The 56132-nt window shown below is 71.4% G+C and carries 57 protein-coding genes, 1 tRNA gene and 1 riboswitch; of the genes, 20 read left to right on the top strand and 38 right to left on the bottom strand.

Going from position 1 to position 56132, the window contains the following annotated elements:
* Positions 1–315: 315 nt before the first annotated feature.
* The 13 genes from ACH34S_RS11370 to ACH34S_RS11310 all read right to left on the bottom strand — a co-directional run bounded on the left by ACH34S_RS11370 (position 316) and on the right by ACH34S_RS11310 (position 7508).
* Positions 316–699 (bottom strand): helix-turn-helix domain-containing protein, encoded by a 384-nt coding sequence (locus ACH34S_RS11370; RefSeq protein WP_395952487.1) that lies wholly within the window; start codon positions 697–699, stop codon positions 316–318.
* Positions 699–1868 carry a tyrosine-type recombinase/integrase gene (locus ACH34S_RS11365; RefSeq protein ID WP_395952486.1) on the bottom strand — a complete coding sequence of 390 codons (1170 nt, stop codon included), beginning with the start codon at positions 1866–1868 and terminating at the stop codon, positions 699–701. Before ACH34S_RS11365 ends, ACH34S_RS11370 begins: the two co-directional genes overlap by 1 nt.
* Before the next feature lie 205 nt (positions 1869–2073).
* Positions 2074–2733, bottom strand: coding sequence for a hypothetical protein (locus ACH34S_RS11360; RefSeq protein WP_395952485.1), 660 nt, complete (start codon positions 2731–2733; stop codon positions 2074–2076).
* A 76-nt stretch (positions 2734–2809) separates the two neighbouring features.
* Positions 2810–3364: a hypothetical protein gene (locus ACH34S_RS11355; protein ID WP_395952484.1), complete on the bottom strand. Its 555-nt coding sequence runs from the start codon at positions 3362–3364 to the stop codon at positions 2810–2812.
* Positions 3365–3438: 74 nt separating this feature from the next.
* Positions 3439–3783, bottom strand: coding sequence for a DUF3846 domain-containing protein (locus tag ACH34S_RS11350; RefSeq protein ID WP_395952483.1), 345 nt, complete (start codon positions 3781–3783; stop codon positions 3439–3441).
* A gap of 131 nt (positions 3784–3914) precedes the next feature.
* Positions 3915–4169, bottom strand: coding sequence for a hypothetical protein (locus ACH34S_RS11345; RefSeq protein ID WP_395952482.1), 255 nt, complete (start codon positions 4167–4169; stop codon positions 3915–3917).
* Positions 4170–4201: 32 nt separating this feature from the next.
* The gene (locus ACH34S_RS11340; protein ID WP_395952481.1) at positions 4202–4570 is read right to left on the bottom strand and encodes a hypothetical protein; all 369 of its coding nucleotides are present in this window, start codon (positions 4568–4570) and stop codon (positions 4202–4204) included.
* On the bottom strand, positions 4563–5048 hold the full coding sequence (locus tag ACH34S_RS11335) for a hypothetical protein (RefSeq protein ID WP_395952480.1): 486 nt from the start codon (positions 5046–5048) through the stop codon (positions 4563–4565). Before ACH34S_RS11335 ends, ACH34S_RS11340 begins: the two co-directional genes overlap by 8 nt.
* On the bottom strand, positions 5045–6190 hold the full coding sequence (locus tag ACH34S_RS11330) for a hypothetical protein (RefSeq protein WP_395952479.1): 1146 nt from the start codon (positions 6188–6190) through the stop codon (positions 5045–5047). The genes ACH34S_RS11335 and ACH34S_RS11330 overlap by 4 nt, the downstream gene beginning before the upstream one ends.
* Entirely contained in the window at positions 6187–6474 is a 288-nt protein-coding gene (locus ACH34S_RS11325; protein WP_395952478.1) for a hypothetical protein, read from the bottom strand. The genes ACH34S_RS11330 and ACH34S_RS11325 overlap by 4 nt, the downstream gene beginning before the upstream one ends.
* Positions 6471–6932, bottom strand: coding sequence for a hypothetical protein (locus tag ACH34S_RS11320; RefSeq protein WP_395952477.1), 462 nt, complete (start codon positions 6930–6932; stop codon positions 6471–6473). Before ACH34S_RS11320 ends, ACH34S_RS11325 begins: the two co-directional genes overlap by 4 nt.
* Positions 6922–7260, bottom strand: coding sequence for a helix-turn-helix transcriptional regulator (locus ACH34S_RS11315; RefSeq protein ID WP_395952476.1), 339 nt, complete (start codon positions 7258–7260; stop codon positions 6922–6924). The genes ACH34S_RS11320 and ACH34S_RS11315 overlap by 11 nt, the downstream gene beginning before the upstream one ends.
* Positions 7257–7508 (bottom strand): helix-turn-helix transcriptional regulator, encoded by a 252-nt coding sequence (locus ACH34S_RS11310; protein WP_395952475.1) that lies wholly within the window; start codon positions 7506–7508, stop codon positions 7257–7259. Before ACH34S_RS11310 ends, ACH34S_RS11315 begins: the two co-directional genes overlap by 4 nt.
* A 118-nt stretch (positions 7509–7626) precedes the next feature.
* On the opposite strand from ACH34S_RS11310, the gene ACH34S_RS11305 reads away from it, so the two are divergent.
* Together ACH34S_RS11305 and ACH34S_RS11300 are read left to right on the top strand one after the other, a co-directional pair.
* Positions 7627–8406, top strand: a complete 780-nt coding sequence (locus ACH34S_RS11305) for a hypothetical protein (protein ID WP_395952474.1) — start codon at positions 7627–7629, stop codon at positions 8404–8406.
* On the top strand, positions 8407–9594 hold the full coding sequence (locus tag ACH34S_RS11300; protein WP_395952473.1) for a tyrosine-type recombinase/integrase: 1188 nt from the start codon (positions 8407–8409) through the stop codon (positions 9592–9594).
* Between the two features lie 94 nt (positions 9595–9688).
* Here the strand turns inward: ACH34S_RS11300 and ACH34S_RS11295 are convergent.
* Positions 9689–9762 (bottom strand) — tRNA-Pro (locus ACH34S_RS11295).
* Positions 9763–10030: 268 nt separating this feature from the next.
* Between ACH34S_RS11295 and ACH34S_RS11290 the strand changes: the two genes are divergently transcribed.
* The 9 genes from ACH34S_RS11290 (at position 10031) to ACH34S_RS11250 (ending at position 22465) form a co-directional block, all read left to right on the top strand.
* Complete coding sequence (locus tag ACH34S_RS11290; protein ID WP_395952472.1) at positions 10031–10723, top strand: hypothetical protein; 693 nt, start codon at positions 10031–10033, stop codon at positions 10721–10723.
* 180 nt (positions 10724–10903) lie between these two features.
* Positions 10904–12802, top strand: coding sequence for a PP2C family protein-serine/threonine phosphatase (locus ACH34S_RS11285; protein WP_395952471.1), 1899 nt, complete (start codon positions 10904–10906; stop codon positions 12800–12802).
* 444 nt (positions 12803–13246) lie between these two features.
* Positions 13247–13404, top strand: a riboswitch (cyclic di-AMP (ydaO/yuaA leader).
* Positions 13405–13414: 10 nt separating this feature from the next.
* Positions 13415–14176 (top strand): CHAP domain-containing protein, encoded by a 762-nt coding sequence (locus tag ACH34S_RS11280; RefSeq protein ID WP_395952470.1) that lies wholly within the window; start codon positions 13415–13417, stop codon positions 14174–14176.
* Positions 14177–14460: 284 nt separating this feature from the next.
* The gene (locus ACH34S_RS11275; RefSeq protein ID WP_395952469.1) at positions 14461–17376 is read left to right on the top strand and encodes a CDP-glycerol glycerophosphotransferase family protein; all 2916 of its coding nucleotides are present in this window, start codon (positions 14461–14463) and stop codon (positions 17374–17376) included.
* On the top strand, positions 17360–18658 hold the full coding sequence (locus tag ACH34S_RS11270) for a glycosyltransferase (protein ID WP_395952468.1): 1299 nt from the start codon (positions 17360–17362) through the stop codon (positions 18656–18658). The genes ACH34S_RS11275 and ACH34S_RS11270 overlap by 17 nt, the downstream gene beginning before the upstream one ends.
* Positions 18659–18682: 24 nt before the next feature.
* Positions 18683–19882: an acyl-CoA dehydrogenase family protein gene (locus ACH34S_RS11265; protein ID WP_395952467.1), complete on the top strand. Its 1200-nt coding sequence runs from the start codon at positions 18683–18685 to the stop codon at positions 19880–19882.
* On the top strand, positions 19879–20658 hold the full coding sequence (locus tag ACH34S_RS11260) for an SDR family oxidoreductase (protein WP_395952466.1): 780 nt from the start codon (positions 19879–19881) through the stop codon (positions 20656–20658). Before ACH34S_RS11265 ends, ACH34S_RS11260 begins: the two co-directional genes overlap by 4 nt.
* Positions 20659–20670: 12 nt before the next feature.
* Entirely contained in the window at positions 20671–21288 is a 618-nt protein-coding gene (locus tag ACH34S_RS11255) for a TetR/AcrR family transcriptional regulator (protein WP_395952465.1), read from the top strand.
* A 22-nt stretch (positions 21289–21310) separates the two neighbouring features.
* A complete protein-coding gene (locus ACH34S_RS11250; protein ID WP_395952464.1) occupies positions 21311–22465 on the top strand; it encodes an acetyl-CoA C-acetyltransferase in 1155 nt (384 codons plus the stop codon).
* A gap of 19 nt (positions 22466–22484) precedes the next feature.
* Here the strand turns inward: ACH34S_RS11250 and ACH34S_RS11245 are convergent, their stop codons facing one another.
* The 6 genes from ACH34S_RS11245 to ACH34S_RS11220 form a co-directional block, all read right to left on the bottom strand.
* Positions 22485–22862 (bottom strand): DNA-binding protein, encoded by a 378-nt coding sequence (locus tag ACH34S_RS11245; protein ID WP_395952463.1) that lies wholly within the window; start codon positions 22860–22862, stop codon positions 22485–22487.
* Between the two features lie 20 nt (positions 22863–22882).
* Entirely contained in the window at positions 22883–23128 is a 246-nt protein-coding gene (locus ACH34S_RS11240) for a hypothetical protein (protein WP_395952462.1), read from the bottom strand.
* Positions 23129–23290: 162 nt separating this feature from the next.
* Complete coding sequence (locus tag ACH34S_RS11235) at positions 23291–24358, bottom strand: NAD(P)H-dependent flavin oxidoreductase (RefSeq protein WP_395952461.1); 1068 nt, start codon at positions 24356–24358, stop codon at positions 23291–23293.
* Positions 24358–25089, bottom strand: a complete 732-nt coding sequence (locus ACH34S_RS11230) for a CoA-transferase subunit beta (protein ID WP_395952460.1) — start codon at positions 25087–25089, stop codon at positions 24358–24360. The genes ACH34S_RS11235 and ACH34S_RS11230 overlap by 1 nt, the downstream gene beginning before the upstream one ends.
* Positions 25090–25162: 73 nt before the next feature.
* The gene (locus ACH34S_RS11225; RefSeq protein ID WP_395953308.1) at positions 25163–26011 is read right to left on the bottom strand and encodes a CoA transferase subunit A; all 849 of its coding nucleotides are present in this window, start codon (positions 26009–26011) and stop codon (positions 25163–25165) included.
* Between the two features lie 11 nt (positions 26012–26022).
* A complete protein-coding gene (locus ACH34S_RS11220) occupies positions 26023–26769 on the bottom strand; it encodes an enoyl-CoA hydratase family protein (RefSeq protein ID WP_395952459.1) in 747 nt (248 codons plus the stop codon).
* A gap of 64 nt (positions 26770–26833) precedes the next feature.
* On the opposite strand from ACH34S_RS11220, the gene ACH34S_RS11215 reads away from it, so the two are divergent.
* Together ACH34S_RS11215 and ACH34S_RS11210 are read left to right on the top strand one after the other, a co-directional pair.
* Entirely contained in the window at positions 26834–27604 is a 771-nt protein-coding gene (locus ACH34S_RS11215; RefSeq protein WP_395952458.1) for an SDR family oxidoreductase, read from the top strand.
* Complete coding sequence (locus ACH34S_RS11210; protein ID WP_395952457.1) at positions 27601–28506, top strand: SDR family oxidoreductase; 906 nt, start codon at positions 27601–27603, stop codon at positions 28504–28506. The genes ACH34S_RS11215 and ACH34S_RS11210 overlap by 4 nt, the downstream gene beginning before the upstream one ends.
* Positions 28507–28624: 118 nt before the next feature.
* Here the strand turns inward: ACH34S_RS11210 and ACH34S_RS11205 are convergent, their stop codons facing one another.
* Together ACH34S_RS11205 and ACH34S_RS11200 are read right to left on the bottom strand one after the other, a co-directional pair.
* On the bottom strand, positions 28625–30145 hold the full coding sequence (locus tag ACH34S_RS11205; protein ID WP_395952456.1) for an alpha/beta hydrolase: 1521 nt from the start codon (positions 30143–30145) through the stop codon (positions 28625–28627).
* Between the two features lie 96 nt (positions 30146–30241).
* On the bottom strand, positions 30242–31666 hold the full coding sequence (locus ACH34S_RS11200) for a serine/threonine-protein kinase (protein ID WP_395952455.1): 1425 nt from the start codon (positions 31664–31666) through the stop codon (positions 30242–30244).
* Between the two features lie 245 nt (positions 31667–31911).
* Here ACH34S_RS11200 and hrpA point away from each other — a divergent pair, with 245 nt between their 5' ends.
* The gene (gene hrpA, locus ACH34S_RS11195) at positions 31912–35844 is read left to right on the top strand and encodes an ATP-dependent RNA helicase HrpA (protein ID WP_395952454.1); all 3933 of its coding nucleotides are present in this window, start codon (positions 31912–31914) and stop codon (positions 35842–35844) included.
* Positions 35845–35850: 6 nt separating this feature from the next.
* On the opposite strand, the gene ACH34S_RS11190 is transcribed toward hrpA, so the two are convergent.
* Positions 35851–36072: a hypothetical protein gene (locus ACH34S_RS11190; RefSeq protein ID WP_395952453.1), complete on the bottom strand. Its 222-nt coding sequence runs from the start codon at positions 36070–36072 to the stop codon at positions 35851–35853.
* Between the two features lie 71 nt (positions 36073–36143).
* Here ACH34S_RS11190 and pip point away from each other — a divergent pair, with 71 nt between their 5' ends.
* Complete coding sequence (gene pip, locus ACH34S_RS11185) at positions 36144–37097, top strand: prolyl aminopeptidase (protein ID WP_395953307.1); 954 nt, start codon at positions 36144–36146, stop codon at positions 37095–37097.
* 75 nt (positions 37098–37172) lie between these two features.
* Positions 37173–38795 (top strand): chromosome segregation ATPase, encoded by a 1623-nt coding sequence (locus tag ACH34S_RS11180; RefSeq protein ID WP_395952452.1) that lies wholly within the window; start codon positions 37173–37175, stop codon positions 38793–38795.
* A gap of 31 nt (positions 38796–38826) precedes the next feature.
* On the opposite strand, the gene ACH34S_RS11175 is transcribed toward ACH34S_RS11180, so the two are convergent.
* From ACH34S_RS11175 to ACH34S_RS11120, 12 genes are all read right to left on the bottom strand, one after another.
* Positions 38827–39042 (bottom strand): hypothetical protein, encoded by a 216-nt coding sequence (locus ACH34S_RS11175; protein WP_395952451.1) that lies wholly within the window; start codon positions 39040–39042, stop codon positions 38827–38829.
* Positions 39043–39182: 140 nt separating this feature from the next.
* Positions 39183–39872: a hypothetical protein gene (locus ACH34S_RS11170; RefSeq protein ID WP_395952450.1), complete on the bottom strand. Its 690-nt coding sequence runs from the start codon at positions 39870–39872 to the stop codon at positions 39183–39185.
* Positions 39873–39999: 127 nt separating this feature from the next.
* On the bottom strand, positions 40000–40515 hold the full coding sequence (locus tag ACH34S_RS11165; protein ID WP_395952449.1) for a hypothetical protein: 516 nt from the start codon (positions 40513–40515) through the stop codon (positions 40000–40002).
* A gap of 105 nt (positions 40516–40620) precedes the next feature.
* Entirely contained in the window at positions 40621–41970 is a 1350-nt protein-coding gene (locus ACH34S_RS11160; protein ID WP_395952448.1) for an AAA family ATPase, read from the bottom strand.
* Positions 41967–43439, bottom strand: coding sequence for a hypothetical protein (locus ACH34S_RS11155; protein WP_395952447.1), 1473 nt, complete (start codon positions 43437–43439; stop codon positions 41967–41969). Before ACH34S_RS11155 ends, ACH34S_RS11160 begins: the two co-directional genes overlap by 4 nt.
* A 7-nt stretch (positions 43440–43446) precedes the next feature.
* Positions 43447–44541, bottom strand: a complete 1095-nt coding sequence (locus ACH34S_RS11150) for a hypothetical protein (protein ID WP_395952446.1) — start codon at positions 44539–44541, stop codon at positions 43447–43449.
* Positions 44538–45470 carry a hypothetical protein gene (locus ACH34S_RS11145; protein ID WP_395952445.1) on the bottom strand — a complete coding sequence of 311 codons (933 nt, stop codon included), beginning with the start codon at positions 45468–45470 and terminating at the stop codon, positions 44538–44540. Before ACH34S_RS11145 ends, ACH34S_RS11150 begins: the two co-directional genes overlap by 4 nt.
* 110 nt (positions 45471–45580) lie before the next feature.
* Positions 45581–46183, bottom strand: coding sequence for a class I SAM-dependent methyltransferase (locus tag ACH34S_RS11140; RefSeq protein WP_395952444.1), 603 nt, complete (start codon positions 46181–46183; stop codon positions 45581–45583).
* Between the two features lie 2 nt (positions 46184–46185).
* Complete coding sequence (locus ACH34S_RS11135) at positions 46186–46575, bottom strand: VOC family protein (protein WP_395952443.1); 390 nt, start codon at positions 46573–46575, stop codon at positions 46186–46188.
* A 77-nt stretch (positions 46576–46652) separates the two neighbouring features.
* Positions 46653–47519: an NAD(P)-dependent oxidoreductase gene (locus ACH34S_RS11130; protein ID WP_395952442.1), complete on the bottom strand. Its 867-nt coding sequence runs from the start codon at positions 47517–47519 to the stop codon at positions 46653–46655.
* A gap of 78 nt (positions 47520–47597) precedes the next feature.
* Positions 47598–48737, bottom strand: coding sequence for a phosphotransferase enzyme family protein (locus ACH34S_RS11125; RefSeq protein WP_395952441.1), 1140 nt, complete (start codon positions 48735–48737; stop codon positions 47598–47600).
* Between the two features lie 151 nt (positions 48738–48888).
* Positions 48889–49290, bottom strand: coding sequence for a nitroreductase family deazaflavin-dependent oxidoreductase (locus ACH34S_RS11120; RefSeq protein ID WP_395952440.1), 402 nt, complete (start codon positions 49288–49290; stop codon positions 48889–48891).
* Positions 49291–49439: 149 nt separating this feature from the next.
* On the opposite strand from ACH34S_RS11120, the gene paaI reads away from it, so the two are divergent.
* Positions 49440–49877, top strand: a complete 438-nt coding sequence (paaI, locus tag ACH34S_RS11115) for a hydroxyphenylacetyl-CoA thioesterase PaaI (RefSeq protein WP_395952439.1) — start codon at positions 49440–49442, stop codon at positions 49875–49877.
* Between the two features lie 31 nt (positions 49878–49908).
* Here paaI and ACH34S_RS11110 read toward each other — a convergent pair whose 3' ends face one another.
* Positions 49909–50775, bottom strand: a complete 867-nt coding sequence (locus tag ACH34S_RS11110) for a helix-turn-helix domain-containing protein (RefSeq protein ID WP_395953306.1) — start codon at positions 50773–50775, stop codon at positions 49909–49911.
* A 631-nt stretch (positions 50776–51406) separates the two neighbouring features.
* Between ACH34S_RS11110 and ACH34S_RS11105 the strand changes: the two genes are divergently transcribed.
* Positions 51407–51715: a hypothetical protein gene (locus ACH34S_RS11105; RefSeq protein WP_395952438.1), complete on the top strand. Its 309-nt coding sequence runs from the start codon at positions 51407–51409 to the stop codon at positions 51713–51715.
* Between the two features lie 442 nt (positions 51716–52157).
* Here ACH34S_RS11105 and ACH34S_RS11100 read toward each other — a convergent pair whose 3' ends face one another.
* Positions 52158–52937, bottom strand: a complete 780-nt coding sequence (locus tag ACH34S_RS11100; RefSeq protein WP_395952437.1) for an ABC transporter permease — start codon at positions 52935–52937, stop codon at positions 52158–52160.
* Positions 52934–53938, bottom strand: a complete 1005-nt coding sequence (locus ACH34S_RS11095; RefSeq protein WP_395952436.1) for an ABC transporter ATP-binding protein — start codon at positions 53936–53938, stop codon at positions 52934–52936. The genes ACH34S_RS11100 and ACH34S_RS11095 overlap by 4 nt, the downstream gene beginning before the upstream one ends.
* A gap of 141 nt (positions 53939–54079) precedes the next feature.
* On the opposite strand from ACH34S_RS11095, the gene ACH34S_RS11090 reads away from it, so the two are divergent.
* Together ACH34S_RS11090 and ACH34S_RS11085 are read left to right on the top strand one after the other, a co-directional pair.
* A complete protein-coding gene (locus tag ACH34S_RS11090) occupies positions 54080–55261 on the top strand; it encodes a sensor histidine kinase (protein WP_395952435.1) in 1182 nt (393 codons plus the stop codon).
* Positions 55262–55268: 7 nt separating this feature from the next.
* Entirely contained in the window at positions 55269–55919 is a 651-nt protein-coding gene (locus tag ACH34S_RS11085; RefSeq protein WP_395952434.1) for a response regulator, read from the top strand.
* The last annotated feature ends 213 nt before the right edge of the window (positions 55920–56132 follow it).

Here is a 56132-nt window from a genome sequence, read left to right as displayed (position 1 = left end):
TCACACGGGCGAGGGGCACTGTGTTCACGCTGCCAGCAGCGTGAACAGACCACCTGACGGTCGCGGCGTTGGGCGATCCGCCGTCCCGTCTCGCCGCACCGTGAGCAGGGCTCGACGGTGCGCGCCGCCGTGCACTTGCTACACCAGGGTCCCTCGGCGGTGTGGGATTTCGGGACCATCAGGCGTCCGCAGCCGGTGCACTGCTCCTTGGCCAGGGTGTTCTGGTGACATCGGTGGCAGCGGCCAGCCTTTTCGATCCAGCGCGGCTGGTGGCAGTCGATGCATTTGTCGCGACGCCTGCCCACGGCCCGTTCCTCAGCTCTCGGCGTCGAAGAAGTCCGCGGACAGCAGCGGCATGTCCGGCACTACCGGCCTCGGCCCGGGCTTGGCCGGTCCGTCAGCCACATCGTCCGGCTGGATCTCTGCCACCAGGTCCTCGAAGCGGCAGTCGAGGATCTTGCACAGTGCCAGGATCAACTCCAGCGGCATCTTGGGCGGTCGTTCGGCTTTGACGAGCCGGTAGATGTAGCTGCGGTCGAACTCGAACCCGTACTCTCGCAGCGCGGGCACCAACTTTGTGGTGCTGTACCAGTTCCTGCGCACCGCCATCAGCTCACGCAACCGCCACTCGTAACGGGGCTGCCGCGCCGCCAAATCCTCGCCGCCGCGCTCCGCGCGACCACCGGGCGTCGCCGCCATCACGTCCTCCTCCACCGGCCGCGATGCCGGTCACTTGCCGCCGGATCGCTGAAGTCGTCGTTCATCTCGGCCTCCGCCTCGGCCAGCGCAAAGGCCCGCCGCAACACCGCCTCCTCGGCCGCGTCCAAATGCTCGCGCACCTTTAGGTTCTTGAAATCGCTGCTGACCGCGGTGTAGATCGCCGTCGTGGCCGCGTGCGAATGGCCGACCTGGTCAGTGACGAACTGGGCGTCGTAGCCCGACTCGATCAGACGAGTCACGTACGTGTGCCTCAGACAATGTGGGCACAGATGATCCGGCAGGTCAGCCAGGTCTCGCCAATGCTGGAACCGTTGATTGACGGCCCGTTCGGAGATCATCTCCCCGCGTTCGGTCGGGAACATGACGCCGTCGTCCTCCCGGTCCAGATAGAACAATGGGCGGATGCTCTCCATATAGACCTTGATCGTCTGGACGGCCCACGGCCAGACCGAGATCACCATCCTGCGCCGCGGAGGCTGACCCGCTGAGGGCTTGCCCCACCGCACCGCCAACGCCGCGAAGTCGCCGAACTCAGCAAGCTTGACCTGACGCCGCCAATCGTGGGTCTCCAACCGAGCACCCTCGCGGCGCCGCAGCCCCCACCCATAGAGCGCGGTCAGCAACGCCAGGTCCCGGGCAGCGGTCAAGGCACCCTTGTGGCCCGCCGCCCGCAACCGCTGAATCTCCGGCTCGATGCCCCCGAACAGCAGCTTGATCTCCGGACGGGTCAACGGCCGGTTCCCATTGGGGCGACCGATGTACTCCTGGGCGTGCCGAACCACGCTCAGATCCCGCACCACGAACGCATTGAACGTCCCAAACAACTCCCGGCACAACTCAGGCCACTCATACGCCGGATCGTTCAAGTAGGACAAATACGACCCGAGGTCAGCCTGATAACCACGCATCGTCGAGGTGGCCACCTGCTCCGCCAGCATCGCCGACCAACGATCGAACAACGCCCGATTCCACGACGGCTCCCACGGATACGCATCAGCAAACGCACGCACCTGCCGAGCGATCCGCACCCGCTGCCTGACGGTGTCCTTGGACAACCGCCGAGCCCGCTGATGATCGGAGAAACCCTCCAGCGTCCTCTCGAAGAGTGCCTCCGCCGGCCGCAGCAAGGCGACACCAGGCACCACCATCAAACTTGCGACCCCTGGAACCGTCGACGACTCACCCGTACCCCCGTCGGACAGTCGTCGTCCAGGCCCGCTCACTGTCACCCTCCGTAGCTAACAGTACCGCTCAGCGTCCACCGAGTGATGCACAGCATGCACCAGTGTTGCTGACGTTACACCACCTGAGGGAATCGCTCTGCTCAATGCATCACACGGAGCCAGAAATCTGCTACAACTCGTACAGACTGCGGAAGAGAAACACTGCTGACCGGGGCCTAGCGCATCCCGCCCCGATGTCGCCGATGCAACATTGCTTAAAGTGCTGGCTGCGAGGCGTGGACTCTTGGGCTCTGATCCCGAGAACCTCCACGATCCTCACCGGGCCCTCAACGCCCTCGGCCTGCCGGATCTCGTCCGCGAGCCGGGTTTTCAGCTTCCGGATCGGGCCGCGCTTCAGGTCCGACCGGCAGTAGGGCTGGTTGGGGAGCGGCCACATCTGCTGACGCCGCGAGCCGATGTACTCCAACAGGCCCTGCTGCCGGGTCCCGCCGGCGTCGTCGGGCACCTCGCGGTACACCACGTGGTGGCGGAGCCCGAAGCGTTTGGCCTGCGCGGCGGTCAGCTCGCGGGTTCCGGGCCATTCGTCAGCGTCGCCGAGGTCGGCGAACACCGTCTCGATCCGGTTCAGGGGGATCCCGGCGGCCTGGACAGCGCGGACGGTCGCGACCAGAGCAGCCGCACCGTCCTTTCCGCCGGACAGGCTGACCAGGAACCTGTGGGTGGCAGGCAGGTCGAGGCCGGGGTATTCGGGTGGCGTCGGGGGGAAGGAGAACATCGCGTTGCCGGTGGGGCGAGCGATGACCCGGCCCTGATGGTCGCGGTGGACCATGAGTCTCCTCGTGAGATGAGCCGGGCCCGGACACCTCGCGCGGGAATGGTGTCCAGGCCCGGGAAGCGGGGTGTGGTCAGGCGCGGCCGTCGATCGTGACGACGACCGATTCGTTGCCGGCCGTCAGCCCGAAAGAAATCCAGTCGTTGTCGGTGTTGAGGTGTTCGACCTTGATCCAGTAGGTGGCATCCCAGGTGCGAACTTCGCCGCCGAGACCCCCGTCGCCGGAGTAGGTGCCGTGCTCCCATGCCTTGGCGTAGTCGGCCAATGTGCCGGTGCGGAGCGTTCCGCTGTCCTGCCAGGTGTAGTGGCGGGGCTCGCCGTGCGGGCACGTCATGGTGTGGCCGGTGATCAGCACTCCGCCCACCTCGATACGGGCGTCCAACGAGCAGTGCGCCGGATCGCCGGGGTCGGTCAGCGATGCCAGTTCACTGGCGAGCGCGGCGGCGCTCCTCAGCGCGGCGGTCAGGTCCTTCGCTTCCTCGGCTGGGCCGGCCTTCATCACCATCGCGTTTGTCACGCGGATGAATGAGCTGAAGAGGCTGTCCGGACCATCCGAGGTCAACCGCGCAGAGAGCTGGTCGAGCAGGTAGGCGATGCGGTCCGCATTCTTGGGGTCGCTCGTGGGCAAGGGGTTCCTTCCTGATGTGCCCTGGCGGGTGGTGCCTGTCGTCGGCAGGCACCACCCGCCAGGTGATTGAAGGGCTAGGCGCGTGCGATCAGGTCCAGGAGCAGGGCCACCTGCTCCTTGCTAAGGTTCGCGACCCCGGTGGACACCTCGGGGCCGGTGATGATCGCGGTGCCGTGATAGGTCTGCGAGGTCAGCCCGAACCGCTGGGCGAGCAGCGTCGCCGGGCTGTTGGGCTCCTGGGTGTACAGGCCCTCCTCGTCGACCCACATGTCGAACTGCCCCGACAGGGTCACCAGCTGCACCGTGCCGCAGCCGCCGCCGATGGTCTGGTACATGGCATTGAGCCGTTCCTGGGTGGTCTGGGGAAGGTTCACCGTCTGGTGGTCACCGTCCGGCCGCAGGACCAGGGAGAGAGGCATAGGGATTCCTTGTGGGTGTTGGAGGGAGATCAACCACAACCAACAATAGTCAATCCAATAATCATGTCAAGCAAGGATGGCAAGAAAATTAGATTGCCTGTCCTAGGGGGTGGCCGGCACGAAAGGCGCCGTCAGAACAGGGGCTCCGTCTGGACCCCTGCGCCCAGCTCCACCTGGTCGAACTCCAACCCGCGCGGACGCGGACGCTCCACCCAGTCCTGTGCGCTCGCCCTCGTGTTCGCCTCGGCCTGACGCAGCCCAGTCCCGTGATTCATGCCGTCACAGACGCATTCGCACCGGTCCCGTGGCGTGCGCGCCCCGTAGCATTTGAGGTCGCACCGGTTCACGCACATCCGCCCGAGATACACCGCGATCAGCGTCGCCACACCATCACCGCCCTCCAGGCGTCTCAGCCTGCTCAGGCGCCTTCATGGCCGGGCAGGGAGAGGTAGTCGTCGGTGAGGCCGAACCAGTTCCGCAGGTGCTCGTCCGCGTCGACCGACCGGCGGCCGCCGTGGACTCGTTCGGCGAACCAGGACAGCGCGGTCGTGAACTCACGCTGGGAGTGCCCGCGGCGAGCCAGCGCGGCGGAGACGTCGCGGGCGAGGTCCTCGGCCCATTCGCGGCCGGCGCAGTGGGCGGCGTCGATGGCGTCGGTGTCCTCGAACATCTCACCGCAGCCGCAGACGGTGACGATCGCGCCGGTCTCCCGGTCCCTGGCCAGCCTCCACCTGTCCGGCGCGCCGCACACCTCGCATCGGAACGGGATCAGCTCCTGGTCACGCACCGGCGTGCTCCCGCAGCAAGGTTTCGAGCCGCTGGCAGAACCGACGCGTCAGCTCGATACCGGACGGATCCGAGACGTCCCGCAGCGACAGCAGGTTCGCCTCCCTGCGCAGCTCCCCGAGCAGCGCCCGCGCCCGGTCGGCAAGGCCGTCGACATCCTCGGCGGAAACACCGCCGCGGCGACTCCCGGCCGCGTCGGGCCCTTCTTGGGCGGGCGTCCCTTGGGGGAGAGCGTCGACCAGACGCGCGTGCTTGTCCGCCCACGCGACGGCGAGCCCGAACACGTCCGGGCCGAACACCACGGGAACACTGGTGGAGATGTCGCCGTACAGCGACCACTCGTCGTCGTGCGCGATGATGCCGAGGACGTCGCCGCGGGGCGACAGCACCTCGTATCGCGTCGCGGACTGCTGCCGCAGACGCACCCGCACCTGCCCGCGCTGATCGGTGATCGTGACGTGGAACGCCTCCCCGCTCATGCAGGTCCCTCCGCCCCGTCGCCGAGCGCGAGTGCCGGAGGGGAGCCGGTGGCCATCGCGTGCAGCGCCGCGCGGATGCCGGCGACTTCGGTGGCCCGGCCGCCCGGCGGCATCTGCTGATCGAGGCGGTGGTTGTGCCGGAACGTCCGGCCACCGTGGGCTAGCTGACCGATCCACTCGTCGTAGAACGGGCCTGCCTGGTCGTGCTCCGTGACCGCGAGCGCCAGGTCGACGCCCGCGTACTGGTTCACGCGCCGCAGGAGCCACTCGACGTCGCCGCGCCAGGTCACCAACCGGCGACCTTCCAGCGAGCGCAGCAGCTCTACGACCGGTGTGATCGGCGTGTACCGGGCCTCGGTCCTGGCGCGCATCTCCTCGGTCCACCAGTCGGGGATGGGGTCCCGCGGGTCACGCACCTCGGCCGCGACCAGGACGGCCCCGTCGAGCGTTTCCGCTCGGACCTCGAACGAGGAGTTGTGGGTGGCGCTCTTGAGCAGGATGACGTTCGGGAGGTAGCAGAGGACTCTGCGGGCCCACGCGGTCGCGGCGCGGCGGCCCTCGGCTCGCTGGGTGGTCCACCAGTCGCGGGCGGCGGGCTCGTGGCAGTCCTCGCAGTACCTGCGCCCGTCGACGCCCTTCGCGTATGGGGTCGCCTTCACCGAGCGGCATCGGGCGCAGGTTCGGGCCTGGTCCCAGGCGGCCTGCCGGGCGGGCGGCAGCGGCGGCAGCTTCGTCGTGTCGGCGACCGCGTACAGCGGCGCATACCCGCGGTACACCTTGTACGACGCGACCGGTTCCTGCCCTTCGGTGGGGCGTCGCCGGAGTCGCTTCTGCAGCATCGTCCGGGTCGCGAGCTGTGCCGCGGGGAGGTCGTCCCACCGGTAGATCGGGCGGCCAGCGTCGCAGTACTGGCGGCGCTGGTCCCTGCGGCGGTCGGCGGTGGGCCGTTCGGGGGCGGCGTGCCAGGCGCCGTTCAGGCGCAGGACGCGGCCTTTGTCGGTGTGGACGCGGTGCGGTTCCCCGGTACGGACAGGCGGGAGCAGCACGCCGGCGTGCCGGGCACGTCCGGTGGGGGAGGTGAGGAGGACGCGTTCCCCGATCTGCGCGCCGGGCACGGGGGGAGTGGTGTCGTTTGTGGTCATGTCCTGTCCTTGTACGGCGGGTGGACGCCCGCCTCTATCAGCACGTCAGCGCTCAGGTCGACGTGGCCGCAGGGGTTGGTCCAGACGTCGATTTCGTGGGTTCGGCCGTACGCGCCGCGCAGCTCCGGGGCGGGGATCCCGCGCGGGCCTTGGCAGATGGGGCAGCGGGTCTTGACAGTGACCGTGGTGACTTTCAGCGGTCGGGCGCGCAGGCCCGGCCCGTAGTCGGGGATTCGGACGGTCATTTCCTCGACGCGCCCCGCGGGCTTCTCGGCGGTGGTCACGTCTTCACCGGCCGGGTGGCGTGAACGCCGGCCTCGATGAGGCATTGCCCGTACATGTCGATGTGGCCGCACGGGTTGTCCCAGATGTGCACGTGGTAGTGCTCGCCGTCCTCGATGAGGCGGCCGTTGCGGGGCTCGCCGCGCGGCCTGCCGCATGCCGGGCAGGTCCACACGAGGGTGATCGCGCGGATGGTGATGCCCTCGTAGGACCTGGAGGTTCCGCGGTCACAGACGCGGACGGTGCGCCTGTCGGCGAGTGGAGTGTCGTCGTGGGTGTGGCCCGCCGTGATGTCGTCGGCGTCGATCTGGACCCATTCGCCGGCGGGGCGCAGCACCAGCCGCCCGGCGTGGTGGCCGTAGATCAGCGCTGCGGTGTGGGCGCCGTTGTGGCGGGTGGTGATGTCGGCGGTGGCGCCGACGAGTTGCTGGGCGGTGTCGGCGGCGCTGTCAGGAGGCATCGTCGCCTCCGACCACGCTCAGGGCCGGATGCGTGCCGTCGGGGCCGGAACCGTGCGTGCCGGTGATGCCGAGGACACGCATCAGGTCAGCGGTCACGACGCGGTTCTTCCCGCCGACTCTGATCACCTTGGCGGGGAAGTCGCCTTGCTTCACCAGCTGGTAGGCGTACGACCGAGAGATCCCGAAGGCCGTGCCTGCGGTGACTGGATCGACTGTCGCGGGCCACCTACGGATGTCCTCAGCGGTGGGCGCGACCTCGGACTGGGTGCCATCGGTGGGGGCGTCATCGGCCGAGGCGCTGGCCGTTGCGATCACTGCCTCACTCATCCGTCGTCCTTCGAGGGGGTTGGGGCGCCGTCTTCGAGGGCCTTCAGGACGGCGGCGTAGCGCAACGCAACGAGGCCCCGGGGGCGGCGAGCGCCCCTCTCCCACTGGGCGACGGTGGACTGCGCCACGCCGACCGCTTCGGCGACCTCGCCCTGTGTCACCCCTGCGTCGACGCGTGTCTTCCGAGCCTGTCCATCTGCCGCTGCGGCGCGGACTGCTTTGAGCTTCTTGAGATCCTTGATCTCCATAGCTTGACGCTACAACAGCATCGAGCCTTTGTAGCATCACTCTTGTAGCCCTCTAGGGGAGTGCCGAGACGCTACAAACCCTTGCCGTTCTTATCGCAGTGGTATTACGGTGGGCCGCGTGGTTGGCGACGTATCAGCACCTGAACCGCTGGATGCTTGGGAGCGGCTCGGGCAGAGGATCGGGTTCCAGGTCTCCTACGCCGTAGGGGACTCCAAGCACGCGACGATCACTGTCGAGGTGGAGAACACCTTCATCGACTCGCAGGTCGTGACCGTCGATGACCCGCTGCTCCCCTACACGATCAAGGCCCAGGTCATGCTTGGCCGGCTGGTCCAGTTCGAGCTGAGCTGCGTGGACCGCTTCATCCGGTCGGCGGTCGCTGGGGCGTCCGGGGCGCAGCAACCGGCCGGGCCGGTGGACGCCTACGAAGAGCAGATCCTCCAGAAGGACCTGCAACGTCCTTACGTCTCCCTGGTGAAGAACTGGGCGGCGTGTGGGCGGGAAGCGCAGGACATCGTGGTCGACTGCGCGGAAAAGCTGGGGCGGCGCCTGACGGAAGAGGAGATCACCGATCTCCCCGGCGAGCTCCGATACGAGGTCGATCGCCTCCACGCCAGCCAGGAAGACGCCTTGCACAAGACGCTGAAGGCCCTGGCGGGATTCCAGGCCGGTCAGCGCCGGCGGGCCCGCGAGGAAGGCGGCGCCACTCCGCTTGACCAGGTGGTTCGGGAGTACAAAGACGCGGTCGAGCGAGGGGTCCGTGCGCCTCGCGCGCTGGTCGCCGAGCGCCTCAGTTATCACCCTGCGCACGTCGGGCGCCTGCTGAGTCAGGCGAGAGAGCAGGGGCTATTGCCTCCTGCAAAACCGAGAGGTCGCCCAAAGAAGGGACAGGTGTAGATGGCAGATGACCTGATCAAGACGGTCGTTCTGAAGAGCGGCCGGAAGCGCTACAGGTTCACGATCGACATCGGCCCGGACCCGAAGACGGGGAAGCGCCGACAGAAGACGTACACCTTCGACCGGAAGAAGGACGCGGAGAAGGAGCGCGACAAGATCCGGCACCAGACCAACGAGGGCACCTACGTTGCGCCGTCCAAGGTCACAGTGAACCAGATCCTGGACTCCTACCTGAAGGTCAAGACCCGTGGGAAGCGCCGCAACACCAAACGGAACTACGAGCACGCGTTCCGCTGCGTTCGCGAGCGGCTCGGCGAGACCCCTGCGCAGAGGGTCACCGCGGAGGACGTCGATGACCTCGTGGAGTTCATGCTCACGTCCGGGCGTAAGCGCGGCGGGAAGCCTGGAACCGGGCTGTCCGGCCGGTCGGTGAACCTCACGCTCGGCCGCCTGCGTGCTGCGTTCGAGCTGGCTTTCAGGGAGGGCAAGCTCGCCCGGAACGTGGTCGACCTGGTCGACAACGTCAGCTACCAGCAGGCCGAGCGGGAGACGTGGACGAAGGCCGAGGTGCACACCTTCCTCAGCACGATCGAGGGCACCCGGCTTGAGGTCGCCTGGCGGCTGTCCTTGTACGGGCTGCGCCGCGGCGAGGTGCTCGGTCTGCGGTGGGAGGACGTCGACCTGAAGGCCCGCACGCTGAAGGTCGAGCAGACCCGCGTGGTGTGCGAGACCGACGTCATCATCGAGCCCCCGAAGTCGCGGAACGGAGAGCGGGAACTTCCGCTCGATGACATCCTCGCCGACGCGCTGGAGCGGCTCCGAAAGCTCCAGCTCGCCGAAAGCGAGGACGCCGGCGCGGCGTACCAGGACGGCCTCGCCGAGCTGGAGTGGTACGAGGGCGGGCAGTACCTGGTGACGGATGAACTGGGCATCCCGGTTCACCCGGAGTGGTACTCCGACGAGTTCGGCCGCGTCCTGCGCAAGGCCGGGCTGAAGCGCATCACCCTGCACGACTCGCGGCACACCACGTGCAGTCTCATGGAGAAGGCGGGCGTGCCCATCTCGGTGATCTCGAAGTGGGCGGGTCACTTCGACTCGGCGTTCACGCAGAAGACCTACGTGCACGCGACGACCGAGGATCTCCAGACGGGCGCCGAGGCGCTCGGCAAGCTGTACAAGATCAGCTAGGCATGTGAGAAATTGTGAGACGACAGGCCCTAGACGATCAACAGGGCCCCCGTCTCACGAGTGAGAACTAGGGCCCTGACCTGCGTCGCAGCTGTCGGGACGGCGGGATTTGAACCCACGACCCCTTGACCCCCAGTCAAGTGCGCTGCCAAACTGCGCTACGTCCCGGTGCCCGTTGGAGCGGGCTTGATTACTGTAGCGCAGTCCGCGGGGTCTTGCGTAACGAGATACGGGGTCGTGGGGCCTCTGGTGGGCGGGCCGGATGGTGTCTTGGCGGGCGGGGCTGGCTGGGCTGGTGTGCTTGGCGCTGGTGTGCGGGTGCGGGGCCCCAAACGGGGGTGAGAGGCGGGCGGTTACTCAGCGTCCTGAGGGGCGGACTTCGCCGGCGGTTTCGCGGGCTCCTGTGCGGGTGCCGGACGGGGTTCGGGTGTCCTATGTGGTGTTCGATCGTGCGGCCGGGCGGGTGGTCGCGGAGCGGCAGGCGCGGCGGGTGTTCCGGTCGGCTTCGGTGGTGAAGATTCTTCTGGCGCTGGATTACCTGCAAGGGCGCGAGGTGTCGGCGGGGGATCGGAAACTTCTGGGGGTGATGTTGCGGTCTAGTGATGACAGGGCCGCGACGGAGTTGTGGCGGCGGGGTGGGCAGCGGCGGGTCATCGAGCGGATGGTGCGGCGGGTGGGGTTGCGGGAGACGGCGCCGCCGCCTGCGGACAAGCCCGGGTTCTGGGGGTACACGGCGATCAGTGCCGGTGATGTGGTGCGGACGTATCGGTATCTGCTGGATGAGGCTCCGGTGGGGCAGCGGGAGTTCGTGCTGGAGCAGTTGAGGAAGTCGACGCCTTGTGGGATGGACGGGTTCGACCAGACGTTCGGGATTCCGCGGGCGGTGCCCAGGCCGTGGGCCGTGAAGCAGGGGTGGTCGGGGTTCGGGGACACGCCGGCGGAGCCGTGCAGGGGTGGGCAGGTGCGGCAGGTGGCGGCGCGGCCGGATCTCGGGATCGGGCGGCCGGTGCTGCACACCACCGGGGTGGTGGGGGAGAAGATCGTGGTGGTGCTGACGTTGCATCCGGCCGGGACGTCGTTCCGGGCGGCGGCCGGGCGGGTCACGGAGATTGCCGGGCAACTGCTGTGACCTGAGTCACAAGATGGGGAACGGTTGTCTCCTGGGACGGTCACCCGCACCGGTCAAGTTCGGGTGTGGAGGGAAAAATCGGGCAAAGACCCGGGTGATTTGTACTGTTCTAGGCGGATTGTTGGTCACTGACGTATGTAGCTTTTTTCTCCCAGGCACCATGCCGAACGGGGGACAGGGTTGGCGGATGCGGAGGGCACCTGGGCACAGCCCGGGGTGCACGTTGCGGATCTTGACGACCTGCGGGACGCCGCGCACGACCGGGCGGTGCTGGCCGAGGCGCGGGTCGTGCTCGCGCGGCGGCTCGGGGTGCCGCCGGGCGAGGCTCTGCAGCATCTGATCTGGCTCGCGCGCGACCTGGACATCGAGCTCAGCGAGGCGGCCTCGCTGCTGGTCAAGGACGAGGGCGGCGGGCCGGTCGGGGCCGTGGCCGCGGGTCGCAGGGCGCCCCGGACGGAGGGCGACAGGGCAGAACGCCAGGCCGTGCTGTCGAAGGCAGAGGACGTCCTGCGGCGGGTGACGGCCGAAGACACCGCCGGGGACTCGGAGATCCTCGCCCAGGTGCCGGACGACCCGGCGGCCAAGGCCGTGCTCGACGGGGCGCTCGACGCGTCCGCCCACATGGTGCCGGTCCGGGGGGCGGACGGTCATGTGGCCGACTTCCTGTTCGCCGATCTCAACGGGCTCGTGCGGGACCTGTTCGGGCGGGGCCGCGACGAGCTCGCCGGGCGGCGGCTGCTGCAGACCGATCCCGGCGCGGTGCTGAGCGGGCTGTTCGACGACTACGTGGAGGTGCTGGAGAGCGGGGAGCCTATGGAGCGTTCCCTGAGCCAGTACACGACCGCGCAGCGCGGGCTCTCCAGGTCGTCCCGGATGAGCGTGCGCTGCGTCGCCGTGCCGACCGGCGTGTGCGTGACCTGGCGCTACCACGAGCACGAGGACCGGGTCAGGCGGCGGCTGGAGCGGGTCGAGCGGCTGGCGCTGATCGGGTTCGGAGAGTGGGACCTGGCCACGGGCGAGGCGGCCTGGACGCCGCAGATGCTGGCCAACTACGGGCTCGACCCGGACGAGGTGCCGCCGATGCCGCACGACCTGCCGAAGGTGGTGGCCGACGACGACCTCCCGCTCGTCGAGGAGGCCGTGCAGACGATGTTCTCGCGCCGGGAGCCGGTGGAGGCGGAGCACCGCGTGACGGGCCGGGACGGGGCGCCGCGGCACCTATGGGTGTTCGCCGAGCCGGTGCTGGCCGAGTCGGGGCTGCCGGTGTCGATCAACATCGTCTCGCAGGACATCACCCGGCGGCGCGGGGTGGAGCGGGCGCTGGCGGAGACCCGGCGGCAGATGCTGAAGCAGCAGGAGCGGATGGCGCAGGAGCGGCGGGTCGCGGTGACGCTGCGCCGCGCGATCCTGCCGGACGAGGACGAGGTGGAGCAGCTGCCGGGCCTGCGCATCGCGATCCGCGCGCTGGCGGCGGAGAGCACCGCCCGCATCGGCGGCGACTGGTTCGCGACCCGGGTGTTCCCGGAGGGCCGGTCGCTGTTCGCGATCGGCGACGCGGCCGGGCACGGCCTGCCCGCGGCGGCGTCGATGGCGCGCACCCGGAACGGACTGCTGGGCCTGACCTGCACCAAGGAGCCGCCAGGACGGCTGGTGGGCTGGCTGAACGAGCTGGTCAGCAGCATGGACCCGCCGGCGACGGGCACCGCCGTCATCGCCCAGTTCGATCCGTACGGGCGCGTCCTGGAGTGGACGTGCGCGGGGCATCCGCCGCCGATCCTGATCCGGGACGGGCGCGCGGTGCCGATGGAGGTCGTCCGCGATCCGATGCTCGGCGCGGTGCCCGACTGGGACTACATGACGATCACGACCCGGCTCAGCCCCGGCGACATGCTCTTCCTCTACACCGACGGCCTCGTGGAGCGCAGGGACGCCGACCTGGACGAGCGCATCGACCGCCTCACCGGCATCCTGCGGGACTGCGCGACGCAGCCCGAGCGGATGCTGGACGACGTCCTCGCGCGCATGGAGCACGACAGGGCGGCCGACGACACCACGATGTTCGCCCTGCACGTGGAGTGACCGGCACCACCGCTGACCTGCGATCATCGCCCTGTGTGATGTGCGCCTCACCCGGATGGGCCGGAGGGCCCTGACGGGGCGGGGCGGGCCGCCGCCGGGCGCGTGAAATGGATCTTCTTTACCATTTGATCGGCGACCGGTAAGCCCAGGTGGCAAAGGGCTGAGAGGCAGTTCCATAAAGATCGGGAACACGCCCGGCCCTGGTGGTGTTGATGCTTCCTTGAGAGGGCTTTGAACCGGCCGGACCGAGTTTTGTGCCTGGTTTGCTTTCCTTGACAAGGTTGGTACCTTCTTACCGAATCACGCAACGCACTCCATGCGTTGCCACCGGCCGTGCCAAGCGCGGCCGAGGATCGCGGAGCGGATGCCGCACGCGATGCGCGCCCGTCGAGGCGTGCGCTCAGATCAAGATCAGTCACTGAGATCTATCCGTATGCGCCGCGATGCGGTGCGAGGCCGAGTCCGTCCTGGTCCACCCGACCGGACGGAGCCGGGGACCCAAGGTTCCAGGGGTGAATCGGCGCGTCCTAGAGCCGCGCCGTAGGGCTGCTTCCATGCCCGAATCCGTCAGCTAACCCGGTAGGCGTCATGGGAGACAAGGAGATTCCCCGCATGACCGGTCGTTTCGATCGACTTTCCCTGAAGACCCTTACGTCCGAGGACAAGGCCGTCGGCGTCGCCGTGGGCGCCGTCCTCGCGGGAGCCGTCGGGCTCGCGGTCGTCAACCCGCTCACCGGCGGCGCCGTGGCCGAGGCCCCGGCCCAGGCGGCCGCGGCCGCCGAGAAGGCCGGCGTGCCGGTCAGCGCCCCCAAGGCGAAGAACGCCGGGACGCTCTCGGCCAACGAGGCCCGCGCGCAGGGCTACAAGGTCCCGCCGCGCGCGGTCAAGCCCGACGAGGTGATCAAGCTCGCGCAGAAGCAGGTCGGCATCTCCGAGGGCAAGGGCGGCATGACCAAGTTCCACAAGTGGTACGTGTCGACCCCGCACGCCGCCGCGACCGCCGAGCGCGACGGAGGCTTCTCCGTCAAGGACTACAACGGCGCGCAGTGGTGCAACATGTTCGTCTCCTGGCTCGGCGCCCAGACCGGCGTGAAGAACATGGGCTGGGACGCCTACACCGTCCAGCACGCCAAGTGGTTCAAGAAGACCGACCGCTGGGGCAAGTCCGCCAAGCCCGGCGCCGTGGTGTTCTTCGACTGGGACAAGGGCTCGCGCGGCAAGATCGGCGACATCGACCACGTCGGCCTCGTCGTGAAGGACAACGGGAACGGCACCGTCAACACGATCGAGGGCAACACCGAGAACGCGGTGAACAAGAAGACCCGCGACAAGTCCGAGATCGTCGGCTACGGCTACCCCGACTACGCGTCCTGACCCTCCTGACGCGGTACCGGGCGTCTGCCATTGCGGCGCCGTCCGAATCATTTGATCGGGGTCGCGTGAACCGCGTGATCTGAAAGACGTCATCCGAAGGCGTCCGGTTTCGGCCGGGCGCCTTCCGACGTTCCAGGGACGCTCTCCCATGCCGCCGCCGAAGATGGGTAAAGCCAAGCGTTGACAGGCTTTGATCGTTCTTGGACCTCATCACGGCGTTCCGGGAAAGGAACCCGTGCACGCGTCCGGTAAGGGGCCCGGGACGCGCGGGGGAGGGGGGACCCATGCGGGTGCGCCCGGACGTCACCGTCGTCGTGATCGCCTACAACGACGTGCGGCGGCTGCCGCGGGCGGTCGCCTCCACGCTGGCGCAGTCGCTGGGCGGCGTCGAGACGGTGATCGTCGACGACGCGAGCACCGACGGGACGGGCGAGGCCGCCGACCGGCTGGCCGCCGCGCATCCGGGCCGGGTCCGCGCCGTCCACCTGGCGTCCAACTCCGGCGGCTGCGGGCGGCCCCGCAACGCCGGGATCGAGGCGGCGGCCGGACGGTACGTGATGTTCCTCGACAGCGACGACCTGCTGGACAGGCACGCCTGCCTCAACCTGTTCGCCGCCGCCGAGGACGCGGGCGCCGACCTCGCCTCCGGGCTGTGCGACCGGATCTTCCTGGACGTGCCGCCGGGCGCGAAGGGACGCATCCGCCCCTGGTTTCCGTGGCTCTACCGGCGAAGGGCCGTCTACGGGCCACTGCGGGAGCACCCCGATCTCCTCTACGACACGCTGTCGACCAACAAGGCGTACCGGCGCGATTTCCTGGACGAGCACGGCCTGCGCTTCGTCGAGCAGCTCCACTACGAAGATCTTCTGTTCACCGCTGAGGCGTACCTGGCGGCCGGACGGACGGCGCTGATCCCGCACCGCGTCTACAACTGGCTGGTGCGGGAGCGCACGCCGGCGCCGTCGATCTCCAACCGGCGCGCCGACCTGGCCAACTTCGCCGACCGGCTGGAGATCCACCGCCGTATCGACATGCTGTTCGCGCTGCGCGGCGCCTACGACCTGCGCCTCGCCAAGGACGTCAAGTTCGTCAACCATGATCTTGGCCTCTACCTGCGCGAACTGCGTGACCGGGATCCGGGCTATAGGTCGCGTTTCCTCGACCTGGCGGCGGGCTACCTGGCCGAGCTCGATCCCCGGGTGTTCGAGGAGGCCCAACCGCTGCCCGCGATAGCCGCGTACCTGATCCGGGAGGGCGATCACGCGGCCGCGCTCGCCGCCGCCGAGCACGGCGGCGCCGTCAAGCGGCCCGAGCTGCGCGCGCAGCTCGTGGAGCGGGACGGGCGGGTGTTCTGGGGCACGAGCCGCCCGCGCGGGACGCTCGGGCGCCGCATCCTCGACGTCACCGACTTCGGCTTCCACCTGCGGCCGCTCAAGGACCTTCGCCCGGCGAACACGGTGACGCGGCTGGAGGTGCGGGGCGGGCGCGTCCGGATGGCCGGGCACGTGCTGAACCCGCTGGGCCGGATCCGTCCGGACGCGAAGCTGTCGGCCATTCTTGAGTTCGGCGACCGGCGGCGCCGGGCCCGGAAGGGGCGGGTCCGCGCGGCCGTTTGGCACGAGGGGGACCGGCTCGCCTGGCGGGCCGAGTTCGATCCGCGGCGGCGCATCCGGCCGGTCGGGTTCCTCGATCCGGTCTGGGACGTGCGCCTCCGCGTCCGGGTGGACGGCGAGGACGTGGTCACCCGGCCCGGCGAGGGCCCCGGCTCGCCGCCGCTGGGCGGTGTCGAGCTGCCCGTCCGGCCCCGGCTGACGCGGCTCGCCGCCGACCGGCTCCGCTCCTACGTCACCGCAGGCGGGCATCTGGCGTTCTTCCTGGAGACGGGCTCGCCGTGGGCGCGGCTCGCGGGGGCCACGGCGCGGCGCGCCGCCACGTCCCCGGCCGGGCGGCTGGCGTGGCGGGCCCTGGGGCTGCGGGCCCGGCGGACGGAGAAGGCCGTCCGCCGCACGCTGACGTCCCGCAAGACCAAGATCGCCGTGTTCAACCGCGTGCTCAGCCGGCTGCCCGTCCGGCACGGCCTGGCGGTCTTCGAGAGCCATATGGGCAGGCATTACTCGGACAACCCCAAGTACATCTACCGGGAGCTGCGCAGATCGGGGCGGCCGGTGGACGCCGTGTGGTCGTACGCGTCGTCCCCGAAGGGCTTCCCGCGAGACGCGAGGCTCGTGCGGCGCGGGTCGTGGGCCTACTTCCTCGCGCTCGCGCGAGCCCGGTACTGGATCGACAACCAGGGTTTTCCGGATGGTCTCCGCAAGCGCCCCGAGACCACCTACATCCAGACCTGGCACGGATCGGCGTTCAAGCTGATGGGCCAGGACCAGCCGCGCGTCAAGAGCGGCCCGGCCGCCGAACGGGCCCGGCTGCGGCGGATGGCGGAGCGGTTCGACTGCTTCCTCGTCCGGTCCGGGCACGACGTGGAGACGCTGTGCGCGGGGCTCGGCGTCCGGACCGGGCTGCTCCCGGCCGGGTATCCGCGCAACGACCCGCTGGTGAACGGCGTGGACGGCGATCCAGAGCTGGCCGCCGAGGTCGACGGGCTCCGCCGCTCGCTCGGCCTGGACGCGGGCGACGGGCGCCGCGCCGTCCTGTACGCGCCGACGTTCGCCACCGGGCCGAAGGGCCGCCCGGCCCGGCCGCTGGAGCCGCCCATCGACCCCGGCGTGTTCGCGCGGGAGCTGGGGGAGGAGTTCGTGCTGCTCGTCCGGCCGCACTACCTGTGCCGCGCGAACCTCCCGCCGGGCGCGCACGCGGTCATGCGGGACGTCGGCGACGTGCCCGACGTCGTCCCGCTGCTGCTCCTCGCGGACGCGCTGATCACCGACCACTCCTCGATCATGTTCGACTTCGCGCTGCTCGACCGGCCGATCGTCCTGCACCTCCCGGAGGGCCGGGACCGCGCCGCCGGCTACTTCGACCTCGAACGGCACGCCCCCGGCCCGATCACCCGCACCGAGGACGAGCTCGTCGCCGCGCTCGCCGCCCTCGACGGCGCCGACGCCGCGCACGCCCCCCGCCGCCGCGCGTTCGCCGAGCGGTTCGGCGAGCACGACCGCGGCACCGCGGCCCGCACGGTGGCGGACCGCTGTTTCCCGGCCGCCCGGCCGCGCCAGAGGGGGGATGACCATGGCCGCACCGCGTGACGTCTTCATCGTGTGCAACGACGCCGACGACATGGGCGGGCTGCAACGCTGGGCGCATCACATGGCGCGGCTGCTCGCGGGGCGCGGCGACCGCGTCACGCTCGTCGGGATCACCCGCGGGACGCGGCCCTACCACCACGGCCGGGACGGCTCCTACGCCGTCGAGGTGCTGCACCGGGAATGGCGCCCGCCCGCGATGGCCCGGCGCCCGGCGACGCTCCGCCAGCGCCTGGACGTGCCGGCGCGCGCCCGCGACCTGTGGCGGCGGTCCGTCCAGCGGCGCGGCGCCGCCCGCCTGTCGGAGCTGTTCGCGGGCGCCCGCCCCGGCTCGGTCGTGATCGCGGCGCAGGTCTGGGCGATGGAGTGGGTCCGGCTGGCCGACACCTCCGGGCTGCGGGTCGTGGGCATGAGCCACGAGTCGTACGCGGCGACCCGCGCGTCGTCGCGGTACCGCCGGGTCAGGGAGCACTACGCGGACGCCGACCGGATGCTCGTGCTCACCGCCGAGGACGCCGACGCCTGGGCCCGCGACGGCATGACCAACGTCGACTACATCCCCAACGCCCTGCACGTCGCGCCGGACGTGCATCCCACGCTCGCTCTCCCCGTCGTGGCCTGCGTCGGCCGCCTCTCCTACGAGAAGGGCGTGGACCTGCTGCTGGAGGCATGGGAACGGGTCTCCGCGCGCCATCCGGGCTGGCGGCTGCACATCTACGGCAGCGGGCCGGAAGGCGAGCGGCTGAAGGTACAGGCGGCCACGGCCGGGCTGCTGGGCGGGCCCGGGCTGCGCGGGTCGGTGGAGTTCAGGGGTGTGGTCGCGGACGTGGAGGAGGCGCTCCTCGAGGCGTCGGTCCTCGCGCTGCCGTCGCGGGCCGAGGGATTCCCGATGTCGGTGCTGGAGGCGATGGCGTACGGGCTCCCGACGGTCGCGTTCGACTGCGCGCCGGGCGTCCGGGCGCTGCTGGACGAGCGCACCGGGGCCCTGGTGGAGCCGGGCGACACCGCCGCGTTCGCCCGCGAGCTGGAACGCCTCATCGAGGACCGGGACCTGCGCCGGGCCCTCGGCGCCCAGGCCCGCGCCTCGGTGCTGCGGTTCCACCCGGACACGGTCCTCGAACGCTGGGACCGCCTGTTCGACCTCCTGTACCGCGATCTGCCGTCCGGCGACGTGACGGACGAGCCCGCGGAGCCCGCCGAGCGCGTGGAGCCCGCCGAGCGCGTGGAGCCCGCCGAGCGCGCTGCGCCTGCGAAGGAGCCCGCCGTGGAGGCCGATTCTTTCTAACAAGTGTTTGGTAGAGTTCGCGGCGTGAAGGAGAACGAGTCCCCGGCGGACCGGGCGTTCCGCGCCGAGGTTCGCGACTGGCTCCACGCGAACCTGGCGGGCGAGTTCGCGCACGCCCGCGGGCTCGGCGGGCCGGGACGCGAGCACGAGGCGTTCGAGGAGCGGCTCGCCTGGGAGCGGCACATGGCCGCCGCCGGCTGGACGTGCGTGGGCTGGCCCGAGGAGCACGGCGGGCGCGGCGCCACCGTCCGGCAGCAGGTGATCTTCAACGAGGAGTACGCGCTCGCCGGCGCCCCCGCCAGGGTCGGCCACATCGGCGAGAACCTCCTCGGCCCGACGATCATCGCGTTCGGCACCGGCGAGCAGCGCGCCCGGTTCCTGCCGCCGATCGTCGCCGTCGAGGAACTGTGGTGCCAGGGCTACTCCGAACCGGACGCGGGCTCCGACCTCGCCAACGTCCAGACCCGCGCCGCACTCGACGGCGACCAGTGGGTGATCAACGGCCAGAAGGTCTGGACGTCCCTCGCCCTCGAATCGGACTGGTGCTTCGCCGTCTGCCGCACCGAGCCGGGCTCGTCCCGCCACCACGGGCTGTCGTACCTGCTCGTCCCGATGCGGCAGGACGGCGTGGACATCCGGCCGATCGTCCAGCTCACCGGCACCTCCGAGTTCAACGAGGTGTTCTTCGACGGCGCCCGCACGGACGCGGCCAACATCGTCGGCGCGCCCGGCGCGGGCTGGAAGATCGCGATGGCCACCCTCGGGTTCGAGCGGGGCGTCGCGACGCTCGGCCAGCAGGTCGGCTTCCGGCGCGAGTTCGAGGGCGTCGCCGACCTGGCCCGGCGCACCGGCGCGATCGACGATCCGCTGCTGCGCGACCGGCTGACCAGGGCGTACATGGGGCTGGAGATCATGCGGCTGAACGCGGTGCGCACCATGGCCGGGGTCGCCGCCGGGGCGCCCGGGCCCGAGTCGTCGATCTCCAAGCTCGTCTGGGGCACCTGGCACCGCGAGCTGGGCGAGCTCGCCATGGACATCCTGGGCGCAGCGGGCCTCGTCGCGGACGGCGAACCCTACGACCTGAACGACTGGCAGCGGCTGTTCCTGTTCTCCCGCGCCGACACGATCTACGCCGGGTCGAACGAGATCCAGCGCAACATCATCGCCGAGCGCGTGCTCGGCCTGCCCCGCGAACCGGCCGCAAGCAGGGAGGCACGCGGATGACCCCGCCCCCTTACGTCCCCGGGCACGACCTGCTCAAGGACCGTGCCGTCGTGATCACCGCGGCGGCCGGGGCCGGGATCGGCGGCGCGACCGCCCGCCGCTGCCTGGAGGAGGGCGCCCGCGTCCTGATCTCCGACGCGCACGAGCGGCGGCTCGCCGCGTCGGCCGCGGAACTGGAGAAGGAGTTCGGTGCGGAGCGGGTCGCCTCGCTGCCCTGCGACGTCACGTCCGAGGAGCAGGTCCAAGCCCTCTACGACCGCGCCGTCGAGCGCTTCGGACGCGTCGACGTCGCCGTCAACAACGCGGGCCTCGGCGGCACGGCCGACCTGGTCGACATGACCGACGGCCAGTGGGGACGCGTCCTGGACATCACCCTCACCGGCACCATGCGCTGCACCCGCGCCGCGCTCCGCGTCATGCGCGGCCAGGGCTCCGGCGTGATCGTCAACAACGCGTCGGTGATCGGCTGGCGGGCCCAGAAGGGGCAGTCGCACTACGCCGCCGCCAAGGCCGGGGTGATGGCCCTGACCCGCTGCGCCGCGCTGGAGGCCGCCGCGTACGGCGTCCGGATCAACGCCGTGTCGCCGTCCCTCGCCATGCACCCGCATCTCGTCAAGGTGACCTCCGAAGATCTCCTGGACGAGCTGACACGCCGCGAGGCGTTCGGCCGGTATGCGGAACCATGGGAGGTGGCCAACGTCATCGTCTTCCTGGCCGGCGACTACTCCTCGTACATGACGGGCGAGGTCGTCTCCGTCTCCTCCCAGCACCCATAGGAAACCCAACTGATGAGTCCACGACGGCGCGACACCGAGGGCACCGCCGCCGCCCGCGCGGGACGGCGGGCGGAACTGCTCGCCACGGCCGCCGAGGTGTTCGCCTCCCAGGGCTACTCCGCGACCACCGTCCGGAAGGTCGCCGACGCCGCCGGGATCCTCGGCGGCAGCCTCTACTACCACTTCGACTCCAAGGAGGCGATGGCCGACGAGATCCTGTCGACCTTCCTGGACGAGATGTGGGCCGGCTACGACCGCGTCCTCGCGTCGGGGCTCAACGCCCGCGACACGCTCGAGCAGATCGTCGTCGAGTCGTTCCGGACGATCGACCGGCACCGTCCGGCCGTCGTCCTCTACCAGAACGAGTCCAAGCACCTCGCGACCAGCGAGCGGTTCCGCTACCTGAACGACTCCCGGCGCCGGTTCGAGGAGATGTGGCTCACCCTGCTGCGCCGGGGCGTCGAGGAGGGCGCGTTCCGCGCCGACCTCGACCCCGACCTTGTCTACCGGTACATCCGCGACACCGTCTGGGTCGCGGCGAACTGGTACAAGCCCGGCGGGCGGCTGTCCGCCGACGACATCGCCAAGCAGTACCTCGCCATGTTCCTCGAAGGCATCCAGGCGAGCTAGCCCCCGAACGAAGGAGACACCCATGGCCGAGGCGTACATCGTCGACGCGGTGCGCGCGCCCGTCGGGCGGCGCGGCGGCGGCCTGTCCGGCGTGCACCCCGCCGACCTCGGCGCGCACGTGCTGACCGCGCTGATGGCACGCACCGGCGTCGACCCGGCCGCGGTCGAGGACGTCGTGTTCGGCTGCGTCGACGCGGTCGGCCCGCAGGCCGGCGACATCGCCCGCACCTGCTGGCTCGCCGCCGGGCTGCCCGAGGAGGTGCCGGGCGTCACCGTCGACCGGCAGTGCGGATCGTCGCAGCAGGCCGTGCACTTCGCCGCGCAGGCCGTGCTGTCCGGGACGTCCGACCTGGTCGTGGCGGGTGGCGTGCAGAACATGTCGCAGATCCCGATCGCGTTCGCGATGACCGCCGCCGAGCCGCTCGGCTTCACCCGGGGCCCCTTCCACGGCTCCGCCGGCTGGACGCGCCGCTACGGCGACACCGAGGTCTCCCAGTTCAACGGCGCCGAGATGATCGCCCGCGACTGGGACATCTCCCGCGCGGACATGGAGGCGTTCGCCTACGAGTCGCACCGGCGCGCGATCCGCGCGATCGACGAGGGCCGGTTCGAGCGCGAGATCGTCCCGTATGACGACGTCACCACCGACGAGGGCCCGCGCCGTGACACCTCCCTGGAGAAGATGGCGGGCCTGAAGACCCTCGTGGACGGCGGACGCCTCACCGCGGCGGTCTCGTCCCAGATCTCCGACGGCGCCGCCGCGCTCCTCATCGCCTCCGAGCGGGCCGTCAGGGACCACGGCCTCACGCCGCGCGCCCGCGTCCACCACATCTCCGCCCGCGGCGAGGACCCCATCCGGATGCTGTCCGCGCCGATCCCCGCCACCGCGCACGCGTTCAAGAAGACCGGCCTGACCATGGACGACATCGACGCCGTCGAGATCAACGAGGCGTTCGCCTCCGTCGTCCTCGCCTGGCTGAAGGAGACCGGCGCCGACCCGGCGAAGGTCAACCCCAACGGCGGCGCCATCGCCCTCGGCCACCCCCTCGGCGCCACCGGCGCCCGCCTCATGACGACCCTGCTGCACGAGCTGGAGCGCACCGGCGGCCGCTACGGCCTCCAGACCATGTGCGAGGGCGGCGGCCAGGCCAACACCACCATCCTCGAACGCCTCTGACCGCTTGCGGAGACCCTGCTCATTTCCTGATGAGCCGCACTCGGTCGCCGCACAGCTTGACCATGTCGTCGACATCGGAGGTCATCATCGCCACCGGTGGAGGTTGACGGAGAGCCGCCTCTGCGACGGTCGCATCGATCGCATATTTGTGACCGTGCAGGCCGGACGCCTTGAGCAGTGCCGCGGCGGCCGTTGCCGACTCCAGGGTCACCGGTTCGACCTTCACGCGGGACAGCGCCCACTGGAGTCGCGGCATGCTGATCCGCGAATGGGCGACTTCGACGATGGTGTTGGCGCTCACCACCAGATCGGCGCCCATGTCGTGAAAGATTCGGAACTCCTGCATGTCCTTGCGGTCCTGCCTGATCCAGGCGGACAGCCCCTCGGAGTCGAGCACGAGCGTCTCGAAGGTCGTTGTCATGCGACGTCCGACCATCCTGCCGCGTCGCTGCCGAACATCCTGGAGCGTGCCTCGGCCAGTTCCTCCTCGGTGAACTCGCCGTGTTCCTCCTCGTAGCGCAGGAGGTCCTCGCCGACCAAGTGATGGCGGATCTTCCGGGCAACGGCTTGGGCGACGAACCCGGAGACGTTGTCGGTGAGTTTCTTGAGTTCGGCCACTTGCTCGCTGGGCAGCGTGACCGTGATTCGTGTCGTCTCTGACATGACGCCAAGCATACCCGAGTATGTGGCGCGGTGACGCTAGTTTGTCGCCGTCCGTGGATGTTGACTCGCAGTGTGTAGTCATGGGTTCGGGGCAGACGAACCGGGCGCTCTCGGTCGGCGTGATCGACCGGGCCGGCCTGGACGGCGTCCTGGCGGCGGGCGCTACTGACGCGGGACGAGCAGCGACTGCTGGGCCGTGAGGGTCTCGGCGGCCTGCCGGACGATGCCGTCGATCAGGTCACCGCAGGAGGGCAGGTCGTCGATGACGCCGACGACCTGCCCGGACGCCATCACGCCCAGGTCGGGACGGCCGTCCACCATCGCCGCCTTCAGCAGCATCGGGGTGTTGGCCGCCATCAGGACCTGCGACCACGACAGGTCCTTGCCGTGCTTCATCGCCTTCCCGTCGGCGATCATCTCGCGCCATGACATGCCGGACAGCTTCTTGAACCGTGCCCCGTTGCGCAGCGCCCTGACCAGGCCGCCGACCCGTCCGGACCCTTCCAGCGCGTCGACCAGCCCGCTGCGCAGCACCCGGTGCGGCATGCCGTCCACCTGCCGGGTCACCACGGTCTCGCCGGTCCGCAGGTAGACCTGCTTGACCTCGTCCGGGACGGAGCTGTCGGACGTGAGCAGGAACCGGGTCCCCATCGCGACGCCCGCCGCCCCGTACGCGAGCGCGGCGGCGAGCCCGCGCCCGTCGAAGAAGCCGCCGGCCGCGATCACGGGTATGTCGACCGCGTCCACGACCTGGGGGAGCAGCAGCGTCGTCGCGACGGCGCCGGTGTGCCCGCCGCCCTCGCCGCCCTGCACGAGCACGGCGTCCGCGCCCCACCCCGCGACCTTCTCCGCGTGCCGCCGCGCCCCGACGGACGGGATCACGACGAGGCCCGCGTCCTTCAGCTTGGCGATCAGCTCCCTCTTGGGCGCGAGCGCGAAGGAGGCGACCCTGACGCCCTCCTTGATGAGGAGGTCGATGCGGTCGCCCGCGTCGTCGGCGTCGGCCCGGAGGTTGACGCCGAACGGCGCGTCCGTGCGGTCCTTGACCTCGTGGATCGCTTCGGCGAGCTGGTCGAGCGTCATCGTCGCCGACGCCAGGATCCCGAGGCCCCCGGCGTTCGCGACGGCGGTGACCAGCCGCGGGCCCGCCACCCAGCCCATGCCCGTCTGGACGACCGGATGCCGCACGCCCGTCAGCCGCGTCAGCGCAGTGTCGAGAACCTGCTCCATCAGGCCGGGACCTCCCGCTCCCGCAGCCCCTCCGGATCGAGGACCTCGCGCATGATCCGCAGCTCCGCATCGTCCGGCAGGCGCGTCTCCGGCACATCTTCGGGGAGGACGAGCTCGAACCCGGTGGCCGCCACCACGTCCTTGACCCGGACACCGGGATGCACGGAACGCAGCCGCATCCGCTTGTCCGGGGTGTCGAAGTCGAGCACGGCGAGGTTGCTGACGACGGCGCGGATCTCGTGCGCGCCCCGGTCCCAGCCGACGCCGCTCACCATGTCGACCTTCGCGGTGAACACCCGCGTCGAGTGCTTGGGCACCCAGTAGCTCGTCGGGTTAAGCAGCGTGTTGCCGGGCCCGCCGCGCACCCCGAGAAGCTGCCGCGAGGGACGTTCCCAGTCCCCGATGCACGAGATGCTGGTGTTCCCGTGCGCGTCGATCTGGCTCGGACCCATCACCACGTGCCGCCGCCCGTTCAGGACGAGCCACAGATGATCCCGGAACGGCAGCCATCCCTCGGCCACCGTCGCCGCCGACCCCAGTGGAACGGGCTCGGCGCTCAGCGACGGCCCTCCGTCGGTGGTCAGCAGCTCGGGCGCGAACGTGGCCCGCGCCAGCCGCGACCCGAGCATCGGCACGAACCCGGCCACGGCCGCCGCGACGATCTCCCCATCGCCTCGGAACAGATCGGCGCACGCCGCGGCGCACACCTCGGCCCTGGTCACGTCGCTCACCGGTTCCCGCCTTTCTGGGGAGCGGCTCCCAGACCACCGGGTGGTCGAACCGATGATTCTCGCTCCGCTCCTGTCATCGGTTCTCCTCCCGCCAGACGCGGACGGCGTCCTGATAAGCGGCCTCGTCGCCGGAAAGGAACCGCTCCTGGAACGCCGCCCACTTCTCCGGATCGGCGGCCGATTGGGCATAGAGCTTCTGGAACGGCTCGTCCCGGCCGAAGTCGGGGGCGCAGTCGGTGAAATGCGCGCCGTTCGGCGTCTCCACGACACCCGCGACCTGCGACCGGCTGATCAGCAGCGACTGCACGGGCCCTTCCTTGGCGAATTCGGCGGTGTCGACGATCCGCTCGCACGACACATACGTACGGTCGGCCGCCTTGGCGAAAAGGTCGTCCATGTAGGGGTCGGGGCCGAGGTATTGGGCGTTGCCGCGCGCGTCGGCACGATTCATGTGCACGAGCGCGACGTCCATGGTCAGCGCGGGCACGGCGACGAGCTCGCGCCCGTCCTCATAGGGAGACCTGACCGTCTTCAACTCAGGGTTGACCTTCATCACGTCCGAGCCGAGCCCGACCGGAGTGGGCAGGAACGGCAGCCGGTGCGCCGCCGCGTACAGCCCGAACATGAACATGCCCTCGTCGTACTCGGTCAGCTCGATCGCCCCGGATTCCCGCGCCCGCCGGAAATGCGGCTCCAGCGGGATCGAGTCCATGGTGACGAACGCGGTCACGAGCCGCCGGATCTTGCCCGCCGCGCACAGCAGCCCGACGTCCGGCCCCCCGTAGGTCACCACGGTCAGGCCGGTGACGGGGGAGCGCAGGATCGCCCGGACGAGCGCCATCGGCTTGCGCCGCGACCCCCAGCCGCCGATCCCGACCGTCATGCCGCTCTCCAGCGACCCGGCGACCTCCTCGGCCGCCATCACCTTGCCGGTCACCGGGCCCCCTTGGCGACGAAGGCGTCGCGGTGCTCGTCGCCGGCGCCGACGAGGTTGAGCTCGAACGTGAACCCCTGCTCGTAGCGGTAGCTGCGCTTGACGTCGACCGGGTCGATCCCGTTCAGCGACTCCTTGGCGCGCCGGATCACGTACCGATCCTTGGCGGCGATCTGCGCCGCGACCTCCAGTGCCTTGTCGCGCAACTGCTCCGGCGGGACGAGTTCCAGCACCGAGCCGTAGTGGTGCAGCTCATCGGCCGTGACGTTGCGGCAGGTGTAGACCATCGCGCGCATCAGATGCTGCGGGACGAGCCGCGCCAGATGGGTCGCGGCACCGAGCGCGCCCCGATCCACCTCGGGCAGCCCGAAGTAGGCATCGTGCGACGCGACGACGATGTCGGCATTGCCCACCAGCCCGACCCCGCCCCCGAGGCAGAACCCGTGCACGGCCGCGACGACCGGAACCTCGCAGTCGTACACGGCGGCGAACGCCGCGTAGCAGCCGCGATTCGCGCCGACCAGAGCGGCATGGCCCTCCGTGCTCTGCATCTCCTTGATGTCGACGCCCGCGTTGAAGCCCCGTCCCTCCGCGCGGAGAAGGACCGCGCCGACCTGCGGATCGCGGCCCGCCGCGAGCATCGCGTCGGCCAGCTCGTACCAGCCCGCGACGGTGAGCGCGTTGACCGGCGGCGCGTCCACGACGATCTCGGCGACCCCGTCCAGGGTCGTGGTGGAGACTCCCATGCGCTACCTTTCCACCAAACATTTGTTAGAACAGAAGGTAGCAGAGGCTCTCAGAGGAGGCGGAATGTCATTGACGCTCGACCTGGGCGGAAAGACCGCCGTGGTCACCGGGGGCGTTCGCGGGGTCGGCGCGGGCATCAGCCGCGCCCTCCTGGACGCGGGCGCCGACGTCGTCGCGGTCGCCCGCCGCGAGCCGGAGACGCTGCCCGAAGCAGCGGGCCGGACCGCGAGGTTCGTGTCCCTGGACGCCCGCGACCCGGACGCCGCGCAGGCCTTCGCCGACGGCCTCGACCGCGTCGACGTCCTGGTCAACAACGCGGGCGGCGCCCCGTTCCTGCCCATCGCCGACGGCCCCGTCCGCACTCACATCAAGATCATCGAGCTGAACCTGACCGCCGCGCTGATCATGGCGCGGGCCCTCCGCCCGCGCATGCTCGAAAACGGCGGCGGCTCGGTCATCAACATCTCCAGCGTGAGCGGCGTGCGCCCCTCACCCGGCACCGCCGCCTACGGCGCCGCGAAGGCCGGCCTGCACAACCTCACCCAGTCGCTCGCCGTCGAATGGGCCCCCGACATCCGCGTCAACGCGCTGACCCTCGGCATGGTCCGCACGGAACTCTCGCACCTGCACTACGGGGACGAGGCAGGCGTCCAGGCCGTCGCGGACACGGTCCCGCTGGGCCGCCTCGCCGACCCTTATGAGGTCGGCGCCGCCTGCGTGTTCCTCGCGTCCGACCTCGCCTCCTACGTCACCGGCTCGACGATGCTGCTGCACGGCGGGGGAGAACGTCCCGCCTTCCTGGACGCCGCCACCGTCAACAAGGAAGAACGATGATCTGCAAGGACCGAGTCGTCGCCGTCACCGGCGCGGGCCGCGGCCTGGGCCGCGCGCACGCCCTGGAGTTCGCCCGCCAGGGCGCCCACGTCGTCGTCAACGACCTGGGGGTGGCCCGCGACGGCACCGGCGACGCCTCCTCGGGCCCGGCGCACGTCGTCGTCCAGGAGATCCACTCCCTCGGCGGCCAGGCCGTGGCCCACACCGCCGACATCGCCACCGACGCCGGCGCCGCATCCCTGATCACCACCGCGCTCGACGCCTTCGGCCGCCTCGACACCCTCGTCAACAACGCCGGTTTCCTCCGCGACCGCATGCTGATCAACCTGGGCGAGGACGAGTGGGACGCGGTCATGCGCGTCCACCTCAAGGGCCACTTCCTGCCCCTCAAACACGCGGGCAGGCACTGGCGCGCCGAGACCAAAGCGGGCCGCCCGGTCGACGCCCGCATAATCAACACCTCATCCGGCGCGGGCCTCCTGGGCAGCGTGGGCCAAGGCAACTACTCCGCCGCCAAAGCGGGCATCGTCGGCCTGACGCTCGTGGCGTCCGCCGAACTGGCCCGCTACGGAGTGACGGTGAACGCCATCGCCCCCGCCGCCCGCACCCGCATGACCGAGGACGTCTTCGCCCAGACCATGGCGGCCCCCGCCGAAGGCGAATTCGACGCCATGGCCCCCGAGAACGTCTCACCCCTGGTCGTCTGGCTGGGCTCCGCGGACTCCCGGCACGTCACCGGCCGGGTCTTCGAGGCCGAGGCCGGGAAGATCTGCGTCATGGACGCCTTCCGCCACGGCCCGTCCACCGACAAGGGCGCCCGCTGGAACCCGTCCGAGCTAGGCGAAGCGGTCACGGCCCTGCTCGTAAAAGCCCCCACCCCCGAACCCGTCTACGGCGCATAGATCAGCGCCGCCGATGAGCATCGGCACCCGCCGCGTCCCGCGGGACGCGCGTTGGCGGTCGGGTCGAGCGTCTCACGCGAGGGCCAGTGCGTCTGGCTCGACCGCGAGGACGACCGCGTCACGGACCGCAGCCGGTAGCAGGGGTCGTGCCGTCGAGGAGGTACTTCCTGACGGCCCTGGCCGCGCAGCGGTTGTGAGGGTAGGAGCCGTGGCCCTCGGCGTGGACCGTCAGCAGGACACCGACCCCTTCGCCCAGCTCGGCCGCCATGCGCTGGGCGCCCGTGTACGGCGTCGTCGGGTCGCCGGTGTTGGCGACGACGAGGATCGGGGAAGCGCCATCCGCGCTGACGTCGGGGTCGGCGCGCTCGCCCTTGAACGGCCATGCGTGGCAGAGGTAGGCGCTCTTGGCCCATTGCTCGCCGAAGACCGGGGACGCCGCCTGGAGCCGCTTGATCGTTCTTTCGAGCTCGAAGAAGCCGGGACGCAGGTTGGAATCGGCGCAGGTGATCGCGACGAGAGAGGACATTCCGTTGCCACCCGGGGCCGTGGCGCGGGAGCCGCGTCGAGAGCCGTGGCTGTATGCCTTCTCTATCAGCTTGCTGCCGGTGCCTCGATCCATGACCTCGGTGAGCGACTGCGCCAGCGGCCACCAGCCTTCCTCGCCGAGGTCCAGATAATTCGCGATCGCCTGGACGGCGCTCCCTTCGTCGAGTTTCCTGTCGCCATTGGTGGGCGCGGGCTTGTTCTTGAGCTTGGCCAGCAAGTCGACGACGCGTCGATTGGCTTGGCTGGGATCGGTGCCGGTGGGGCAGTCGTCGTAGGCGTTCGCGCAATGCCTGGCGAATTGGTCGAAGGCGAGCTGGAAGGCCGTGACCTGGACGAGGTCCTTTTGCAGGTGGTTCAGCGTCGGGTCGATCGGCGCTTCGAGTACGAGCCTGCCCACGTTCTCGGGGAACAGGTGGGCGTAGACGCCGCCCAGTTTGGTGCCGTAGGAGACGCCGAAATAGCTCAGCTTCTCGTCGCCGAGGAGATAGCGCATCAGGTCCAGGTCGCGCGCCGTCTGCGAGGTGCCGACGTGCGGCAGGAGCCGACCGGAGTGCTTCTGGCAGGCGTCGCCGCCCTCGAACCTCTTCTCTCCGCAGGTGACGGGTGCCGTCGCGCCGACGCCTCGCGGATCGAAGCTCACCAGGTCGTAGCGCTCGCCCAGGGGCGCGTATTGGGGCACGTACTCGGGAAGACCCACGACGCCGGACTGGCCCGGACCGCCGAAATTGAGAAGGAGCGAGCCGATGCGCTTCCGCTCCGGTCCGGTGACCCTCTTCCGGATCATCGCGACGTCGATCGTGCCGCGGCCGGGCCGCCGGTAGTCCAGTGGCGCCTTCATCGTGGCGCACTCCCAAGCCTTCCCCGGGGCTCTGCCGTCACCCTGCGCCGCGGACGGTGCCGGGCAGGTCGACCAGGCGAGTCGCTGGCCGGTGGTGAAGGCCGCGGGCAGTCCCGGCGGCGGATTCGCCGCCTTGCGCTCGACCCGGCGGTCGCCGCCGCCCGATGCGGACGAGTCCGAGCCCGCGCCGCCAACGGCATCGCACCCGGCCACCAGGACCACGATTGCGAGCAGGCCCGCCCAAGTCATGCGCATCCGCGAGTCTCCTCGTCCTTCGATGGCATGAACCTACTGATCGCCGTGGTATTTGCGGAAATGCCCCGCTGAGCGTGACCGCCGGGTGAAGCCGGGTCAGCGGGGGCGGTAGGTCTGTAGGTAGCGGTGGACGTTGTTCGTGTACGGCTTGAACCTTGCGGGGACGCCGCCCGCCTTGACGACCGTCTTGGACGAGCTGCGGTAGGTGGCGGCGAGGTTCAGGGCCGGGTCGCCCGGGACGTTCTTCAGGTCCTTGCCCCAGTAGCACAGGAAGCGGCCCATCGCCGGGATCGACAGCTCCGGGGTGATCTGGTCGGGCCTCGGCTCGGGGTTGTCGAGCCCGCCCGGCTGCCAGGACACGAGGACGCTGGGCGTCCACCGCGCGATGCCGTACTCGTCCTTGGCCGGGTCGGAGAGTTTCGGGTCGAAGCCGCTCTCCACCTTGAGCATCGCCGCGATCAGGGCGGGGCTGAGGCCGGGCATCTCGCACCAGGTGCCCGCCTCGATGATCAGGTCGCGGTACTGGGCGGGGATGTCGGTCCCGGGGCGCAGCCACCGGCCGTCCCTCCCGGCCGATGCGGAGCCGTTCTCGCCGCCGCCGGTGAGCGCCCAGAAGGCCCCGGCGGCCGCGATGGCGGCCGCTCCAGCGCCGGTGATCATCAGTGTCCGGCGCCGGAACCGGGGGCGGCGGCGGGGCGGCCTGGCGGGCTTGGGTTCGGGGAGCGGGTCGGTGTCGATCTCGCTGGTGGCCTCGCCGAGCGCGTTTCCGAAGGCCGCCGCCGACGTCCAGCGCTGCTCGCGGTCGGGATCCAGGGCGCGCAGGACCGCCGCGTCCACGCCGGGCGGGATGCCGGGGCGGAGTTCGCCGGGCGGGCGGGGCCGAGTCGCGGGCGGCTCGCCGGTCAGCAGGTGGTAGGTGAGCGCGCCGAGCCCGTACACGTCGGAGCGGCGGTCCGGGGCGCCGTCGATCTGGCCCTGCTCGGGGGCCATGTAGCCGGGGGAGCCGGCGGGGAGCGTCAGGCTCGACAGGTGGTCGTCGGTCCGCGCGATGCCGAGATCGGAGATCATGAGCCGCTCGCCGCCGGACGACGACGACCGCAGCAGCACGTTGGACGGCTTGAGGTCGCGGTGCACCACGCCCAGGTCGTGCAGCTCCTGGACGCCCCGGATGATCTCCCGGGCGGTGCGCAGCGCCTCGTTCAGCCGCAGCGGGCCGGTCGTGAGCCGCTCGGCGAGGGTGCCGCGGTCGGCGTAGGTCATCACGAAGTAGGGACGGCCGTCCGGCAGTTCGCCGATGTCGAAGACCTGGACGATCCGGTGCGAGTCGGCGCGGCGCAGCAGCCGCGCCTCCTGGACGAACCGGTCCCGCACATCGGTGCGCAGCGTCCAGTGCTCGCCCAGGATCTTGATCGCGACGGGCGAGTCGAGCTCCGGGTCGTGCCCCAGCCAGACGGAGGCGAACCCGCCCGAGCCGAGGAGGCGGTCGATCCGGTAGCGGCCGGCGGATGTCGGGTAGCCCACGCCTCCCAATGATGAACGATGGACGTCGGCGCGTGCACTGGCTTGGCGTGAACGACCGAACGCGTGGCGTATTTGTCAGGGCCGGAATGTCGTGTTGGACGGAGACGTTCTAAAAGGTTGCCCGGAAAACGGATCGCTTTCCGTGGGGCGCTCCGGCTACGGTTCGTAGGTTTGCGGGGTGCGCGGGGTGCCACCGCGCGGGGCCCGCCGGGCGGACGGGCCCGGCCCTATCTTTGTCGACGGTAATGAGGACGAGTGTGAGATCGCCGCTCGCCGACGCGCGTGCGCGGCTGCCGCGGCTGATGCTGCGCGACCAGCACCGGCTGCGCCGCCGGATCGACGGCGCGCAGAAGATGCGGGACGCCGCGCGGCGCGCCAAGGTCACCGATGAGATCACCGCCGATGTCGACGCCGCGGAGCGGCGCGTCGAGCGGCGGCGGCTCGCCATGCCCGCGATCACCTATCCGGCGCAGCTGCCGGTCGCGCAGAAGAAGGACGACATCCTCGCCGCGATCCGCGACCACCAGGTCGTGATCGTCGCGGGGGAGACCGGGTCCGGCAAGACAACCCAGATCCCGAAGATCTGCCTTGAGCTGGGCCGGGGCGTGCTCGGCTCGATCGGGCACACCCAGCCGCGGCGGCTCGCCGCCCGGACCGTCGCCGACCGCATCGCCGAGGAGCTCGGCACCGAGCTGGGCGACGCCGTCGGGTACAAGGTGCGCTTCACCGACCGGTCGAGCGACGACACGCTCGTCAAGCTGATGACGGACGGCATCCTGCTCGCCGAGATCCAGACCGACCGGCTGCTCCGCCAGTACGACACGCTGATCATCGACGAGGCGCACGAGCGCAGCCTGAACATCGACTTCCTGCTCGGCTACGTCAGGGAGATCCTGCCGCGCCGGCCGGATCTCAAGGTGATCATCACGTCGGCGACGATCGACCCCGAGCGGTTCTCCGAGCACTTCGGGGACGCGCCGATCGTGGAGGTGTCCGGCCGGACGTATCCGGTGGAGGTGCGCTACCGGCCCGTCGTCGACCCGGAGGACCCGTCCGCCGACCCCGATCGCGACCAGATCCAGGCGATCCTGGACGCGGTCGACGAGCTGGGCCGCGAGGCGCCCGGCGACGTGCTGGTGTTCCTCAGCGGGGAGCGCGAGATCCGCGACACCGCCGACGCGCTGACCAAGCACTTCACCCGGCGCCGGGACACCGCCGAGGTCCTGCCGCTTTACGCGCGGCTGTCGTCCGCCGAACAGCATCGGGTCTTCCAGCCCCATCGCGGGCGGCGGATCGTGCTGGCGACGAACGTCGCGGAGACGTCGCTGACCGTCCCGGGGATCAAGTACGTGGTCGATCCCGGTACCGCGCGCGTCTCCCGGTACAGCCACCGGCTGAAGGTGCAGCGGCTGCCGATCGAACCGGTGTCGCAGGCGTCGGCGAACCAGCGCAAGGGACGCTGCGGGCGCGTGTCCGAAGGCGTCTGTATCCGGCTGTACTCGGAGGACGATTTCGAGTCGCGTCCCGAGTTCACCGAGCCGGAGATCCTGCGGACGAACCTCGCGTCCGTCATCCTGCAGATGACGTCGCTGGGCCTCGGTGACATCGCGGCGTTCCCGTTCGTGGAGCCGCCGGACCGGCGCAACGTCAAGGCCGGGGTCGATCTGCTGCACGAGCTCGGCGCCATCGACCCGTCCGAGCAGGACCCGCGCAAGCGGCTCACCCCGCTCGGCCGCCGCCTCGCCCAGCTTCCCGTCGACCCGCGGCTCGGCCGGATGATCCTGGAGGCCGACAAGAACGGCTGCGTCCGCGAGGTGCTGATCATCACGGCGGCGCTGTCCATCCAGGACCCGCGCGAACGTCCCGCCGAGCAGCAGCAGGCCGCCGACGACAAGCACCGCCGCTTCGCCGACCCGACATCCGACTTCCTGGCCTACCTGAACCTGTGGAATTACCTGCGCGAGCAGCAGAAGGAATTGTCGGGGAGCGCGTTCCGGCGGATGTGCAAGAGCGAGTTCCTGCATTTCCTGCGCGTCCGTGAATGGCAGGATCTGCACGGGCAGCTCAAGCAGGTCGCCAAATCGCTCGGCGTCACGCTCAACACCGCCGAGGCCGCGCCTGACCGCGTCCACATGTCGCTGCTCTCGGGCCTGCTGTCGCACATCGGCCTCGCCGACGCGGAGAAGAAGGACAGGCAGCGGCGCGGCCAGGAGTATCTCGGCGCCCGGGGGGCGAAGTTCGCCGTGTTCCCGGGGTCGGCGCTGTTCAAGAAACCGCCGCGCTGGGTCATGTCGGCGGAACTGGTCGAGACGTCCCGGCTCTGGGGACGCGTCAACGCCAAGATCGAACCCGACTGGATCGAGCCGCTCGCCGAGCATCTCGTGAAGCGCAACTACAGCGAGCCGCACTGGTCGAAGAAGCAGGCCGCCGTCATGGCGCACGAGAAGGTCACCCTCTACGGGGTGCCGATCGTCGCCGACCGGCGCGTCAACTACGGCCGCATCGACCCGGCGACGTCCCGCGAGCTGTTCATCCGGCACGCGCTCGTCGAAGGCGACTGGGACACCCACCACCGGTTCTTCCACGACAACCGCGCCCTGCTGGACGAGGTCGAGGAGCTGGAGCACCGCGCCCGCCGCCGCGACATCCTCGTCGACGACGAGACCCTCTTCGAGTTCTACGACGAGCGCATTCCCGAGGACGTCGTCTCCGGACGGCACTTCGACTCCTGGTGGAAGAAGGCCCGGCGCGACGAACCCGACCTCCTCGGGTTCGAGAAGTCGATGCTCATCAACGAGACCGCGGGCGGCGTCAGCGAGTCCGACTATCCGGACGCGTGGAAGCAGGGCGCGCTGCGGCTGCGCCTCACCTACCAGTTCGAGCCGGGGACCGACGCCGACGGCGTGACCGCCCACATTCCGGTGCAGATCCTCAACCAGGTCCGGCCGGACGGCTTCGAATGGCAGGTGCCGGGCCTGCGCGTCGAGCTGGTGACCGAGCTGATCCGGTCGCTGCCCAAGCAGCTGCGGGTCAACTTCGTCCCGGCGCCCGACTACGCCCGCAAGGTCCTCGACCGCGTCGCGCCCCGCACCGAGCCGCTCCTGGACGCCCTCGAACGCGAGCTGACCGAGATGACGGGCGTCCAGGTCGTGCGCGAGGCGTGGGACCCGTCGCGTCTGCCCGCCCACCTGCGCATCACGTTCCGTGTCGTCGACGACAAGGGCCGCGCGCTCGGCGAGGGCACCGACCTGGACGAGCTGAAACGCCGCCTCGCGGGCAGGGTCCGCGGCACGCTGTCCAAGGCCGCCTCGACCGTCGAACGCTCCGGCCTCCGCGACTGGACGATCGGCGAACTGCCCCGCACCTACGAGCGCAACCAGGCCGGATACGACGTCAAGGCGTACCCGGCGCTCACCGACGACGGCGACAGCGTGTCCGTCCGCATGTACGAGACGGAGGCCGAGCAGCGGCGCGCGATGTGGCTCGGCACCCGGCGGCTCATCCTGCTGAACGCGCCGTCGCCGGTGAAGCTCATCCAGGGGCGCCTCACCAACCAGGGGAAACTAGCGCTCAGCCACAACCCGCACGGGTCCGTCGCCGCGCTGTTCGACGACTGCGTCACCGCCGCCGCCGACCGGCTCCTCGCCGAAGCCGGGGGACCCGCCTGGGACGAGGACGGCTACCGCGCCATGTATGACCACGTCCGCGCCGACCTGCACGACGCCACCGCCGAGATCGTCGCCATCGTCGAACGCGTCCTGGCCGAGGCCCATGAGGTCGACCGGCGGGTCCGCGGCACGGCGAGCCTGACGCTCGTCCCGGCGCTGACCGACGTCCGCGGACGGCTCGCGGCGCTCGTGCATCCCGGGTTCGTCACCGCGACCGGCTGGGCCCGGCTGCCCGACCTGCCCCGCTACCTGCGCGCCTTGCAGGTCAGGCTCGACAAGCTCCCCGAGAACCCCGGACGCGACCGGCTGCTCGCGAACCAGGCCGACGTGCTGGCGCAGGAGTACGAGCAGACGCTGCGGCGCCTGCACCCGTCCCGCCGCGACGACGAGCCCGCACGCCAGATCCGCTGGATGCTGGAGGAGCTCCGGGTCAGCCTCTTCGCCCAGCAGCTCGGGACGCGCTTCCCCGTCTCCGACAAGCGCATCCGCAAGGCGATGGCCGCGCTGTAGCGGTTCTCAGTCGTCGTAGGCGAACAGCTCCAGGTGGGCGCAGTTCGCGCAGCGGAAGGCGTGGATCTGCAGCCGGGACTTCCCGAAGAGCTTCGCCCCGCCGAGCAGCCCCCGCTCCAGCGGCCCCGCCACCCAGCGGGCGAAACCCCGGGCGGCCTGGCCGGAATCCTCCACGAACCCCTCCTGCAGGTTCGTTGACCCGCACAGCGTGCACCTCAGCTCCGTCACGTCGCGCATCCTAGGCGACGGCGACCTGGGCGAACCATGATCAATCGTCGGGTATGACTGGACGCATGGGGTTGCGAGAGTTCTATCCGCCCGCCGAGCCGCACGACTCCGGGCTGCTCGACGTCGGCGACGGGAACCGGATCCACTGGGAGATCTGCGGGAACCCGGACGGCAAGCCCGCCGTGTTCCTGCACGGCGGGCCCGGCGGCGGGGTCCTGCCCGACCACCGGCGGCTGTTCGACCCGTCCGCCTACCGGATCGTGCTGTTCGACCAGCGGGGCTGCGGCCGGAGCCTCCCGCACGCCGGCGACCACGCCGTGTCGCTGGCGCGCAACACGACACCGCACCTGGTGGACGACATCGAACGTCTCCGCGAGCACCTGTCCGTCGACCGGTGGCTCGTGCTCGGCGGAAGCTGGGGCAGCACGCTCGCCCTCGCCTACGCGCAGGCGCACCCGGAGCGCGTGTCGGAGCTGGTGCTGCGCGGTGTGTGGCTCGTCCGCCCGGCCGACGAGGCGTGGGGGTTCACGCCGACGGGCGCGGCGCATCTGTTCCCGGCCGAGTGGGCGGCGTTCCGGGACGCGATCCCGCCCGCCGAACAGGACGATCTGGTCGCCGCCTACGGCCGCCGCATCGGCGACCCGGACCCGTCCGTCCATCTCCCGGCGGCGAAGGCGTGGATCGGCTGGGAACTCACCGCGAACACGCTGCTGCCCGTCCCGCCACCCGAGCTGGACGACGCCGCCGTCATCGCGTTCGCCCGCATCACGCACCACTACATCGCGAGCGGCGGTTTCCTTCCCGAGGAGGGTCTGCTCGCCGGGGTCGACCGCATCCGGCACATCCCCGCCGTGATCGTGAACGGCCGCTACGACATGAAGACCCCGCCCGACCAGGCGTGGGACCTGCATCGCGCCTGGCCGGAGGCCGCCTTCCACATCGTGGAGGACGCCGGCCACGGCGGTTCCGAGCCCGGCGTCCGCGACCTTCTGATCGAGGCCACCGACCGTTTCGCCGGTCGCTGAGACACGAGCCGCGCGTGTCCACGTGTCCAACACAAGTCACTGCAGCAACCCGGATCAGTGCGTATGGTTCATTCCATGCCTAATAGCGAAGAGCGCGACAATAGCGGCCCCGAGGGGACGGCCGCGGCTCCCCAGAGCGCGATCTCCGAAGGCGCGGGGGACGGCGGTGCCGGGTCCTCCGGCGCCGGTTCGGCGAACGGTCCCGGCGCAGGCGGCCCGAGCCCGGGCGGCGGCGACACGAAGGTCGCCGGCGGCGGCTCCGGCCCCGGTTCCGGCGAGTCCACCGAGACGGCGGTCGCCCGGGTGGGCGATCCGGTCACCGTGTGGCCGTGCGCCAACTGCGGGCGTCCCGTCCCGCAGCCGGTGGGGGCCGTCCGCGCGGTCCGCTATTGCCAGGACAACGACGGCGCCTGCGCCCGCGACGCGCGCGACCGCCGCGACCGCGGCCGGGACGCGCCGGGCCTCACCGGGCAGGTCGCCGCGGCCTGGGAGATGGTCGAGCGGCTGGAGCGGGCCGCCGACGTGCTCGCCGACTCGCTGACCTCCGAGCTGAGCGTCGCCGGGGTGGAGCGCCGCGTCGCCGAGGTGCGGGCCGAGGCCGCCCGCGAGCTCGCCATCGCGCAGACCGAGCGCGACGCGTCCCAGCGCAAGGCCGAGGAGGCGTGGAGCGAGGCGTCGTCCGCCCGCAAGCGTGCCGAGGCCGCGGAGCAGGACGCCGCGCGCCTGCGCGAGGAGGCCAAGGTCGCGACCGCCAAGCGCGACGCCGCGCAGCAGGCGTGGGAGGAGGCGCACCAGGTCGCGCAGCAGTCGATGACCGCGAAGCTCGCCGCAGAGAGCGAGCGCGACCGTGTCGCCGCCCGCGAGACCGAGCTGCTCGCCGCGCTGGAGAGCACCCGCGCCGAACTCGTCGGCCTGCACTCCAGGCTCGCCGAGGCGGAGGGCGCCGTCGAGGCGCAGCGCGTCGAGGCCGCCGTCGCCAAGCAGGGCGCCGAGGACCTGCGCAACGCGATGCGCGACACCGAGGCGCAGCGGCAGCGCGCCATGCAGACCGCCAGCAAGGCCGAGGCCGAGCGCACCGCCGCGATGCGCGCCCAGTCCGAGGCGGAGGCGGAGGCCGTCCGCGCCAACGCGCGCGCCGACGAGGCCGCCAAGGACCGCGACGCCGCGCAGGCCCGCGCCCAGGCCACGGCCGCCGACCGCGAAGAGCTCATGGCCCAGATCAACGATCAGGCCGTCCAGCTGCGGCAGCTGTCGCAGTCGGTCGCCGAGCAGCAGGCCGCGCTGACCGCCCTCGCCGAGGAGCGCGACGCCGCCCGCGCCGAGGCCGACCGCGCCCGCCGCCAGATCGACCAGTTCACGCACAACACGCTGTCGTCGAACGTCCCGCCCGGCGGCCGGATGCCCGGCGGCGGCACACCCGCGCCCCCCGGCGCCCCCGCCGGACCGCCGCCCGCCGGGATGCCGCCCGCCGGAATGCCCCCGGGCCCGCCTCCGATCGGGGGCCAGCCCCCGGCACCGGCCGGACCGCCCCCGCAGCATGCGGCCCCGGCCCCGGCCCCGCTCGGCGCGCCCCTCGGTCCCGTACCGGACGGCCCACCGGGTGCCGGGAACCGCCCGCCGCACGGCACGCCCCCGCCCGGCCGCGGCCGCCCGCACAACGGCGCCGACCGGGAGGACCCGCTCTTCGCCGGCCCCTGACGCATCCCCGGCGGGCCCGGTGCCACCGGGCTCAGCCGTACTTCGCCACCACGTAGGCCGCCAGCACCACCACCACGGTGATGATCGCCACGTGGCCGCGCTCGCGCGCCACGGCCTGCCGCAGGTTGCTGACGCGCCTGCGGCCGAGCCGCAGGTCCGACACGGCGCGGCGAGCGCGTTCCCAGTGGACGCCCGTGTAGACGGCCAGGGCGGCGATCCCGGCCAGGAGCAAAGCGTTTCCGCTCATTGGACCCGCCTCCGTTATCGCGGAAGCTCAGATTGAACACCCGGAGCGGACCGCCTGGCCATGTCCGGCGACACATTTCAAGGATTCAGGCGGAACCGGACATCGTTCACGGCCGACGGATCATCGGCCGCGCGAGTCGATCAGCTCCCGAACCGCTCGGGATCGATCTCGATCCAGATCTGCTCGGCGCGGCCCAGCAGCCGCCCGTCCGCCCCGTACAGCGCCGTCGCCGCATGCGTCTTGCGGCCCTCGCTGCTGCGCGCGAGCCCGATCACGACGCATCGCTCGCCCGCGTCCGGGACGTCCATGACCTGCCCGGTCATCGTGCCGAGCACGGCCGGACGGCCCGCGAAGGCGAACGACCAGCCGCCGGGGCAGTCCAGCGCCGCCCACACCAGCTCCCGCTCGGGCACCCGCTCCGGCACCCAGGGCGTCGCGACCACACCGTCCGCCACCGGACCCGGTGCGAGCCCGAGCCCGACGTCAGGGTCCTGGTCGGGCCCGCAGACGAAGCAGCGCGGGAACGGGTTGTGCTCCGCCGCCCGGTACTTCTCCGCCCCGGCGAGCGCCTCCTCGAACGAGACGGGCGCGATGGGCGGCACCACGATCGCCCCCGCGAGGGCCTCGGCGACGAGCTGGTCCCCGTCCCAGAGCCGCACGCTGTGGCCGCGCTCGTCCTCCGTCGTGACGGTCAGCTCGGTGTCCAGCGGCGGCGGCCGCCGCAGCGTCACCGTCACCGTGTCGACCGGCACCCGCCCGGCGAGCCGCCCCGCCACATACCCGCCGTTGCCCGACCCGTCGGGCCCGCGAAAACGTCCATCGATGATCATCTGCTGCTTCCCCCGTGCTCGCCACCACACACCCAAAACGGCATCGATCATAAACCGCACCACCGACACCCACACACCACACCCGGACGTAGCAGCACCGGGGGTTCCAGGGGGTCGACCCCCTGGGCTACACAGCCCGGGACGGTTGGGGGCGGCCTGGGCGGGTGGTGAAGAAGACGGAGAGGGAGCCCTGGAGGCGTGCGCGGGCGGTCTCCTCGTCGACGGGGCCGTCCGCGGGGACGGGGGTGCGGTCGAGGGCGCGGTCGATGAGGACGTCGACATTGCGGTCGGCGACGAGCACCGAGCACGTGTCGCACGCGTACCACGGGTAGAGCATGTTCAGGACGGCGACGGCGGTGTCGTCGTCCGACAGGTGCGTCGTGTCGAGCTCTACCTCGAACATGTCGGTGTCTTCGGGGTCGAGCGTGGGGTAGTAGAGCCACCTCGGCCCGGGCGCGGCGCAGAAGTCGCAGGTCTGGTCCTGCTGGGCGGGCTCGCCGACGGCCAGCTCCAGCTCGTGGTCCCAGGGCTCGACACGCCGGTTGTGGCGGTATCCGACCCCGTCGAGCGACCCCTCGCGGTTGTGCGTGACGTCGTGGACCTCGCCGCCGCAACGGGCGCACATGAAGCCGATGTCCTCCATGTCCCTCCCCCTGATCGCTGAGGCACCCCGAACTCACAGTATCCGTCCGGGGCGCCGGCTCGTAACGGTCGGCGCGATCTTCGGCATGAAGATCGCCGGCCGCGGCTAGTCTCCCGGGACTCGATGGCGGGCCAGGTGCGCCAGGACGGACTGGTTGGCCTCCCAGCCGTCCGGGAACTTCACCGGCACGCCGAGGTGCACGGGTTCCGCGGACGGGTGCGCGTCCAGCAGCTCCGGAATGCCCGCCCGCGCCACCACGATGCAGGCGTGCCGGTGCCGGGACGTCAGCACGCACAGCCGCCCCGACTCCAGATGGAACGCGGTGGCGTCGCGGCGTCCGGACAGCGGGTGCAGGACGACCGTCGCGTCGTACTCGCGGCCCTGGAGCCGGTTCGCGGTGTCGACGGTGATGCCGTCGCCGTGCCGGCCGAGCGCGGCGCGGATCGCGGTGACCTGGTCGCGGTGCGCCGCCCCGATCGCGACCCGCGCGGCGTCCACCGGCCGCGACCCCAGCTCGGAGTGCGCGACGGGACCGCGCTGCAGCAGCCGGACGGCCAGCGCCGCCGTCGCGCGGACGGCCTCGGCGTCGGTGCGCAGCGTGTGCCGCGCGGGCAGCTCGTAGAGGGCCCAGCCGGTGGCCGCGGCCTCTTCGAGCGCCCGGTCGTAGGTGGTGCCCATGCCGCCCGCGCCGAACTCCAGCCGCCGGTCGCCCGGGCCGGTCCCGGCGCGGAAGCCGGTGAACGGGTAGAACGCGTCCGACACGACGGGCGCGGCCGACGCGGGCAGCCGCCACGACACCGGCAGCCGGTGGACGGGCAGGCCCGGGTTGTGCGCCAGCAGGACGGACACGGCGCTGCGCATCGGGTCCCAGGTCAGGCCCGCCCAGCGTTCGACCTCGACCGTGGAGAACGGGTCGAGCTGCCCCGGGTCGCCGACGAACAGCGCGCGCTCGAAGCGCCCGGCGATGCGCAGGAGCATGTCGGAGCGCATCTGGTACGCCTCGTCCACGATCGCCCACGGCCAGGAGCCCTCGGGCAGCGTCGCCCATTTCGCGGCAGTGGCGATCACGACGGTGTGCTCGGCGAGGTCGCCGGCCTTCTGCGCGACCCGCACCGCCGGATGCGCCAGCACCCGCTCGGACGGCACATACCCGGAGGCGGAGAGGCGGCCGAGCGTGATATCGGGGTGCTTGCCCGCGATCCGCTCGATGAGGTCGTCCACCTGCTCGTTCGTCTGCGCCACGATCATCAGCCGCTCGCCCGCCGCGGCCAGGTGCGCGGCGGCCCGCACCACCAGCGTCGACTTGCCCGCGCCCGGCGGGGAGTCGACCACCACCCCGCGATGCCCGCCGCCGAGGTCGGCCAGGACATCGTCGACGACCCGCGCCGCGGCCTCGGCGGGGTCGAGATCGTCCGTGTGCACGGGTGCCAGGTGGCGGGTTGCGTGTTCGGTCACGACCAGTCCTCCTCGGCGTCCTCTTCGGTCGGCACGTACTCGTCGGGCGGGCCGCCGTGCGTCCACGGCGTGTCCTCGCGGTCGGGGAACTTCGCCGCGCCGAACGACCCGTCGGTGAGGGAGGTGAAGCAGACCCGGTCGCCGTCCTGCGGGACGGTGCCCGGCTCGGGGGTGAGCTTGCGGCCCATCCCGCCCGTCAGTTCCAGCAGCACGGCCCCGTCCTCGACCTCGATGATCTTTCCCTTGAGCGCCGGACGGGCCGCGTTGCAGACGGTCGTCCCGGCGTCGAGGCGCACCGGGTCCTGCGTCTCGACGCGCAGGTGCGGGCGCAGTTTGGGGCGTTTGCCCGTCTCGTCCAGGCGGGTCGGGTCGCATCCGGTCACGACGCCGCCGAACGCCTGGCCCGCCAGCCGGTGCTCGGCCATGACCAGGGGGTCGTCGAAGGCGCGCTGCGCGTCGTAGGCGTCCTGCGCGCGTTCGAGGTCGTGCAGCCGCCGCGCCGCCCGGACGGGCGGATCGCGGCGGGCCTGCGGATACGCCTCGCCGAACGTCTGGTGGTAGTAGGTGAAGGCGTCGCGGTCGCGTTCCCAGCGTCCCGGCACGCTCGCGCCTTCGGGCAGGGCGCGCAGGACGTCGGCGGCCTGCCACATCAGGTCCCAGGTCGGGGTGAGCTGGCCGGCGAGGGCGTCGCGGAGGCGTTCCTCGGCGCGGGAGCCGGGGCCCGACCGGTCGTAGGCGGCGACCGCCGGGGCGAGGACCTCGTTGTCGAACGTCGGGTCGGTCGCCGGGCCCGCGGGCGGGCAGATCACCGGGTCTTCGGCGCGGGCCGCCGCCTCCGGCCCGGTCAGGCCGTCCGGCGGGTCGATCCAGCCGAGCAGTGCGGCGAGGTTGCCGTCCTCCAGGGAGCTCTGGCCCGTCGCCCAGTGCAGCCGCAGCAGCTCCGTCATCGCGCCGAGCAGCGACGACCCGGGATGGTCGTGCCGGTCGGCGAACCAGGTCAGCCACCGTCCGAGCACCGGGACGGCCGGGTCGACCGCGTACGGGCCCTCGGTGCTGCGGAACCGTGTGGAGCGTCCCATCAGCCGCAGGAACGCGACGCCGCCCCGGTTCGGGACGAGGAGCTGCGGCGCGTTCCCGTACCGGATGCGCTCGTCGCCGTCCTTGCCGGGCGGGAGTTCCTCCACATCGCCACGGCTCGTCTCGATGTGGTTCAGGACGAGCTTGGCGAAGTCGGCGGCGAACGCGAACCGCAGGTCACGGTTGCGGGGCTGCGGCACCACAAGCAGCGACGGGGCGTCGCGCTTGCTCCCGGCCATTACCGCGAGCGGCGCGGCGGCCTCACCGGCGAGCTTCAGCGGGACGAGCACCAGCGGCGAGTCCGACAGGTGGCAGTGCCGCACCGTCGCGAGCGGCCGCGCGACCCCGGCCGCCGTCGCCTCCAGCCGGGCGAGCGAAGTCAGCGCGCTCACGCCCGCATCACGCGGCCCCGGACAGGGCCTCGGCGCGCAGCCGGGCCGCCGCGCGCAGCTGCTCGGCCGTCTCCGCCAGATCGTCGGACGGCGTCAGCGACCCGTCCGCCAGCGCGAGCGCCGTGCCGATCGTGTCGATCCCGCCGAGATCGTCGCGGACGGACCGGCCCAGCGCGCCCGTCTCGCCGCAGGCCCGCGCCTCGTCCCGGCAGAACAGCGCCATCTCGCAACCCGCCATGCACTCCGGCGCGTACCGCGCCTGCACCGCCCGGACCGACGCGCCGAGCTCCTCACCGGGCTCGAACGTCAGGCCCGCGGGCAGCTCCGCCAGAATCGTGTCGACGCGGGTGAGCCGCGCGAGCTGCCGTTCGAGCACGGCGAGTTGCGGCCGCACGTCCAGCGGCGTCGCGGACGGACGGTTCGAGAAGTTCTCCGGGCAGACCAGGAACACCTCGTGCGACACCCGCTCCGGATCGTGGCCCAGCTCGGTCACGAGGCGGCGCAGCGCCAGCACGTACACCGCCGACTGGCGCGCCGCCGCGGCGACCTGCTCCGGCTCGGCCTGCCCGTCCACGACGGCGAACGACTTGATCTCGATGACGTGCAGCCGGCCCGCGAACTGGAACGCGATCACGTCCGGCTCCAGGTAGGCGGGACGCCCGGCGATCTCCAGCCGCAGCAGCGGATGGTCGAACAGCGTGCCCTCACCGGTCTCCAGCGCGCGGGCGAGGAGCCGGCGGGTGCGCGAATGCCGCAGCTCGCGGCCCTCGTTCCCGGCGACCACCTCCAGATCGTCGTAGGCGACCTCGGGGACGTCGAGGCCGAGCCGGTCGCGCAGCAGCGTCAGGAGCTCGGCGCAGCCGTCCGCCTTCACCTGCGCCTCGAACACGTTCCCGCGCGTGATCGCGAACTGCGACTGCCCGAACGGCGCGGGAAAGCCCAGCTCCCGCGCCACCGCGTCCTTGTCGACGCCGGCCGCGTCCATCACCCCGCGCCGGGCGCAGCCGGGATTGGACGTCAGCGCGGCGATCGTGCGGGCGTCGTGATTGCGGGGCGGTGCGGCGCCGCGCAGCCGGTCCAGGTCCGGCGCGGTGTCGGTCATCGGTCGGTCTCTCCACTCAGGGCGGGGTTGGCGGCGGAGCTTGGGCGAGGTCCGGAGCGTTGTGCGGTGCGGCGCCGTCCGGAGCCCTGGACGGCCCGGAGCCGGCTGCCGAAGAGCCGATCCGCGTCGTCGAGCCGGTCCCGGGCGCGGCGCGCGGCGGACGCGCGCCGCCGCCGGTCGGCCTCCCGGTGCACGTCCAGCTCGGCGCGGGCGGCCTCGGCGAGCGCGGCCGGATCGGCGGTACCGACCGTACCGGTCGCGGCACCGGGAATGTTGGACGCGAAACGCCACAGCAGCCGCTGCACCGCGGGTGACGGCGTCCCGCGTCCGGCGGCGGCGTGCTCGGCGAGCCGGGCGGCGGCGGTGAGGAAGTCGGTGCGCGGGCTCAGCGGTCCGACGATCCGCTGCTCCAGCGGCCACGTGCTGACGGTGAGCAGCCCGCGCGCGGGCGCGAGCAGGTCGGCGGTCAGCGCGGCGCACAGGTAGTACGGCCGCGCGTAGGGGGCCGTGCGGAAGGAGCGCTCCTCGTCGCGCCGCAGGCTCGTCAGCCGGGTGGACGGGATCTCGCCCGGGAAGAACGTCGCGTACACGGCCCCGATCAGCTTCGGCGCGGCGGGCGCGCCGATCAGGGTCAGCGCCTGGTGAACCTGCTCACGGACCGGGAGCAGCCCGCGCTCTCCCTCCCCGGTTGCGCGCTTCCCGGTTTTGCTCTGCCCGGTCTCCCGTTCGCCGGGTTTGCGTTTCGCGGCTTCGGGGTCGTCGCCGAGGACGGCGTCGTCCCAGGCCTGCTCCGCGTCGCGCAGCTCGGCGCGCAGCTCGCGGGCCCTCCGCCGGTCGCCCGCCGCGATGGCCCGCCGGACCGTGGCGCGCAGCTCCGCGATGCGCGCCTCCAGCTCGTCGGGGGTCGGGACGCCGGGGGGCCTGGACATGCGGCAGACAGTACAGCCGCAGCCCGACACTTCCAGCCTTTTCCAGCTTTCGCATGTCGCACCGGAACGGTCAGCGCGGTTCCCACCGGTTCAGCGCGATTGCCGGCGGTTCAGCGCGGTTTCCGCCATGCGATGGAGTAGCGCCAGAGAAGGTGCCGCTGGAAGACGGCGCCGGGCAGCAGCCGCAGGGCCTCGTCGCGCACCTCGTCCCACGTCATGTCCGGGTCGGCGATGGGGGCGCCTGGTCCGCCGTCCGCGCGCCGCCGGTTGCGGAGGCGGTGGACGTGGTGCACGGGGACGCCGGCCACCGCATACGCCCAGTCGCGGAGGCTCCCGTTCCTCGCCAGGCTGATGACCACCAGGCTTCCGCCGGGACAGACGGCATCGCGCATCGCCGTCAGCCCCTTGACGAAGTCCATGTGGTGGATCGCGGCGACGCTGCAGACGAAGTCGTAGTGGTCCTCGGGCAGGTCGTACTCGAGCAGCCCCGACTCGACGAAGTCGACGTTGCCGACCCCGGCGCTCAGCGCCTTCGCCTTGAGGATCATCTCCGGCGACCGGTCGAGCCCGGTGACGTGCCGGGCACGCGGCGCCAGCCGCCGCACGAGCAGCCCGTCACCGCAGCCGACGTCCAGCGCCTCGCGGCACCCGCGCGGCACGCCGCGCAGCACGACGCCGTGGTAGTGCGTGTTGTGGTTCCAGTAGCCGGTCATCGTCACGAGCGCGGGTCGCGGCGCAGCGGATGGGCGTCCGGGACCTCCACGATGACGATCTTGACGCCGTCCGGGTCCTCGATCCACATCTCGACCAGGCCCCACGGCTCCGCGCGCGGCTCCCGCGTGACGCGCGCCCCGGCCGCCGCGAGCCGCTCGTGCTCGGCCCGGACGTCCCGCACCTGGAGCCAGATCATGGGCGACGAGCCCGGCTCGCCCGCGCCGTGGCCCGACACCTCCAGGAACCCCGGCCCGAGGAAGAACACGACGCCGGGCGAGCCGGCCGGGCCGAACTCCCGGTACGTCGCGAGCCCGAGCACGTCCCGGTAGAAGCGCTGGGTGCGGGCCGGATCGGCCGGTCGCAACAGGATGCGGCTGCTCAGAACGTCCATGCCCACCATCCTCACCCCTGCCCGCCGCCCGCCCGGCACCACCCCGCCCCCCGCCGGCAGGCCCGCCGGGCGGCGGTTCAGGCCGGGAAGCTCGCGCGGTACGTGGCGGCCATGTCCTCGTCGCCGCGCCCCTGCTCGATGACGCGGCGGAACCGCTCACCGGACGCGTCGTTGACGTCGACCCGGATGCCCGCGGCCTCGGCGGCCTCGTGGATCAGCCGGGTGTTCTTCTCCGCGTTGCGGACGGCGAAGCTCGGCTCGAAATCGTCCGTGAGCATCGCCTTCATCTTCACCTGCAGATAGGCGTTGTCGAGCGGGCCGCCGGTGAGGACCTCGCCGAGCAGGGCCGGGTCGAGCCCGAGCCCCTCCGTCAGCGCGATCGACTCGGCGATGACGGACGTCAGCGAGATCGCGTAGCTCACGGCGGCGAGCTTGAGCCGGGTGCCCGCGCCGCTCGCGCCGTCGTCGTCAAGCCAGTGCGTCCTGGACCCGAGCACGCCGAACAGCGGGTCGAGGATGGTCCGCGCGCTCTCGGGCCCGGCCGCGAGGACGACCAGTTTCCCCTGCTCGGCGGGCTGCTTGGTGCCCTGGACGGGCGCGTCGGTGAACGTGAGCCCGTGCTGGGCGGCGAATTCGGCGAGCCGCGGCACGTCCGCGACACCGACCGTGCCCATCTGCGCCCAGACCTGCCCCTCCCGGAGCCCCGGCGACGCCTCCGCCAGCACCGTCAGGGCCGTATCACCGTCGTTCAGCATCGTGATGATCACGTCGGCGCCGGTGACGGCCTCGGCGGGGGAGTCCGCGACGGTCGCGCCGTCCGCGGCCAGGGGTTCGGCGCGCGACCGGGTGCGGTTCCACGCCGCGACCTGATGGCCGCCCTTGAGCAGGTTCCGGGCCATCGCCGCGCCCATGATCCCGGTGCCGAGCATCGCGACTGCGCTCATCGTCCACTCCTTTTAGACTGATCGATCCAGAATTTGTACCACACGACGCGTCCCTACCCTGTGGCCCGGCGGCGAAGGCTAGCCGAACGCGGGGTTGTCGCTGAACGCCGGGCCGTCGCCGGACGCGTCCGAATGGACGGCGGTGTACGGGGCGGCGAACGCGTCGAGCGTCCGGTCGAGCTGCGCCGACCACCAGGACACCAGGGCCGCGGAGCCGCGCCCGCCCGCGCCGTCCTCGCCCAGGTACCGGTGCCGCAGCGACGCCACGTCGCAGAGCCGCTCCCACCACTCCCGGTGCACCGCCGACTGGATCTGCCCGGCGTCCAGCGGGAACGCCGAGCGGTGGCCGCGCACGAACGCCTGGACGCGGTCGAGGTCGAGCCCGCGCTCGTCGTCGCACGCGAACAGCCGCGCCGCGGCCCGCACGACCTCGCCGGCGACGGGACCGGTCGTCAGCGATCCCCAGCCGAGAACCGCCGTGACGTTGCCCGCCCCGCCGTATCGCAGGTGCCCGGCATGGAACGACCCGTGCAGATGCCCGACCGTGCTGACCTCGATCTCCGGCGGCTGGTGGTCGGCGAACTCGCCGAGCAGGTCGCGGCGCTCGCGCAGGCGGCGCCCGGTGAGCGCGTCGAAGTCGGTGCCGTCGCCGTCGCCGGGGACGTCCCGCAACATCGCCTCGACGGCTTCGGCCGCGGCGGCGGCGCGCGGCGTCGGGATCAGCAGGCTCTGCTGCACCGGCGGCGTCAGCCGGTCGAGCGCGGCGTGCAGGCGTCCGAGCAGCTCGCCGAGGGCCTCGCACTGGCCGAACGTGAGCTCTAACCCGTCGCGCCCGCGTCCGCCGACCCACGGATACAGGACGTAGCCGCGCCCGGCGGCGGTGACCAGCGTCCGGCCGCCGCGGGCGGGCAGCGGCGCGAGGACCGGCAGGCCGGCCTCGTCCAGCGCGGCGGTCACGGAATGCCGGAACAGCAGGCGGCGGCGGTCGGGCTCGGCGTACTCCTGGAGGTAGAACACCCCGCCGGCCGTTTCGACCCGCCAGCATCGCCGCCCGGCCTTGGCCCCGCCGAGCGGCTCGACACCGCCGAGCGGACCAGCGCCTCCGCCGGGCGTGTCCGGGGTGTTCCGCGGTCTCGGGGCGGCGGGCGGCGCCTCGATGTCCCAGCGCCTCAGCAGGCGTCGCGGCGGCTCGGTGTCAGCACTCTGTGACGTCGGCACCCCGGCACCTCGGCTGCGTCGGATGGACGATGGTCGAATGAATGTTCTACGGCGACGCTACACGCCCCGCCCCGCACCGCGAAAGAGAAACCGCCCGGCAGCGCCTCGGCCGCCCGGGCGCCGACGCCCTGGGCGCCCCCGGCCGTCCGGCTCAGACGCGTTCGAGGACGACCACCGGAATCTCGCGGTTCGTCTTCGTCTGGTACTCGTCGTAGTCGGGCCAGACGGCCGTCATCTTGGACCACAGCGCCGGCCTCTCCTCCGGTGTCGCGGTCCGGGCCCGCGCGGTGAACTTGTCGCCCTTCACCTGGACCTTCACTTCGGGATTCGCCTGGATGTTCTTGTACCAGAGTGGATGGTCGTCGTCGCCGCCCTTGGACGCCACGATGACATGGGCGTCCCCGTCGAGCTGGTAGATGAGCGGCGTCGTACGCTCCTTCCCGGTGCGGCGCCCGGTCGTGGTGAGCAGGAGCGTGACGGTGCCGTTCCAGTCGTGTCCTTCTGCGCCGTCCGTTTCCTGGTACCGCGCGACGTGTTCTTTTCCGTACAGCATGGGTTCTCCTAGGGTCGGGTCCGGCGGGTCCGGCGGGTCCGGCGGGTCGGTAACGGCCGTGCCGTGACACGGCCTCTCCGTAACGGCCGAACCCTAGATCACCTTCCCCGGACAGGCGTTCCGATACCGGCCTCTCCTACCCTGTCCACGTGGACGAGGCTGAGGTGGCGCGGCGATGCGCCGAAGCGATGTACGCACGCGACAAGGTGGCGCAGGACCTCGCCATGCAGATCACCGAGATCGCGCCCGGGCGGGCACGGCTGCGTATGACGGTCGGCGACACGATGGTGAACGGCCACGGCATCGCCCACGGCGGATACGTCTTCCTGCTGGCCGACACGGCGTTCGCCTACGCGTGCAACACCCACGACGCGGTGACGGTCGCGGCGTCCGCAGATGTCGTGTTCGTCGCGCCTGCCCGGAGCGGGGACGTCCTGGAGGCGACGGCGGTGGAACGCACCCGCTACGGCCGCAGCGGAATCTACGACGTCACGGTCCGCCGTGTCCCAGGCGGCGAGGTCGTCGCGGAGTTCCGCGGCGGGAGCCGGAGCCGCGACGAGCCCGTCCTGGACCCACCGGCCACCTAGCACGGCGGGCGCGGGCTGGGGCTCGGGCGGGTCAGGCGTCGTGCAGGATGTCGGCGAGATAGTCCGCTGTCCGGTCGGGGCGGGCGGCGGTGATGCAGAGGTTGTTCATGGCGCGCATGTAGGTGTCGACGTCCGTCGGCTTGTCGAGGTAGAGCGCGCTGGTGAGCTGCTCCAGGTAGACGACGTCGGACAGGCCGGGCTCGGCGAACCGCAGGATCGTGAACGGGCCGCCCGCGGCGGCGTGGCCGCCTGCGCCGAACGGCACGATCTGCAGCGTGACGTTGGGCAGTTCCGACATCTCGATCAGATGCTTGATCTGCTGCCGCATCACCTCGCGGCCACCGAGCGGGCGGCGCACGACCGCCTCGTCGACGACGGCCCACAGCGTCGGCGCGCCCGGTGAGGTGAACCGCGCCTGCCGGGTCGTGCGGAGCTGCACGCGCCGCTCGACCTCGTCCTCGGCGGCGTCGGAGAAGCCCAGCCGGACGACGGCGCGCGCGTAGTCTTCGGTCTGGAGCAGGCCGGGGACGAACTGCAGCTCGTATGCGCGCAGGAGCGACGCCGCCTCCTCCAGGCCGAGGTAGACCTCGAACCAGCTCGCGAGGACGTCGCCGTACCGGTGCCACCAGCCGGGGGTGTTGGCCTCCTTCGCCAGCTCCAGCAGCGACGCGCGCTCGGCGGCGTCGGACACCCCGTACAGCGTGAGCAGATCGGAGACGTCGCGCTCCTTGAAGCCGACGCGGCCGAGCTCCATCCGGCTGATCTTGGAATGCGAACCGCGGATCTCATAGCCCGCCTGCTCGGTGGAGATTCCCTTCGCCTCGCGCATCCGGCGGAGCTGAGCGCCGAGCAGAATGCGCAGCACCGTCGGCCCGCCGCGGCGGGGATATTCGATCAGCCGTCCGGCCGGATCACCTTCGGACGGAGGTGTGGAGGCAGCTGAATCCTGGGCCAAGGGGTCACCAGCCAGTCGACGGTCTACTTCGGAGCGCGGTACGGCACCGGCCCCATGTTAGAGGATGGGACCGCCTTTTTGGGAAGGTCGAATAAGGCGTTCGAGGCGCAAGGTCGCCGCCCCGCGCCCAGGCCGCCGACCGGCGGACACACCCTGTGACCAGTGCTGTCAGTGGCCGGACGACTGCGGAACGTGGTGCTCCTCCCGGCCCGGCCCGGCGGCTTGACTTTTCCCGTCGGAGGCGCCGGTCATGGTGCACGAATTGGCCGGTGTTCGCCAGTGCCGACGACGGCCAATCTGGGGAGGTGGCCATTTTCACATCCGACTTGTATGGCGGCTGAATGAAGGACGCTCCGCAATCCGGTGAATATTTGGGGACCGTGCCATCGAACAGATCATGTCAGAACGGCATGGGCCCCAGGTCGCCGGTGACGCGCGGGTGATGAAGGTCTCGTCCGGCACGGGGAAGATCTGCGACGGCGAGACGTTTCACTGGTTGCGACAGGCGATCATCGTCGCCTCTCCTTATTAGCGCCGCGCGGGACGCGGCTGTCACAGTGCACCTGGGGGAATCATGAATATTGTTCGCGAACGACCGGAGATCCGATTCCTGACCTCGGGCGATGTCACGGCGCACGAGCGGGCGGCGGCGGAGCGGGCCGTCCGGCGCGCACTGGAATCCGCGCACGGCGTCTCATCCGTTCAGGTCACGCTGAGTGTCGTGGCCGACCCGTCGCTGCCGCGCCCGGCCCTGGCCCAGGCGATCGTCGACCTGGACGGCCGCCGCGTCCGCGCCCAGGCCGCCGCGCCGCGCATCCTCGAGGCCATCGACCTCCTCCGCGAACGCCTCGCGCTCCGCGCGTCCTCCCTACAGGCACGCTGAACGAGCCTGCCCGCAGCCCCACCGACGGCGGCGCCCCCAAACCGGCGCCGCCGTCGACCAGCGCCCCGCTTTGCGCCCCGGCTCCGCCCGCACCCACCAGCCGGCCACCGCCCCGGCCCCCTTCAGGACGACACCGTCCGGAGCATCCCCGCCCCGGGCTGTCAGACCCGCGCCCGCTCGCCGCGCCTGTCGCTCGTCCCGAGACGCACCGTTCCAGACCCACGGCCCTAGATGCGCCGTCCTGAGACGAACCGTCCTGAGGCGCACCCCCCTAAAGGCGCGCCCTCTAGGGCGCAGCCCCTTGAGACGAACCGTTCTAAGGCGCACGGCCCTGGATGCATCCTCTTAAGGCGCCCGGTTGTGAGCCGCACGGACCGAGATTCATCGCCCTGAGGCAGCACCTGCAGTTGACGTGGCTCGCGGTTGACATGGGGGGCAGGGGTCAGGCGTCGCGGCGCGACAGGACGATGCCCGCGAGCACGAGCGGGACGAGCGCGTACGCCAGCATCACACCCGCCGCCGCGGCCGGGGACAGCAGGTCGCCGTAGATGGAGTGGTCCGCGCTGCGCCCGGCGACCTGGCCGGGCAGCGCACCGGGCAGCACCGATCCGACCCGCTCGTTCCACGGCTCCGGAAGCTGGAAGGTCAGCAGCGGCAGGACGTGCCACAGGAAGACCACCGACACGAGCGCTCCCGCCGTCGAGCGCAGCAGCACGCCCAGCGACACCCCGAGCAGCGCGAAGACCACCACCGATGTTCCCGCGACGGCGAAGTCCGGCAGGTCGTGCGCGATGGACGCCCGCTGGTCGGGGAAGGGCCGGTCGCCGACGACGAGCCGCGTCCCCAGAAGCGAGCCGATCGACATGACCTCGCCCGCGACCAGGGCGACCGTCCCGACCACCGCCGCCTTGGCGGCAAGGACCGTCCCACGCCGGGGCATCACGGCCAGGGTCGTGCGGATCATGCCGGTCCGATATTCGGACGTGACGGACAGCACGCCGAGAACGCCCAGGCAGAGCGCCGCCGCCCAGGCGCCGAGCTCCTGAAGGGGACGCAGCGTGAAATCAGCCCGGCGTTCGGCGGACAGACCGTCCCATATGTGCGCCATCTGGAATGCCATCAGCAGGACGAACAGGAAGAATCCGCCCACGGCCGCCAGCGTCCAGTACGTCGAGCGGACCGAGCGCAGCTTCCACCACTCCGCCGCCACCGCGTCGATCACGACGCCACCGTCCCGAACTCGGTGCGCCCGGCCGTCAATTCCATGTAAGCCTCCTCCAGCGAGGCACTTTGCGACTTCACCTCGTACAGCGGAATGCCGTGCGCGGCCGCCGCGTCCCCGATCGCGGCGACGTCCAGCCCGTTCACCGTGAGCACACCTCCAGGCACCGACTCGACGGCGCCGCCGCCCGGCACCGACTCCACCGAGCCGCCGGGCACCGACTTGACGGCGCCACCCGGTATCGAGTCGACGGTGCCTCCCGGCATCGAGTCGACGGTGCCTCCCGCCCTGGCGAGGACCGCCGTCAGCTCCGCCGGACGGGGCGTGCGGACGAGCACCCCGCGCCGGAACCGGTCCGCCAGCTCCCGCACCGACGTATCGGCGATCAGCCGGCCCCGCCCGATGATGATCAGCCGATCGGCGGTCAGTTCCATCTCCGTCATCAGATGGCTGGCGATCAGCACGGTCCGCCCGTCGGCGGCCAGCGAACGCAGCAGCTCCCGGATCCAGCGGACGCCGTCCGGGTCCAGGCCGTTCACCGGCTCGTCGAACATCAGCACGGCCGGATCGCCGAGGAGCGCCGCCGCGATCCCGAGCCGCTGCCGCATGCCGAGCGAGAACCCGCCGACCCGCTTACGCGCCACCCCGGCCAGGCCCACCTGCTCCAGAACCTCCGTCACCCGCCGGACCCCGATCCCGTTGCTGCGCGCCAGCCACCCGAGATGGTCGAACGCCCGCCGCCCGCCGTGCACGGCGCCCGCGTCCAGCAGCGCCCCCACCTCCCGCATCGGGCGGCGCAGCGCCGCGTACCGGGCGCCGTTCACCAGCGCCTCACCGGACGTCGCCGCGTCCAGCCCCAGCAGGATCCGCATGCTCGTCGATTTGCCTGCCCCGTTCGGCCCGAGGAACCCGGTCACCGCACCTGGCCGGACCGTGAACGACAGCCCGTCCACCGCCGTCGTCGCGCCGTAGCGCTTGGTCAGCTCGCGTACTTCGATCATGCGGTCAACCGTCGTGCTCGCCGACGCCGCGCACATCGGAGCGCGGTCGGACTCGCACGTCAGACCGTGCTCCGAGACCGTCCCGCCGCCTCCGACCCCGGGAGGACGCGCCCGTCCGGACCGTCCGGATACCGTCGTGACGTGGACGAATCCGAGCTGCGGCCCCCGCTCCTCCGGCGGCTCGGCAGGCGCGGCCTCATCGGCCTCGACACCGGGCTGGCCGTCACGTACACGCTCGCGCTGCTGATGTTCGCCACGGACACCGACCTCCCCCTTCTCCTTGCGATCCCGCTCGCCGCCGCGACCGGCCTGCCGCTCGCCGCCCGGCGGCTGTGGCCCGTCCCCGTCTTCGCCGCCGTCCTGTTCGCTTCGACCGCGACGTTCCTGCTCGGCCTGCCCTGGGACTTCTTCGCCGCCGCCGCGTTCGCCCTCTACCCGGTCGCGCTCACCCGCCGCCGCCGGCGCTGGATCCCGACGCCGCTGATCGGCACGGTCAGCGCCCTCCTCATCCTCGGCAGCGCGACGCTCGGGCCCACCAACTGGCAGGCCGAGATCATCGGCAAGGCACTGCTCGGCGTCGCGCTCCTCGGCGCGTCCTGGTCGCTCGGCCGCGGCGTCCGCGAGCGCCGCGCGCACGCCGCGCGCTCCGCCCGGCAGCTCGCCGACCAGGCCGTGTCGGACGAACGGCTCCGCATCGCCCGCGAGCTCCACGACGTGGTCGCGCACAGCATGAGCCTGATCGCCGTCAAGGCGGGCGTCGCCGTCCATGTCGCCGAGGCCCGCCCGGACGAGGCCGTCGACGCCCTCCGCGTCATCGAGACCACCAGCCGCGGCTCCCTCGCCGAGATGCGGCACCTCCTCGGCGTCCTCCGCAGCGCCCCGGGCTCCCCGGGCTCCCCGGGCTCACCGGGCTCGTCCGGCGACGCGGGCGCCGACCTCGCCCCCTCCCCGGGCCTCGCCGACCTGACGGCCCTCGCCGAGCGCGCCGCCATGGCCGGCGTCCAGGTGGACCTGCGCATGGACACCAGCGACCTCCCCGAAGGCGTCGGCCTCTCCACCTACCGCATCGTCCAGGAAGCGGTCACCAATGTGGTCAAGCACGCCGCCCCGGCCCGCTGCCGCGTCAGCATCCGGGACGACGGGCACCGCATCCGGATCGACGTCACCGACGACGGCCCCGGCGTGCGCGTGCTCCCGGGCGGGGACGGCCACGGACTCATCGGCATGCGCGAACGCGTCGCCATGTACGGCGGGGACTTCACCGCCGGACCCCGTCCCGAAGGCGGCTTCGCCGTGTCCGCCGTCTTCCCGTACGAGCCTTAGGAGCCCCTTGGAACTGCGCGTCCTCGTCGCCGACGACCAGGCCCTGGTGCGGGGCAGCTTCCGCGTCCTCCTCGACACGACTCCCGGCCTGCGCACCGTCGGCGAGGCGGGCACCGGCGCGGAGGCCGTCGAACTGGCCGAACGCGAACGCCCCGACGTCGTCCTCATGGACGTCCGGATGCCCGAGATGGACGGCATTGAGGCGACCCGGCGGATCTGCGCAGACCTCCCTGACATCCGCGTCCTGATCCTCACGACCTTCGACCTGGACTCCTACGTCTACTCCGCGCTCCGCGCAGGGGCCAGCGGCTTCCTCCTCAAGGACACCCCGCCCGCCGACCTCCTATCGGCCGTCCGCGTGGTGGCCGCCGGAGACTCCCTGCTCGCTCCCACGGTGACCCGCCGCCTGATCGCCGAGTTCGTCCGCCGCCCCGAGATCCAGCTCCCTCCGAGCCTGGACGGCCTCACCGACCGCGAACGGGAGGTCCTCACCCTCGTAGCCCGAGGCCTGTCCAACACCGAACTGGCCGAACACCTGCACCTCAGCCCCGCCACCGTCAAGACCCACATCGGACACCTCCTGGCCAAGCTCCAAGCCCGAGATCGCGCCCAACTAGTGATAGCCGCCTACGAATCCGGCCTAGTCCGCCCCCGCTGACGTCACACCCTTGGCAACCCGATCAACCAAGGACACCGCACTACGAGAAGCCAAGGCCCGACCAACCCACAGCGGCGCCAAGAGCCCGGTCACGTCCAGCGGAGTGGTGTAAGAGTCGCCTCCGCGTGATCCTGTTTCTGCAGGTTAAGCGGTGAGTTCTCGCTTGTCGATCTTGGGGTCGGGTGTGGTGTCTTCGATCACCCGCAAGCGTGC

It is taken from the genome of Actinomadura sp. 3N508 (assembly GCF_044326375.1).
In the GTDB taxonomy this organism is placed as follows: domain Bacteria; phylum Actinomycetota; class Actinomycetes; order Streptosporangiales; family Streptosporangiaceae; genus Spirillospora.
This window is presented reverse-complemented; position numbering and strand designations above follow the sequence as displayed.

Coding starts and splice junctions, on each gene's coding strand:
- ACH34S_RS11350 (WP_395952483.1), bottom strand. CDS start 3,783: ATGCCTCTCTCCCTGGTCCTGCGGCCGGACGGTGACCACCAGACGGTG.
- ACH34S_RS11215 (WP_395952458.1), top strand. CDS start 26,834: ATGTCATTGACGCTCGACCTGGGCGGAAAGACCGCCGTGGTCACCGGG.
- ACH34S_RS11130 (WP_395952442.1), bottom strand. CDS start 47,519: ATGAGCGCAGTCGCGATGCTCGGCACCGGGATCATGGGCGCGGCGATG.
- ACH34S_RS11365 (WP_395952486.1), bottom strand. CDS start 1,868: ATGGTGGTGCCTGGTGTCGCCTTGCTGCGGCCGGCGGAGGCACTCTTC.
- ACH34S_RS11300 (WP_395952473.1), top strand. CDS start 8,407: ATGGCAGATGACCTGATCAAGACGGTCGTTCTGAAGAGCGGCCGGAAG.
- ACH34S_RS11175 (WP_395952451.1), bottom strand. CDS start 39,042: ATGAGCGGAAACGCTTTGCTCCTGGCCGGGATCGCCGCCCTGGCCGTC.
- ACH34S_RS11225 (WP_395953308.1), bottom strand. CDS start 26,011: ATGGCGGCCGAGGAGGTCGCCGGGTCGCTGGAGAGCGGCATGACGGTC.
- ACH34S_RS11260 (WP_395952466.1), top strand. CDS start 19,879: ATGACCCCGCCCCCTTACGTCCCCGGGCACGACCTGCTCAAGGACCGT.
- ACH34S_RS11095 (WP_395952436.1), bottom strand. CDS start 53,938: ATGATCGAAGTACGCGAGCTGACCAAGCGCTACGGCGCGACGACGGCG.
- ACH34S_RS11135 (WP_395952443.1), bottom strand. CDS start 46,575: ATGGACGTTCTGAGCAGCCGCATCCTGTTGCGACCGGCCGATCCGGCC.
- ACH34S_RS11255 (WP_395952465.1), top strand. CDS start 20,671: ATGAGTCCACGACGGCGCGACACCGAGGGCACCGCCGCCGCCCGCGCG.
- ACH34S_RS11210 (WP_395952457.1), top strand. CDS start 27,601: ATGATCTGCAAGGACCGAGTCGTCGCCGTCACCGGCGCGGGCCGCGGC.
- ACH34S_RS11145 (WP_395952445.1), bottom strand. CDS start 45,470: ATGTCCAGGCCCCCCGGCGTCCCGACCCCCGACGAGCTGGAGGCGCGC.
- ACH34S_RS11330 (WP_395952479.1), bottom strand. CDS start 6,190: ATGACCACAAACGACACCACTCCCCCCGTGCCCGGCGCGCAGATCGGG.
- ACH34S_RS11335 (WP_395952480.1), bottom strand. CDS start 5,048: ATGAGCGGGGAGGCGTTCCACGTCACGATCACCGATCAGCGCGGGCAG.
- ACH34S_RS11360 (WP_395952485.1), bottom strand. CDS start 2,733: ATGGTCCACCGCGACCATCAGGGCCGGGTCATCGCTCGCCCCACCGGC.
- ACH34S_RS11180 (WP_395952452.1), top strand. CDS start 37,173: ATGCCTAATAGCGAAGAGCGCGACAATAGCGGCCCCGAGGGGACGGCC.
- ACH34S_RS11240 (WP_395952462.1), bottom strand. CDS start 23,128: ATGTCAGAGACGACACGAATCACGGTCACGCTGCCCAGCGAGCAAGTG.
- ACH34S_RS11320 (WP_395952477.1), bottom strand. CDS start 6,932: ATGCCTCCTGACAGCGCCGCCGACACCGCCCAGCAACTCGTCGGCGCC.
- ACH34S_RS11140 (WP_395952444.1), bottom strand. CDS start 46,183: ATGACCGGCTACTGGAACCACAACACGCACTACCACGGCGTCGTGCTG.
- ACH34S_RS11170 (WP_395952450.1), bottom strand. CDS start 39,872: ATGATCATCGATGGACGTTTTCGCGGGCCCGACGGGTCGGGCAACGGC.
- ACH34S_RS11280 (WP_395952470.1), top strand. CDS start 13,415: ATGACCGGTCGTTTCGATCGACTTTCCCTGAAGACCCTTACGTCCGAG.
- ACH34S_RS11235 (WP_395952461.1), bottom strand. CDS start 24,358: ATGGAGCAGGTTCTCGACACTGCGCTGACGCGGCTGACGGGCGTGCGG.
- ACH34S_RS11315 (WP_395952476.1), bottom strand. CDS start 7,260: ATGAGTGAGGCAGTGATCGCAACGGCCAGCGCCTCGGCCGATGACGCC.
- ACH34S_RS11270 (WP_395952468.1), top strand. CDS start 17,360: ATGGCCGCACCGCGTGACGTCTTCATCGTGTGCAACGACGCCGACGAC.
- ACH34S_RS11370 (WP_395952487.1), bottom strand. CDS start 699: ATGGCGGCGACGCCCGGTGGTCGCGCGGAGCGCGGCGGCGAGGATTTG.
- ACH34S_RS11150 (WP_395952446.1), bottom strand. CDS start 44,541: ATGACCGACACCGCGCCGGACCTGGACCGGCTGCGCGGCGCCGCACCG.
- ACH34S_RS11105 (WP_395952438.1), top strand. CDS start 51,407: ATGAATATTGTTCGCGAACGACCGGAGATCCGATTCCTGACCTCGGGC.
- ACH34S_RS11205 (WP_395952456.1), bottom strand. CDS start 30,145: ATGCGCATGACTTGGGCGGGCCTGCTCGCAATCGTGGTCCTGGTGGCC.
- hrpA (WP_395952454.1), top strand. CDS start 31,912: ATGAGGACGAGTGTGAGATCGCCGCTCGCCGACGCGCGTGCGCGGCTG.
- ACH34S_RS11165 (WP_395952449.1), bottom strand. CDS start 40,515: ATGGAGGACATCGGCTTCATGTGCGCCCGTTGCGGCGGCGAGGTCCAC.
- ACH34S_RS11310 (WP_395952475.1), bottom strand. CDS start 7,508: ATGGAGATCAAGGATCTCAAGAAGCTCAAAGCAGTCCGCGCCGCAGCG.
- ACH34S_RS11120 (WP_395952440.1), bottom strand. CDS start 49,290: ATGCTGTACGGAAAAGAACACGTCGCGCGGTACCAGGAAACGGACGGC.
- ACH34S_RS11220 (WP_395952459.1), bottom strand. CDS start 26,769: ATGGGAGTCTCCACCACGACCCTGGACGGGGTCGCCGAGATCGTCGTG.
- ACH34S_RS11275 (WP_395952469.1), top strand. CDS start 14,461: ATGCGGGTGCGCCCGGACGTCACCGTCGTCGTGATCGCCTACAACGAC.
- ACH34S_RS11250 (WP_395952464.1), top strand. CDS start 21,311: ATGGCCGAGGCGTACATCGTCGACGCGGTGCGCGCGCCCGTCGGGCGG.